The organism is Bradyrhizobium viridifuturi, assembly GCF_001238275.1.
GTDB classification, from domain to species: Bacteria; Pseudomonadota; Alphaproteobacteria; order Rhizobiales; family Xanthobacteraceae; genus Bradyrhizobium; species Bradyrhizobium viridifuturi.
In genome coordinates this window covers 1-57,671 of record NZ_LGTB01000051.1, presented here as the reverse complement: position 1 = coordinate 57,671, position 57,671 = coordinate 1, and the positions used below count along the sequence as shown (strand labels likewise).

Below are 57,671 nucleotides of genomic sequence, written 5' to 3'. Positions count from 1 at the left end.
CCGCGTGCCGACGGCACCACGATCGGTCCGGTGGTCAACCGCGGCCAGTGGGACAAGATCCAGGCGCTGATCCAGAAGGGCATCGACGAGGGCGCAACGCTCGTCGCCGGCGGCCCGGGCCTGCCCGAGGGCGTCAACAAGGGCTTCTATGTCCGCCCGACCATCTTCGCCGACGTCACCAACGACATGACGATCGCCCGCGAGGAGATCTTCGGACCGGTGCTGACCATCCTCGGCGCCAAGGACGAAGCTGAAGCCGTCAAGATCGCCAACGACACGCCGTATGGTCTCGCCGGTTACGTCTCGGCCGACACCGTGGAAACCGCGCGCCGCGTCGGCCGCCAGATCCGCGCCGGCAACGTCAACCTGCAGGGCGTGCCGAACGAGCGCACCGCGCCGTTCGGTGGCTACAAGCAGTCCGGCAACGGCCGCGAGTGGGGCCGTTACGGCCTGGAGGAATACCTCGAGGCCAAGGCGGTCGCCGGCTACAACGCCGCGTAAGCCGACCGCACGAGTAACGACATTCTGGCGCCGGGGCGGGAAACTGCTCCGGCGTCAGACGTTTTGGCGGCAGAAGTTTTTATCGTCGTCCCGGCGAAAGCCGGGACCCATAACCACAGGGAGGAGTTTGGCGAAGACTGGCCGTGCCGTGGTACTGCGACTTCCTTGCGCGATAGATCACGCGGTATGGGTCCCGGCTTTCGCCGGGACGACGGAGATGTCTACCCACCGAGCGCGCCCTGGGTGTTGACGTAGAGCGCATAGATCGACTGGCTCGCCGCCATGAACAGGCGGTTGCGCTTGACGCCGCCGAAGCAGAGGTTTGCGCAGCGCTCCGGCAGTGCGATGCGGCCGATCATGACGCCGTCGGGCGCGAACACCACGACGCCGTCGAGCTCGGGATCGCCCATGCCCCAGCCGCACCACAGGTTGCCGTCGATGTCGCAGCGCATGCCGTCGGGCGTACCGGGGCCGGCGTCGATGAACACGCGCTTGTTGGAGATCGTGGTGCCGTCGGCTGCGACGTCATAGGCGAGGATCTTGCGGTTCGGCACGCCGCGGGATTCCACGACGTACAGGATCTTCTCGTCGGGCGAGAAGCACAGCCCGTTCGGGCCGAGCACGCCTTCCGCGACGATGGTGGCCTTGCCGGTGGAAGGATCGAGCCGGTAGACGTTGGGCTCGATCTCGGGATCGGCCTTGTAGCCCTCGTAATTGCCGAGCAGGCCGAAGGTCGGATCGGAGAACCAGATCGAGCCGTCGGATTTCACCACCACGTCGTTTGGCGAGTTCAGCCGCTTGCCGCCGAAGCTATCGATCAGCACCGTGATCGATCCGTCATACTCGGTGCGCACCACGCGGCGGCCGCCATGCTCGCAGGTGATCAGCCGGCCCTGGCGGTCGCGGGTGTTGCCGTTGGCGAAGTTCGACGGCTTACGGAAGATGCTGACCGCGCCGGTCTCTTCCTCCCATTTGAGGATGCGCTGGTTCGGGATGTCGCTGCACAGCAGATAGCGGCCATCGCCGAACCACACCGGACCTTCGGCCCAGCGCAGGCCGGTGGCGATGCGCTCGACGGCGGAGAGTTTTAGCCAGTATTTCTCGAAGCGCGGATCGAGCGCATGGATCGCGGGATCGGGATAGTACGTCGCGGCACGCCAGCCGGCGGAATGAACATCGGACATTTGCTGTTCTCGTTGTTGTGTTTCGATGGTGTTTCCTTGAGCGCATGGTTTGCTATCATTGTCGGCCTGCGACCGCAATTCGCTCCAGGGATTGCGCTGATCAATCAGGAAAGACGAGGGACGGCATGCCACGCATATTGATGACCGGCGCATCGGGGGGAATCGGAACGAGCCTGCGCAAGCTGCTGCCGCCGATCTATCCGGATTTCCTGCTGAGCGACATCAAGCCGCCCTCCGATCTCCGCAGCGACGAGAAATTCAAGGCCGCCGATCTCGCCGACCTCGCACAGGTCGAGGCGGCCTGCGAGGGCGTCGACGGCATCCTGCACTTTGGCGGCTATTCGGTCGAAGGTTCCTGGGATGCGATCCTGCAGGCCAACATCATCGGCTGCTACAATCTGTTCGAGGCGGCGCGCAAGCAGGGCGTCAAGCGCGTGATCTTCGCCTCATCCAATCATGCGGTCGGCTTCTATCCGCGGCATCACCGCATCGGCACCGACGTCACCGCGCGGCCGGACAGCCGCTACGGCGTCAGCAAGGTTTTCGGCGAGGGCTTGGGCGCGCTCTATGCCGACAAGCACGGCATCAAGGTGACCTGCATCCGGATCGGCAATTTCGGCGAGGCGCCGCTCGATCACCGCCGGCTGTCGATCTGGCTCAAGCCGGAGGATTTGGTGCAACTCTGTCGGATCGGGCTCGAGCATCCCGACATTCATTTCGAGGTGCTGTACGGCGCGTCGTACAATGAGCGCTCGTGGTGGGACAATCACCGCGCCTATGATCTCGGCTATCGTCCGGCCGGCCGGGGCGAAGACTTCCGCGAGCACGCGATGGCCGAGCAGGCCAAGCTGCCGCCCGACCCGGTCGGCGACTACTACCAGGGCGGCACGTTCTGCAGCATGGAGTTCGACGGCGACAGGACAGGGGTGATCGACTGGAAGAAGTGATCAATCCTCGCACTGCGGCAACTGCTTCACTGCTTCGGTGTGCTCGCGCTGCGGCTCGTTGGCGCCTTTCCCGGAGGTCGCCTTGGGGGCGCTTCCGGGCCCATCATAGGTTTGGGAGAAGTGGCTGAGCGGGAAGCTGAGGCTGATCTTCTGTCCGGTCAGGTTCTTGGCTTCCACCGCGATCGTCTGTGCATGCTTCAGTCGTTCGATGAGCTCGGCATTGGCCTCCAGCGTGCCGCCGCAGCCGAGCGTGTAGCAGTGCGTCCGCGCGATCTGCATCGGTTCGTCCTGATCGATGCGGAGGCTGATCGTGCCTTCCAGCATGGTCCGCGTACCGACATTTGCGGTCAGCAGTGCGCGCGTAGCGCTCTGCGGCGAGATGCTGATGGTGCCGCCCGACGGCGCGCACTTGCCGCGTGCGGCAGCCGCAACGAAGCAACTCGCCTCGGTCAAGCAGGTCTTGGCCCAGGGCTCATAGGTGAGCTCCGTCGCGCGCGCATCCGCCGCCACGGCGATTCCGCCAAGCGCAAGCTGCGCCGCGAACGATCCCACCAACAAAGCCGCATAACGCATCGCCGTCTCCTTCACGAGGAGGCCGCGTATCGCGCTATTGCGGCTTTTTGTCGTTGGAGATGCGGACGAGATAATCCGCCTTGCTGTACTGCATGTGATCGACGCAGAGCTGCGCCAGCGCCCAGCTGTCGCGGCCCTTCAGGAGCTCGATCATCAGTTCGTGCTGACGGCGCGACAGCGCGAGGCCCTCGCGGTCGGCGAGATTCTTGGCGCGCATCGGCAACGTCAGGTTCATGTAGTCTTGCAACGAGCGTACCAGATAGGGGTTGCCGCAGGCCGAGAACAGCGCGAGGTGGAATGCATCGTTGGTCTCGTGGATGCCGCGCATGTCCTGCGCGTCGGCCTTGAGGCAGTAGTGCCGCTGCAGCTCGCTCAACTGGTCGATCAGGCTGTCGGGCGCGGGCAGGGCGATCATCAGCGCGGCCTGGCGCGTCAGCATCTCGCGCACCTCGTAGATCTGCCGCACCTCCTCGGCCGAATAGAACCGCACCGTGGCGCCGACATTCTTCTCGCGCAGCACGATGCCCTGACGCTCGAGCTGGAACAGCGCCTGGCGGACGAAATGCCGGCTCGCGCCGTAGCGCTGCATCAGCGTATCCTCGACCAGCCGCAGGCCGGGCGCGAAGCGGCCGAAGATGATGTCCTCCTCCAGCCGGCGGATCACCTCCGCCTGCTCCTCCTCGCGCGAGGGGGACTGGAGTTCGGGCGGGATGGGCTCGGCTTTCATGGGCTCTGGGCTTCGGGGGCGATGCCCAGAGGTCAGCATGATGCCCTGGCTATTGTCAATAATGGGGGCGGTTTTGCCGCAGAGCAGCCACCCGCCGCCGCCGGATTATCTCATATTGACAATAATTCCTGCCGCTCCTTAAGTGCGGCCTGATAACCACGGGACGAGAAGAAAATGGCCGACGGACTTCGCAAGGGACTGACCAGCTATGGTGACGCCGGCTTCTCGCTGTTCCTCCGCAAGGCCTTCATCAAGGCTATGGGCTATTCCGACGACGCGCTCAATCGTCCGATCGTCGGCATCACCAACACCTACAGCGACTACAATCCCTGCCACGGCAACGTGCCGCAGATCATCGAGGCGGTGAAGCGCGGCGTGATGCTGTCGGGCGCGATGCCGTTCGTGTTCCCGACCATCTCGATCGCCGAGAGCTTTGCGCATCCGACCTCGATGTATCTGCGCAACCTGATGGCGATGGATACCGAGGAGATGATCCGCGCCCAGCCGATGGATGCGGTGATCGTAATCGGCGGCTGTGACAAGACGCTGCCGGCACAGCTCATGGCGGCCATCAGCGCCGATCTGCCGACGGTGGTGATTCCGGTCGGCCCGATGGTGGTCGGCCATCACAAGGGCGAGGTGCTCGGCGCTTGCACCGACTGCCGCCGGCTGTGGGGCAAGTATCGCGCCGGCGAGATCGACGACAGTGAGATCGAGGCGGTGAACGGGCGCCTTGCGCCCTCCGTGGGCACTTGCATGGTGATGGGCACGGCCTCCACCATGGCGTGCATCACCGAGGCGCTCGGGCTGTCGCTGCCGATGAGCGCGACGATCCCGGCGCCGCATGCCGAACGCTTCCGTTCCGCGGAGGCCAGCGGCCGCGTCGCCGCCGAGATGGCGAAGACCAAGGGACCGAAGCCGAGCGAGATCCTGACGCCGGCCTCGTTCCGCAACGCCCAGGTCGTCATGCAGGCGATCGGCGGCTCGACCAACGGGTTGATCCATCTCACCGCGATTGCCAACCGCTCGCCGCACAAGATCGACCTCGAGGCGTTCGACAAATTAGGCCGTGAGGTACCCGTGCTGGTGGACCTTAAGCCGTCGGGCGAGCACTACATGGAGCATTTCCATCACGCCGGCGGCGTACCGAAGCTGATGGCGCAGCTCGGCGACCTCATCGACTTGGACGCCAGGACCATTACCGGACAGACCCTGCGCGAGGTCGTGGCCAACGCAGAGGACGTGCCGGGGCAGGATGCGATCCGCTCCAAGGCGAATCCGATCAAGTCCGAAGGCGCGATGGCGATCCTGCACGGCAATCTCGCGCCGCGCGGCGCCGTGATCAAGCAATCGGCGGCGAGCCCGAAGCTGCTGCAGCACACCGGCCGCGCGTGGTGTTCGAGTCGGTCGAGGACATGACGCTGCGGGTCGACGATCCCGCGCTCGATGTCACCGCCGACGACGTGCTGGTGCTGCGCAATGCCGGCCCGAAGGGCGCGCCTGGTATGCCCGAGGCAGGCTACCTGCCGATCCCGAAGAAGCTCGCGCGCACCGGGGTGAAGGACATGGTCCGGATCTCCGATGCGCGGATGAGCGGCACCGCGTTCGGCACCATCGTGCTGCACATCACGCCGGAGTCCGCCGTCGGCGGTCCGCTCGCGCTGGTGCGGAACGGCGACATGATCCGGCTCGATGTCGCCAAGCGCAGCATCGACCTGCTGGTCGATGAGGCCGAGCTCGAGAAGCGGCGCGCGGCGCTTGCGCCGGCCGGCATGCCGGATCGGGCCAGGCGCGGCTATGCGCACCTCTTCAACGAGACCATCCTGCAAGCCGACGAGGGCTGCGATTTCGACTTCATGCGCGCCGAGGGGAAGTAAGCGGAAGTAACGCGCAAAGTTCGGCCATTTGCCGAATTGTCGATAATTTCTGCAATGCGGCGCTCGTTGGCGCCTACGACGAGCTGATTACCTCTGTTTTATTGACAATCCCGCGAGACTGATGGGATGATCGGGTCAATCAAAAACAGGGGGAACGTCGCGATGGGCACTTCAGCCAAGATCGTCGGGATCGCCATGGCCGCGGCAGCGCTGCTGCTGCCCGCGCGCGCCGGCGCGCAGGAGGTCAAGCACTTCCGCTTCGCCTATGACCAGCCGCGCAACACCGGCTATTCGGTCGCCGGTGATCTGTTCGCCGAGAAGCTCAAGGAGTTGAGCAAGGGGACGCTGATCGTCGACCAGTATCCCGGCGCGCAGCTCGGCCAGGAGCCCCAGCTGCTGCAGCTCGTGAAATCAGGCGACATCGAGTTCGCGATCATCTCCTCCGCCAACACCGCGACGATCTCGCCGCAGGCCGGCGTGATGTCGCTGCACTTCCTGTTCCGCAACGAGGCTCACGTCATCAAAGCGCTGGCGGATCCGCAAGTGTTCGACGCCATCAAGACGATGATCGACGAGACCGCCCAGGGTCTGCACGTGATCGGCACCGGCTCGCAGGGCGTGCGTCACATCTACAGCAAGAGGGAAGTCCACAACGTCGGCGACCTCAAGGGCATGAAGGTCCGGGTGCAGGCGACCGCGACAGAGGACACCATGTTCCCGGCCTATGGCGCGCAGACGGTGCACATGCCGTTCGGCAGCGTCTACACCTCGCTGCAGACCGGCGTGGTCGATGCTGCCGAGAACAGCATCAACGTCTATCTCGTCAACAAGCATTACGAGGTCGCGCCGGTGCTCTCGATCACCGAGCACGAGGCCAACAATGCACTGCTGTTCGTCTCCGACAAGCTGTGGCAGAGCCTCTCCGCCGAGCAGAAGCAGTGGGTGCAGGCCGCCGCCAACGAGGTCAGCGCCAAGGAGCCGCAGAAGGCCTTCGAACTCGAGCGGACTGCGCTGACCAAGCTGAAATCATTCGGCGTCAAGGTGGTCGAGGACGTGGACAAGAAGAGCTTCACCGCTGTCGCCGATCCCTATCTCGACAAGCTCGCCAAGGAGCTCGGCCCGCATGCGGAGAAGATCAAGAACTTGATCCGCGCGATCAACTGAACGCACGCTTCACGTCGTCCCGGCCGAGTGCGCAAATTGCGCACGGGAGCCGGGGCCCGTACACCGCGGCTTCTCAGTGGTGCAATCCGGTGGCCACCTTTACTTGCAAGCAACTCAGGCCGGTGGTTATGGGTCCCGGCCTTCGCCGGGACGACGGAGCTTGAAGCATGGCGATCGCCGACAGACTGGTGCTGCAACGGCAACGGCACCTGAAATGGCGGGCGCTCGACCGGCTCGAGCTGATCCTGATGATGCTGTGCGGCGTGCTGTGCTTCGGCTTCTCGCTCTCGGTCACCGCCGACATCGTCACCCGCACCATCGGCCATCCCTGGCTGTGGCTGCAGGAGTTGACCTCGACGCTGTTCATCTATGCGATCTTCATTGGAGCCGCGGCCGCGACGCGGCGTAATGATCATCTCTATCTCACCGCGCTCTCCGAAGCGATGCACGGCAGGTCGCGGCTGGTCGTCGAGATCGTCATCCGGCTGGTGGTGCTGGGCGTCGCCTTCTGCCTGGTCTGGTATGGCTACCAGAACTACCTCCGCGGCTTCGGCAGCTTCCGCCTGCCGTCGGGCACGCCGATCGCATCGCTCTATGCGGTGATCCCGCTGTCCGGAATCCTGATCGGCCTGTTCACCATTGAGCAGCTCGTCAACGGCATCCGCAACGGCTTTGACCATCCGGAGCCGCCGGACGACGATCCTGCGATACCAGCCGTCAGTCCCGGCGCAGCGACGGAGGTGCAGCCGTGAGCGCACCGGTCGTGCTTGCGCTGATGTCGTTCTGCTTCCTGTTCTTCGGCTATCTCGGCGTGCCGGTGCCGTTCTCGCTGATGGCCGGGGTGTTCGTCGGCGCGATGCTGTCGGACGTGTCGCTGGCGGCGATCATCCAGAAGATCTTCGACGGCGTCGATTCCGAGGCGCTGCTTGCGATCCCGTTCTTCCTTTTGGTCGGCGAGCTCATGAGCTCCGCCAATGTCGTGGTCCGCATCGCCAATCTGTCGGTTTCGCTGGTCGGGCATATCAGGGGCGGGCTGTCGCAGGTCGTGGTCGTGTTCAGCATGTTCTTCTCGGAGATGTCGGGCTCGACCACCGCCGATGTCGCGGTCATGAGCCGGGCGCTCGGCGGGCCGATGAAGCGGGAGGGCTATGAACCGGCCTTCATCGCCGCGATCATCGCTTCGGCCTCGACCATCGCGGCGCTGGTGCCGCCGAGCATCACGGCGGTGGTCTATGGCGCGGTCGGCAATGTCTCGATCGCCGGCCTGTTCATGGCAGGCGTCGTCCCCGGCCTGATGATCGGCTTCGGGCTGATGATCTATTGCTATTTCTTCGGGCCGTCAGGCCTGCGCAAGCCGCGCGCGCCGCTGCGCCAGGTCGTGTTCGCCGCGGGCGACGCCGCGCTGCCGCTGATGATCCCGGTGATTCTGCTCGGCGGCATCCTGACCGGCTGGTTCACGCCGACCGAAGCCGGCGTGGTCGCGGTCGCCTACATCATCATCGTGGTGATCCCGGCGCTGAACCGTGGGCACCTCAAGAAGATCCCGTACGATTTCTGCCTGGCCGGCCTGATCTTCTCGCTGCCGCTGATCACGATCGGCGCGGCGAACGCATTCGGCTGGATGCTGGCCTATCTGCGCGGCGCCATCTATATCGCGGACTGGATCACCTCGATCGCCGGCAACGATCCCCACCTCATCATGCTCTTGATGGTGCTGCTGTTCACCGTGGTCGGCGACTTCATCGAGCCGGTGCCGACCATCATCATCTTCATGCCGCTCGTGAACGCGTTGACCCAGGCCGGCGACATCAACGGCGTGCACATGGGCGTGGTGCTGATCGCGACGCTCGCCTTCGGCCTGATCACGCCGCCCTATGGGCTGGTGCTGCTGATGGCTTCGAAATTCGTCGGCATCAGCTTTGCCAAAGCGCTGCGCGCGGCATTGCCGATCTATGTCGTGTTCCTGGTCACGATCTGCTTCACGATCTATTTCCCGAGGTCGTGCTGTGGCTGCCCAAGCAGGTGATCCCGGAATCGGTCGGCTGCTTCAAGGCGCCGGGCGGCAAGGGATACATCTGCCCGAACTAATTGCTGATCTCCTCCACCGTCCAGGTACCTCCTGCGGGCGCAAAACGGAACGGCGTGCCGTAACGGTTCTCGAAGAAGCCCCCGCGCAGAGCCTGTGCGACCGCCTGCATGACGGCGTCGTGGCAGACGAACAGGATCTCGGCGCCGGGATGGCTTTCCTGCCACGTCGTAATGCAGCGCAGCGCGCGCTTGGAGACTGCGGCCCAGGGTTCGCCGTCCGCCGGAAGGATCGAGACCAGCTCTTCCAGCGCGGTGATGCCGTGCTTGCGCATGGTGTCACGGATCGATTGCCCCTCCAGGCTGCCGAAGTCGCATTCGACAATGTCGGCATCGATTGCAACGGGGCGCGACAGCGCTGCGCCCACGATGTCAGCGGTTTGCACGGCGCGCCGCAGCGGGCTCGCGACGATCACGGCGAGTGCGACGTTGCTGAGCCGCAGCGCGGCGGCGCGCGCCTGCGCGACGCCGTCATCGTTCAGCAGGTTGTCGGTGCGGCCCTGAAAGCGGTTTTGCCGGTTCCAGTCGGTCGCGCCGTGGCGGAGACACAGAAAGGAATGGGACGGCAAGGCCAATTGGGTTCACTTCGACTTGCTGGTGAATTTCTTCACGGCGACGCGGAAGTCCTCGGTGTGCATGGTCGTGATGATCTTGTGCTCCTCGGCGTCGAGCTGCTGTTTGGTCGGTGTGGTGGCCGCCTGATAGACCAGCGATTTGGTCGCCGCGATCGCCGCGGGCGGATTTTTCGCCAGGCGCTCGGCGAGTTGCCTTGTGGCCGCCTTCAGCTCGGCCGCGGGGACAGTCTTGACGACCAGCCCCCATTCATAGGCCTGCTGCGCGGTGAAGCCGTCCTCGGCAAGGAAGATCTGCAGCGCACGACGGGTGCCGACCGTGCCTACGATGCCGACCGTGCTGCCGCCGTCCGGCGACACGCCGATCTTGGCATAGGCGGGCGTGAAGCGGGCATCCTCCGCGGCGATGCACAGGTCGGTCACGAAGGCGAGGCCCATGCCGGCGCCGGCCGCCGAACCATGCACGCTGGACAGCACCATCTTCGGCATCCGCCGCACGGTCTCGATGAAGGCATGGTAGTGGCGCAGCATCTCGCTGACCACGGGGGTGACATTGTTGGTCTCGGCGGCGGCGCCGATCGTCTGCAGATCGCCGCCGGCGCAGAAGGCGCGGCCTTCGCCTTCGATGACAAGGACGCGGACGTCGTTGTTGGCTTCGACCTCGGCGCTGAGCTGCTCCAGCTTTTTGGCGATCGTCAGGTCGATCGCGTTGAATGCGGCCGGGCGGTTCAGCGTGATGGTCGCGATGGCGCCGTCGATGCGGAGCAAGGCGGGGTCGTTAGCGGAGGCGGGATCGGGCATCTCTAGGGACCTTGGGCTTGTTGGTTTCCGACATTTAAGGCCTTGGCGGAGGCTGTGGCAATGCGGCCCGGCGTCCAGAGGCGGTGTTCGGGTGCCGAGATTCGCCAGAGACCCCCTTGCGTCCGCGCGAGCCATGAGGCCAAATGGCCGTCAGCCTTCGGTACACAGACACGAGCGCTGTGGGGACGGGGCAAGCAAGCTAACATCGACAAGAGGAAACGGCATGGGTCGCTCCTGCTCGCGCGTATTTGGGTTGTTCCGATGACAGGCTCGGTCATCATCGTCGGTGCCGGACATGCCGGCTTCCAGCTCGCGGCGTCGCTGCGCCAAGCGGGCTTTTCTGAACGCATCGCCCTGATCAATGACGAAGGCCATTTGCCGTACCAACGGCCGCCTTTGTCGAAGGCCTATCTGAAGGGGACCGGCGGCCCCGAGACCCTGATGTTCCGGCCCGAGAAATTCTACCAGGACAACAAGATCGAGCTGATCACCGATCGTGCCCACGCGATCGACCGCAATGCGCGCAAGGTGGCGCTCGGCTCCGGCGCGTCGCTCGATTATGGCCATCTGGTGCTCGCGACCGGCGCGCGAAACCGGCTGCTCGATATTCCCAATGCCAAGCTGGATGCTGTGCGTTACCTGCGCACCCTCGACGAGAGCCAGGCGCTGCGCGACCTGATCGCGCCCGGCATGCGCGTCGTCGTGATCGGCGCGGGCTTCATCGGGCTCGAATTCGCCGCCACCGCACGGGCCAAGGGTCTCGAGGTCGACGTGGTGGAGCTCGCCTCCCGGGTGATGGCGCGCGCGGTGACCGCGGAGATTTCCGAATTCTCGCAGGCGCGCCACGCTGCGGCCGGCATCCGGATTCACCTCGGGGTCCAGGTCACGGCGATCGAGGCCGATGGTGCGAAGGTCACCGGGGTCAGCCTGAGCAACGGCACGCACATCCCGGCCGATCTCGTCGTGGTCGGCGTCGGCGTGCTGCCGAATGTCGAACTCGCGGCGGAAGCCGGCCTTCCTGTCGCGTCCGGCATCATCGTCGACGAGTATCTTCTGACCGCCGATCCCCATATCTCCGCGATCGGCGATTGCGCGCTCTACACCAGCAAGCGCTTCGGTGCATCGTTGCGGCTGGAGTCGGTGCAGAATGCCACCGACCATGCGCGCTGCGTGGCGTCGCGGCTGACCGGCAAGACCGAGGTCTATGACGGCCTGCCGTGGTTCTGGAGCGATCAGGGCCCCGACAAGCTGCAGATGGCGGGGCTGACTACCGGCTACGACCGCGTCGTGGTGCGCGGCGACCGCGCGCAGGGCGCGTTCTCGGCGTTCTGTTATCGCGGCGACAAATTGCTCGGTATCGAGTCGGTCAACCGCGCCGGCGACCACATGTTCGGACGCAGGCTGCTCGGCGCCGGCGGCTCTATCACGCCGGAGCAGGCGGCGGATATGAGCTTCGATTTGAAGAGTGCGCTGGCCTAGCACCATTGTCGTCCCGGCCTAGTGCGCAATTGCGCACGGGAGCCGGGACCCATACGCCGCGGCCTCTCGATTTGAGGCGGTGCGGGTTGACGTCAGTTCAAGACAATTGAGGCCGGTGGTTATGGGTCCCGGCCTTCGCCGGGACGACCCGTGGAAAGAACGGCGCTAACCTCCTCCGCCGTCGGCATCGACGGCGCAGCCCCCATCCGTTGCACGCAGATCGAGGCGGCGATGTTGGCGTAGGCCAGCGCGTCGCCGAGCGGCCTGCCGATCGCGAGCTGTGCGGCGAGGGTACCGACGAAACAGTCGCCGGCTCCTGTGGTGTCGACAGCCTTGACCTCGCGCCCGGGCACCAGCAGCGGCTGGTCATCGACCAGTGCCAGCACGCCGCGCTTGCCGAGCGTGACGCAGACGGTCTTGCCGCGCCCTAAGGTTCGCGCCGCCTCGGCAAAACGGGAGGGAGCGTCGCTGTCGCGCAGTTCGGCTCCCGCAAGGAGGCTGAGCTCGGTCTCGTTGAGGATCAGGACGTCGACGAGATCGAGCAGCGCCTTGTCCGCCTGTCTCGCCGGCGCCGGGTTGAGGATCGTGGTGGCGCCGGCGGCGCGGGCGCGGCGGAAGAATGCGGCGATCGTCGGCAGCGGAATCTCGAACTGGCTGACCGCGACGTCACCTTTCGCAAGCACGGGTGCTGCAACATCATCGGCATCGACCAGCCCGTTGGCGCCCGGTACGACCACAATCGTGTTGTCGGCATTGGCAAGCGTGATGATCGCGGTGCCCGAATGCGTGCCTTCGGTGTCCTTGACGAAGGAGAGATCGACGCCTTGCGCGGCGAGAAAGGTTCTCAGCTCCTTTCCGAACGCATCAGTGCCGAGCCGGCCGATCAGCGTGGTCGGCACGCCCTGCTTGGCCGATGCCACCGCCTGGTTGGCGCCCTTGCCGCCGGGAAAATAGAGCACGGCCTCGCCGGCCACGGTCTCGCCCACCTTCGGATGGCGCCCGGCGGTCGCCACCACGTCCATGTTGATGCTGCCCGCGACGAAGACGCGCCCCATGCCCACTCCCTTTCAGCCCGTCAAGCCGCGGCGCCAAACTCCTGCTTGACCGCGGCGATGTCGGCGAGCGTCGGCAGGCCGGCCTCGTTGCCGAGCTTCTGGATCTTGAAGGTCGACGCCGCGCGCGCGAATTCGAAATGCTCGCGCCAGGCCTTTCCGGGATTGGCGAGATAGGAATAGATATAGGCACCGTGGAAGACGTCGCCGGCGCCGTTGGTGTCGATCACGCGCTTGCGCGGTATAGGATACGCCGGCAGTGTCTGCACCGTACCCGCCTCGTCGTACCAGAGCAGGCCGCGCTCACCCATGGTGACGCCGCCGACCTTGCAGCCGCGGCTCTTGAGGTAGTCGAGCATCTGCTCCGGCGTCTTGTCCATCTGTTCGCACAGCCGTTCGGCGACGATCGCAACGTCGATGAAGGCGAGCAATTCATGCGTGTTGGTGCGCAGGCCGCCGCCGTCGAGCGAGGTCAGGATGCCGTCCTCGCGGCAGAGCTTGGCATAATGGATCGCGGCGTCCGGCTGGTGGCCGTCGATGTGGAGCGCGCGGCAGCCCTTGATGTTCAGCAGCGGAAAGGGGTGGATGTGCTGGTCGTCGCGGCAGCGGACGATGGCGCGCTTGCCGTCATTGGGCATGATGAAGGACAGCGAGGAGGAGTTGACCTTGCGGGGATGGAACGAGATGCCGTAGCGGTCGGCCATGTCCCAGAACATCCGTCCCAGCCAGTCATTGGCCATGGTGGCGATCAGGTCCGGCTCGATGCCGAGCTTGGCGCAGCAGAACGCCGCGGTCACCGCGTTGCCGCCGAATGAGACGGCGTAGGCGTCCGCGACGTGCTTCTCGTCGCCGACAGGCATGTGATCCGTGATGAAGGTGACGTCGATATAGGTCTGTCCAATGAAGAGAGCCTGCATTCGCTTCCCGTCGTCGCTTGGTGTGGTCCCGGCCGATGATCAGACTAGCACTGCTGGTCAGCCGATATCGCTGAAATTATTCGCAACCCTGCTTGGTTTGCAGGTAGAGATGATGGATGCGCCGCCCCGTTCTGGTATGCGGCATAACGGCCGGCGGCAGGCAGTGGTTCCGGGATTCGCAAGGAGAAGCACCATGACGGCAGATTTGGGGAGGCCAACGCCATGATAACCGGTCTCGATCACGTCGTCGTCCTCACCGGCGACATTGCCGCCGCCAGCGCAGCCTATGAGACGCTGTTCGCGCGGGCGCCGGCCTGGCGCAACAGCGGCGACGGCGCCGACCGCGTGCTGTTCACGCTCGACAACACGACGCTGGAGTTGATGGCGCCGCGCGGCGACGATACCGCCGCGCAGCGCGTCCGCGGCGCGCTCGTGACGCAAGGCGAGGGGCTCGCGAGCCTCTGCTTCCGCACCAGCGATATCGCCAGGACACACCGCAGGCTCGACCGGCTGACGCTGAAGCCCGAGCCGGTCGCCGAGGTCGAGAGCCGTGACGAGGCGAGCGGCGCCACGCTGGCGTGGAAGCGCACGCGTGCAGCGACCGATGCGACGCGGGGCGTGCGCATGTTCTTCCTGGAGCGTGCCCAGGAGCGGCCGCTCTCGGTCCGCACCACGCCGGCCTCGATCACCGCGATGGATCATGTGGTGGTCTCGACCGCCGACCCGGAACGCGCGGCGGCGCTCTACGGCGCGCGGCTCGGGCTCGACATGGCGCTCGATCGGTCGCATCCCGATTGGGGCCGGCTGATGTTCTTCCGCTGCGGCGATCTCGTCGTCGAGGTCACGCACCGGCCGGGCAAGGTGAACGACAAGGCGGAGGCCGACGCGCCGGACCGGCTGCGCGGGATCTGCTGGCGCGTCGCCGATATCGATGCCACGCGGACGCGGCTGGTTGCCGCCGGCGTCGACGTTTCCGAGATTCGCACCGGCCGCAAGCCCGGCACGCGCGTCATGACGGTGCGCAACGGCACGTGCGGCGTGCCGACGCTTCTGGTGCAGCCCTCGCAGGGAAAGCCAGACTAGCCCGCGCGTTGTGCGCGCGTCGTCACGGCAGCGTGCGTGGAGCAAGTCTTATCGTCATTCCGGGCGTGCGACGCACGAACCCGGAATCCATCGAGCCGCGATTGTGCAAAAATTCCCGCACAACTGACACAACAACATTCGTTCTCAAACGTCGCGCGTCATGCTACATTCATCGTTTCAGCATCACGGGCGATTGATTTGGCGAAGGCAAAGCGAATACAGAGATGGCAGCGCGACCCCCAGGGGATGCGGCTGCGGATTCTGGAGGCGGCCAAGCAGGAATTCGCCGCCCATGGCCTCGCCGGCGCGCGGGTCGACCGCATCGCGGCCAATGCCGGCGCCAACAAGCGCATGCTGTACTACCATGTCGGCAACAAGGAGGATCTCTATCTCGAGGTGCTGGAAGGCGCCTATGAGAAGATCCGCGCCGAGGAACGCACGCTCGACCTCGAGCATCTTGATCCGCCCGAGGCGATCGGGCGCCTGATCGACTTCACCTGGAACTATTTTCTGCGCAATCCCGAGTTCCTGGCATTGCTGAATACGGAAAACCTCGCCAAGGCGAAGCATCTGAAGCGCTCGACCAAAGTCAAGTCGATGCACTCGCCCTTTGTCGAGATGATCCGTACCGTGGTGACGCGCGGGGTCGAGAGCGGCGATTTCCGCGTCGCGGTCGATCCGGTGCAACTCTACATCTCGATCGCGGGCCTCGCGTTCTTCTACCTCTCCAACAGCGCGACGCTGAGCGTGATCTTCGGCCGCGACCTCCTGAAGAAGGATGCTCGCGACGAGCGCCTCGAGCACATGACCGCGCTGGTGCTGGCGGCGCTGACCGGAAAATCCGCGGCCGCATTCGGCGCGATGCCGCTGCGGCATGCCGCGGAACACCGCGTGGTGTGACGGGGCGCGGTTCATCCGCAACCCATATCGATAAAAATCCGTCTGACGAAAGTAGGGGATTTCAGCGCGATTTTGCCGCGTGTGAGGGGCTGGACAGTATTTATCCAACGGGTTAATTTCTGGCCGAACTGAGAAACTGCAAGGGAGCGTGACGTGGCGGAGGCAAAGAGCCCCTCAAGCCTGTCGAAGGTGCTGAATGCGGCGTGGCTGCGCCCGTTCCTGTTCCTCGTGGTCATCGTGGCGGCCTGGGATCTATCGATCCGCCTGTTCCACATTCCGGCCTATCAGATCCCGTCGCCCGGCGACGTCGTCGCAGTGTTGTGGAGCGACTGGCCGGAGCTGCTGCGGCAGTCCTGGCCGACCACCTATGCGACGCTCTGCGGTTTCCTGCTCTCGGCGCTGTTCGGCATTCCCGTCGCGATGCTGATCGCGGGCTCGAAGACGGTCGAGAGCTACGTCTATCCGTTGCTGGTGTTCTCCCAGTCGGTGCCGAAGATCGCGATCGCGCCGCTGTTCGTGGTGTGGTTCGGCTTCGGCATCATTCCCAAGGTGATCTCGGCGTTCCTGCTCGGTTTCTTCCCCGTCGTGGTCTCGGCGGTGCAGGGCTTCAAGTCGGTCGATCCCGACATGGTCGACCTCGCGCGGGCGATGCAGGGCAGCCGCTTCAAGGTGTTCTGCGCGGTCAACCTGCCGCACGCGATGCCCGCGATCTTCTCCGGCCTGAAGGTGTCGGTGACGCTCGCCGTCGTCGGCGCCGTGGTCGGCGAATTCGTCGGCTCCAATTCCGGCATCGGCTATGTGATGCAGCGCTCGATCGGTACCTTCGACCTGCCGACGATGTTCGCCGCGCTGGTGATCCTGGCGCTGCTCGGCGTCATCCTGTTCTGGATCGTCGACCGCATCGAGCGGCTGGTGATCCCCTGGCACGTCAGCCAGCGCGACGACATCAGCTTCGCTTCCTAGCGCAGAAAACGAACAAGCGGCCCACACAAGGGCCGGATCATAAAGGGAGAACAACCATGAAGCGTTTGATTGCGGTCGCCGGCGCCGTACTGGCATGGACCGCGCTCGCGGTGGCCCCGGCAGCGGCGGCCGACAAGGTCGTGCTGATGCTGAACTGGTACGTCTATGGCGAGCACGCGCCGTTCTATTACGGCAAGGCCAAGGGCATCTATGCGGCCGAGGGCATCGACCTCGAGATCCAGGAAGGCCGCGGCTCGGCTGCGACCACGCAGGCGGTGGCGGCCAAGACCGCCGATTTCGGCTATGTCGACGTGCCCACCATGATGCGCGCCGCAGTGAAGGGCGCGCCTGTGATCGCAACCGGCGTCTTGCTGCAGACCAGCCCGATGTCGGCGATGGGCTTCGTCGACAAGAACATCAAGAAGCCGGAGGACATCAAGGGCAAGACGGTCGCGATCACGCCCGCGGATTCCATGACGCAGATCTGGCCGCTGTTCCTGAAGAAGACCGGTCTGAAGGAAAGCGATTTCCAGACAGTTGCGGGCGACGGCCAGACCAAGCTCAACGCCGTGATCAACGGCCAGGCCGATCTCCTGCTCGGCTACGTCATGGACCAATCGATGAAGATCAAGGACGCCACCGGCAAGGACGTCTATCCGATCAAGTTCGCCGACTACGGCATCAACATGGTCTCGTCGGGCATCATCGCCAATTCCGACTATGTGAAGGCCAATGCCGACCTGGTCCGCCGCTTCATGTCGGCGACGACAAAGGCGGTGGAAGCCGCGGAGAAGGATCCGAAGGCCGCGGCGCAGGCGATCCTCGACGCCAACCCGAAGGGCGGCAAGATCGATACGCTGACCCAGGGCTTCGAGCTGACGATCCCGCTCTACCGCACGCCGGAGACCAAGGACAAGCGGCCGTTCCAGGTCACCGACCAGAACATGACGGAGTCGGTCAACCTCATGGTCGAGTATGGCGGCCTCGATGCCAAGGCGAAGGCCAATCCGAAGGCGTTCTACACCAACGACTATCTGCCGAAGGGTAATTCGTGAACCACTTGTATCAGCCGTCGTCCCTGCCGAGTGCGCACTTGCGTACGGAGCAGGGACCCATAACCACCGGCGTCAATTGTTGCGGAAGGTCTCTCCCCGTGTGCCCGAACCAGAAGCCGCGGCGTATGGGTCCCTGCTTTCGCAGGGACGACGGGTGGAGAGGATCGCGATGAATCCAGCAACCAAACCCGCTGACGCCGTCCAACCCGCGGCGCATCTGCGGCTGGTGTCGGACCGCGCGGCCGGCGCTGCGCCGGGCATCAAGCTGTCGGGCGTGTCGAAGACCTACCGGTCGCGCGATGGCGACGTGCCGTCGCTGCGGCCGCTCGACTTCACCATCAATGACGGCGAGTTCTTTGTCGTGGTCGGGCCCTCAGGCTGCGGCAAGTCCACGCTGCTGAAGATGATCTCGGGCCTGCTGCCGCCGACATCAGGAGAGGTGCTGGTCGACGGCGAGGTGGTGACCAAGCCGCACGGCAATGTCGGCATCGTGTTCCAGAACGCGCTGCTGCTGCCGTGGCGCAACATCCTTTCCAACGTGATGCTGCCGATCGACATGAAGCAGCTCGCCCGCGACAAATATCTCGCCCGCGCCAGGGAGCTCCTGAAGCTCGTCGGCCTCGAAGGCTTCGAGAAGAAGCTGCCCTGGCAGCTCTCCGGCGGCATGCAGCAGCGCGCCTCGATCTGCCGCGCGCTGGTGCACGATCCCAAGATCATGCTGATGGACGAGCCGTTTGGCGCGCTCGACGCCATGACGCGGGAGCGGATGAACGTCGAGCTGATGCGGATCCAGCGCGAGACCGGCAAGACGGTGCTGCTGATCACGCACTCGATTCCCGAAGCCGTGTTCCTCGCCGACCGCGTGCTCGTCATGACCGAGCGGCCCGGCGCGATCGCGGCGATTTACGACGTGCCGATGCCGCGGCCGCGCTCGCTCGACACGATGTCCGATCCCGTCTTCACCGAACTGGTGCAGCGGATCCGCAAGCATTTCTTCACGCAGGGGTCGCTGGACTGAACCGAGCCTACGATGCCGCTTCGCCTCAAAGTCAAAGATATCGCCTTCTTCGAACGGCCGCTGCCCTTCGCCCGGCCATTCCGCTTCGGCGCGGTGACGATCACGGCGTCGACGCAGCTGTTCGTGCGGGTCGAGATCGAGGTGGAGGGCAAGGGCCGGGCGACCGGCGCCGGCGCCGAAATGCTGGCGCCGAAATGGTTCGACAAGCGGCCGCATCTGACGGAAGCGCAGTCGCTCGACGGCCTGCGCCGCTCGCTCGCGATTGCGCGCGGGCTCTATCTGGCGAACCGGGATTTTGAAACCGCGTTCGGCCTGCATGCCCGGTGTATCGGCGCACAGGTCGCGGCCTGTGCCGCCGAGGACATCCCGCCGCTCGCTGCCGGCTTCGGCCCGGCCGAGATCGACAAGGCGATCCTCGATGCGCTGCTGCGTGCGGCCGGTGTCAATTTCTTCGACGGCATGGCCGGCAACATCGCTGGTATCGACGCGCGGCTGACGCCCGATCTCGATGACGCCGCGATCGCCCGCTTCCTTGCGACCCGCCAGCGGCTCGATCGTGTCGCCGTCAGGCACACGGTCGGGATGGACGACACGGTCGAAGGCGAGGGCGGTGTCGCCGACCGTAACGAGAATGCCGGTGCGCGGTATTTCAAGCTCAAGCTGAACGGCGATCCTGCTCACGATACGGCGCGGCTAAAGCGGATCAGCGGCGAGCTTGCAAAGCTGCCCTATGCCATCAAGGTGACGCTCGACGCCAACGAGCAGTATGCCGACCTCGCCGCGCTGAATGCGCTGGCCGAGCGGCTCGACCATGACGCGGCATTGCGGCCGATCGCGGCGAACCTGCTCTACATCGAACAGCCGATGCCGCGCGATATCACAAGGGCGTCGCCGCTCGGGCCGCTGGCGGCGCGGAACTTCATCATCGACGAGGCCGACGATTCCTACGACGCCTTCCCGCGGGCGCGGGCGCTCGGCTATCGCGGCATCTCCTCGAAATCGTGCAAGGGCATCTACAAGTCGATCATCAATGCGACGCGCGCAGCGACGTGGAGTTCCGATGGCGATCGGTACTTCATCGGCGGCGAGGACCTGACCTGCCAGGCCGGGCTCGGCGTGCAGCAGGATCTCGCGCTCGGGGCGCTGATCGGCGTGACCCATGCCGAGCGGAATGGGCATCACTATGTTGACGGCTTTGCCGACACCCCGGCCGATGAAGCCGACGCCTTCCTCACCGCGCATCCCGACCTCTACACGCGCGTCGGCGGCAAGGTCCGCCTTGCGATCCATGACGGCGATCTCCTGACCGGATCGATCGCCGCCGCCTCAGGCTTTGCCAGTTCGATCCATGCGGACTGGTCCACCATGCAGCCGCTGAAGCGGCCAACGCCACGCGTTTCGCAGGAGCAGACAGTATGACGACCAAACGCCTCGGCCTGATCATGAACGGCGTCACCGGCCGGATGGGACTCAACCAGCATCTGATCCGCTCGATCGTTGCGATCCGCGAGCAGGGCGGCGTGCAGCTCGCGAACGGCGACCGCATCATGCCTGATCCGATCCTGGTCGGCCGCGACGCCGAGAAGGTCGCCGGCCTCGCCAAACGCTACAATATCGAGCGTCACGCCACCGATCTCGATCGCGCGCTCGCCGACAAGAATGACACAGTGTTCTTCGATGCCGCGACCACGCAGGCGCGCCCCTCGCTGCTGACCAAGGCGATCAATGCCGGCAAGCATGTCTATTGCGAGAAGCCGATCGCGACCAATCTCGAGGAAGCCGTCGCGGTCGTGAAGCTCGCCAATGCCAAGGGTCTCAAGCACGGCACGGTGCAGGACAAGCTGTTCCTGCCCGGCCTGAAGAAGCTCGCCTTCCTGCGCGACTCCGGCTTCTTCGGCCGGATGCTCTCGGTGCGCGGCGAGTTCGGCTATTGGGTGTTTGAGGGCGGCTGGCAGGAAGCGCAGCGGCCGTCATGGAACTACCGCGCCGAGGACGGCGGCGGCATCATTCTGGATATGGTCTGCCATTGGCGCTACGTGCTCGACAATCTGTTCGGCGAAGTCGAGAGCGTGGTCTGCATCGGCACCACCGATATCCCCGAGCGCTATGACGAAAAGGGCAAGAAATACCAGGCGACCGCCGACGATTCCGCTTACGCCACCTTCCGCCTGAAGGGCGGCGTGATCGCGCATATCAACATGAGCTGGGTGACGCGGGTTTACCGTGACGACCTCGTCACCTTCCAGGTCGACGGCACCCATGGCTCGGCGGTCGCGGGCCTGACCGACTGCATGATCCAGGCGCGCCAGGCGACGCCGCGGCCGGTGTGGAATCCGGACGAGAAGCGCATGCACGATTTCTATGCCGACTGGCAGAAGCTCCCCGAGAACGTCGTCTACGACAACGGCTTCAAGGAGCAGTGGGAGATGTTCATCCGCCATGTCTGCGAGGATGCGCCCTACAAATACACCCTGCTCGAAGGCGCGAAGGGCGTGCAGCTCGCCGAATGCGCGCTGAAGAGCTGGAAGGAGCGGCGCTGGATCGACGTCGCGCCGATCGCAGTCTGAGAAGGACCTTGCCATGAACAAGCCAGTCCTGCCGATGTCATCCCTTTCGCTGAAGCTGCCGACCGCCGATGGCGGCCTCGAGACCTATCGCCTGGCGGCGTCGCGGACCTTTCCGGCAAAGCTCGAGGGCACGCTCAACCGCGTGGCGTTCTCTGCGGCCCATGTGGTGGTCGATCCCCGCGCGACGTGGATCCCTGGCTGACGGCTGCGATCGACTGGGACAAGACGATCGCATTCCGCGAGCATGTCTGGGACCTCGGCCTCGGTGTCGCCGAGGCGATGGACACCGCGCAGCGCGGCATGGGGCTCGATTGGGCGACCTCGCTCGAATTGATCCAGCGCTCAGTTAAGGCTGCGAAGGCGAGGGGCAATGCGCTGGTGTTTTCGGGCGCCGGCACCGATCATCTCGCTGTGGAAGACGCCAGATCGATCGACGATGTGATCCGCGCCTATGAGGAGCAGATCGCGGCGGTGGAGAAAGCCGGCGGCCGCATCATCCTGATGGCCTCGCGCGCGCTGGCAAAGCTCGGCAAGACCGCGGACGATTACGCTGGGGTTTATGACCGCGTGCTGTCGCAGGTCCGCGAGCCGGTGATCATCCACTGGCTCGGCGATATGTTCGATCCGGCGCTGTCAGGCTACTGGGGCACGGCCGATCTCGACAAGGCGATGGACACCGCGGTTGCGATCATCAACGCCAATGCGGCCAAGGTCGATGGCGTCAAGGTATCGTTGCTCGACAAGCAGCGCGAGATCGACATGCGGCGGCGGCTCGACCCGCGTGTGAAGATGTACACCGGCGACGACTTCAACTACGCCGAACTGATCGCCGGCGACGACAAGGGATTTTCCCACGCGCTGCTCGGCATCTTCGATGCGATCGCGCCGGCCGCGTCCTACGCGCTGTCGCGGCTCGCGGCGGGCGATGAGGCCGGCTTCCACGACGTGCTGGGGCCGACCGTGCCGCTGTCGCGCCATATCTTCAAGGCGCCGACCCGCTTCTACAAGACCGGCATCGTGTTCATGGCGTACCTCAACGGCCACCAGGATCACTTCACGATGGTCGGCGGGCAGGAGAGCGCGCGCTCGACCCTGCATCTCGCCGAACTGTTCCGGCTTGCCGATCAGGCGGGGCTGCTCGCCGATCCGGAGCTCGCGACGCGCCGGATGACGACGATCCTCGCCACCCGCGGCATCGACGCCTGATGCGCGACTTTTCCAGAGATCACCGCTGGCTGTCGCTGAACACGGCGACCGTCCGCAAGCAGGGCGATCTTCTCGCCATCATCGACGCCTGTGCGCGCCATGGCATCCGCGCCATCGATCCCTGGCGCGACCAGGTCGCTGCCGTCGGCCTCGACCGTGCGGTGCGCGCGGTCAGGGACGCCGGGCTCGATCTCTCGGGCTATTGTCGCGGCGGCATGTTCACGGCCGATAGCGCGCATCGCGCCGCGGCCCGCGACGACAACCGCCGCGCGGTCGACGAGGCGACGGCGCTCGGCGCCTCCTGCATCGTGCTCGTGGTCGGCGGCCTGCCGCAATATTCGCGGCCGGGCAGTGCGGCCTCGAAGGACATCGCAGCGGCGCGCCATCAGGTGCATGACGGCATCGCCGAGATGCTTGAATATGCCAAGCAGGCGAAGCTGCCGCTGGCGATCGAGCCGCTGCATCCGGCCTATGCCGCCGACCGCGCCTGCGTGAACACGACAAAGCACGCGCTCGACATCTGCGACGCGCTCGATCCCGGCCGCACCGGCACGATCGGCGTCGCGCTCGACGTCTATCACATCTGGTGGGACCCGGAACTGACGGGCCAGATCGCGCGCGCCGGCAAGCATCGCCTGCTCGCATTCCATGTCTGCGACTGGCTGGTGCCGACCAGGGACATCCTCAACGACCGCGGCATGATGGGCGACGGCGTGATCGACATCAAATCGGTGCGCGCGCTGGTCGAGGCGCAGGGCTTTGCCGGTTATTCGGAGATCGAGATCTTCTCCAATGACTGGTGGGGCCGGCCGCTCGACGAGGTGCTGCGGACCTGCATCGAACGGCACCGGACGGTGGTCTGACCCGCCAGCCTCGTCCGGTGGACAAGGCGAGGCATGCCCGTTATTCCGGTTCGTGCCGAGCGTGCACGGTGCAGAAGCGCCGTTGCGCGCCGCGACCCGGGTCTGCGGAGCACGATATGCGTCTGAGCGATTGTCATAATTTCCACGATTTCCGGGAGCTGGCGAGGCGGCGGCTTCCAGGGCCGATCTTCGACTATATCGACGGCGCCGCGGACGATGAGGCGACGCTTCGCCAGAACACGGCGAGCTTCGAGTGCTGCGATCTGGTGCCCAACGTCCTGCGCGGCGTGGAGAATGTCGATCTTTCGGTCACCGTGATGGGCCAGAAGCTGGCGACGCCATTCTACTGTTCACCGACCGCGCTGCAGCGCCTGTTTCATCATCAGGGTGAACGCGCCGTCGCGGCGGCGGCCGCGAAGTACGGCACCATGTTTGGCGTCTCCTCGCTCGGCACCGTCAGCCTCGAGGAATTGCGCAAGGCGTATGATACGCCGCAGGTCTACCAGTTCTACTTCCACCGGGATCGCGGCCTGAACACGGCGATGATGCAGCGCGCCAAGCAGGCCGGCGTCAACGTCATGATGTTGACGGTCGACAGCATCACCGGCGGCAACCGCGAGCGCGATCTGCGCACCGGCTTCTCGATCCCGTTCAAGCTGACGCTTGGCGGCATGCTGCAGTTTGCCATCAAGCCGGCATGGGCCATCAATTACGTCACCCATGAAAGCTTCAAGCTGCCGCAACTCGACGAGCATGTCGACATGAGCGGCGGCGCGATGTCGATCGGACGCTATTTTACGGAGATGCTCGATCCCACCATGACATGGGATGACGTCGCCAAGATGGTCCGGGAGTGGAATGGCCAATTCTGCCTGAAGGGCATCATGTCGGTCGACGATGCCAAACGCGCGGTCGAGATCGGCTGCACGGGCATCATTCTGTCCAATCACGGCGGCCGGCAGCTCGACGGCTCCCGGGCGGCGTTCGATCAGCTCGCCGAGATCGTCGATGCGGTGGGTGACCGGATCGATGTAATGATGGACGGCGGCATCAAGCGCGGCACCCATGTGCTGAAGGCGCTGTCGCTCGGCGCCAAGGCGGTCGGCGTCGGGCGCTTCTATCTCTACCCGCTTGCGGCGGCCGGGCAGGCGGGAGTTGAGCGGGCGCTCGGCCTCATGCAGGCCGAACTGGTGCGGGACATGCGGCTGATGGGGTGCTCCTCGATCAGCCAGCTTTCTCGCGCAAACCTGCGGTTCAGATAGCCGTTACGTCAGATCCTGCGTCAACACGGCGCCGATCTGCTCCAGCGCCCAATCGACCTGGTCGCCGGTGATCACCAGCGGCGGCGCGACCCGGATGGTGTGCTCGTGGGTGTCCTTGGCCAGGATGCCTTTCTCCCGCAGCAGCTCGCAATAGCGGCGCGCGGGACCGGCCTCGGGGTGAAGCTCGACCGCCAGCATCAGCCCGCGTCCGCGCACCTCGCGAACGGTGTTGGCGCGGATGCTGCGCAGGCCGTCGAGGAAGCGCGCGCCCTGGACGGCCGCGTTCTCGATCATGCCTTCGTCGACCAGCGCGCGCAGCGCCGCGCGGGCAACCGCGCAGGCGAGCGGATTGCCGCCGAACGTCGAGCCGTGCTGGCCGGGCTTCAGGGTGCCGAGCACCTCGTTGTTGGAGAGCACGGCCGAGACCGGATAGAAGCCGCCGGACAGCGCCTTGCCGAGCAGCGTGACGTCGGCCTCGATTCCTTCGTGCTGTTCCGCCAGCAGCTTGCCGGTGCGGCCGAGCCCGGTCTGGATCTCGTCGAAGACCAGCATGATGTTGTTGCGCGTGCAGAGCTCGCGGACTTCGGCGAAATAGCCCGCAGGCGGAATGATGACGCCGGCCTCGCCCTGGATCGGCTCGACCAGGAAGGCAACGGTGTTGGGCGTGATCGCCTCCTCGAGCGCCCTGGCGTCGCCGAACGGAATGATCCTGAAGCCCGGTGCGAACGGACCGAAATGCGCGCGTGTGTCCGGGTCGGTGCTGAAGCCGACGATCGCCAGCGTGCGGCCGTGGAAATTGTCGGCGCAGACGATGATCTCGGCGTTGCCGTCAGGCACGCCCTTGACCTCGTAGCCCCATTTGCGCACCGACTTGATCGCGCTCTCCACCGCCTCCGCGCCGCTGTTCATCGGCAGCACCTTGTGGGAGCCGGTCAATCCGGCGAGTTCCTCGTAGAACGGTGCGAGCTGATCGTTGTGGAAGGCCCGCGAGGTCAGCGTCAGGCGGCCGGCCTGCTCGATCATGGCGGCGAGGATCTTTGGATGGCAGTGGCCCTGGTTGACCGCCGAATAGGCCGAAAGACAATCGAGGTAGCGTTTGCCGTCGGTATCCCAGACCCAGACGCCTTTGCCGCGCGACAGCACGACGCCGAGCGGCGCGTAGTTCTGGGCGCCAAACTGCGCTTCCCTGGTGATGAAATCGGAGACTGGCGGACGCATGGCTCGTCACTCCAGTTGTGCAGCACTGACACGGCGAGATGTCGGTCGATCACATCATAACTGATTTGGGGATCGGCCCGCCTGCCTTAAAGGATGGCTGTGCACCAAATTTGGTGGATCCTGTCAGCACTGCTGCGCTACGAATCCTGGTCGCGGTGCGCGATCTCGAGCGTGACGAGCCGGGCAAGCAGCGTCGCCGGATAGAGCTGGCCGAAGATCGCCTCGACATTGCACAGGCTGCGCGCCATCGGATGCAATGGCGCGACGTCGCCATAGCCGGTTGTCGTCAACGTGGCGAAAGAGAAATAGATCAGCTGGCTTGCGAGCGACGGACGGTCCTCGACCTTCATGCCGGCAAACGCATCGGGCACCAGCGTGCCGATGAACGTGTAGAGCGCCGCGAAGATCACGGCCACCGTGAGATAGAGCAGGACCGCGCCGATGACACGGTGATAGGTGACGCGTCCCGGCGCGAAGGTCGCGCGCGCCACCGTCACCGCCATCGTGAGGCCGACCAGGAGCCAGGAGGCGGCGAACAGGTTGAGGTCGAGGATCGAGGGCGAGCGCAGCCGCAGGATCGCGCCGGTGACGATCATCGCGAGCGCGACCAGCATGGTGGCGACGGCAATCGCGCTGCCCGACATCACGAACACGCCGCCGACAAGGAAGATGGCGAGCAGCAGCTCGAACACCTGGAATTCGAACAGGCCGAGCGCCTGCAACGGCGCCACCACGAACATCATGACCAGCAGCAGCACGGTCAGCACCGTCAGCAGCGAATCGCCCCAGCGCTCGCGCAATTGCTGTGGGGTCATCGGATCACGCGCCGCGCCGGCATGGCACGCTGAGGAAGCCGCGGAAGCGCACCCGGCCGCCGCGCACCGGCTCGCCGTCGAGCACGTAGTTTGGGAAACGGGCCAGGAAGCGCGAGATCGCGATCGCGCCTTCGAGCCGCGCCAGCGCCATCCCGGCGCATTGATGCGCGCCGGTCCCGAAGGCGAGGTGGCGGTTCGGCGTGCGTGCGACGTCGAAGCCTTCGGGGTTGGGAAATTGCGCGGGGTCACGGTTGGCGGCCCCGATGCACAGCGTGACCAGCGTACCGGCCGGCAGCTTGATGCCGCCAAGCTCGGTCTCTTCCACGATCATGCGGTTGCCGAGCTGGTTGGAGCTTTCGTAGCGCAGCATCTCCTCGACCGCGGTCTTGATCAGCTCGGGCTGGGCGAGCAGCCGCTGCTTCTGATCTGGATATTGGGTGAGCGTCACCAGCCCGTTGCCGATCAGATTGGTCGTGGTCTCGTGGCGGCGTTGAGCAGGAAGATGCAGTTGTGCAGCAATTCCTTCGCGGTCAGCCGCTCGCCATTGTCCTCGCCCTGGATAAGCCGGGTCAGCACGTCGCGTTCGGGATTGCCGGGCCTTGCGCGGCGGCGTTCGACGAGGGTTTCGAGATAGGCGAGGAAATCCTTCACCGCGTTGTTGCCGCGGTCGAACGCGTCCTTGCCGATCACCGGCTCCAGCGCGCCCAAAATCGCCAGCGACCAGTCGCGCAGCGGTTCGCGCTCGTCATGCGGCACGTCGAGCAGATTGCCGATCACCTCGACCGGGATTGCCGAGGCGAAATCCTCGATCAGCTCGAAGCGCTCTTTGGCGGCGATCCGGTCGAGCAGGCTGTCGACCAGAGCGATCAGGTCCGGCTCCATGCCGGCGATCGCCCGCGGCGACAACGCGCCCATGATCAACCGACGCACGCGGGTGTGCGCCGGCGGGTCGTTGAAGACGAGGCTGGTCGTGTGGTGCTCGTAGAGCAGCGAGTCGCCGTATTTCGGCAGGAACTCCTTCTTCTTGTCGGAGGAGAATACCTTGGTGTTCTTGTAGGCGGCGATCAGGTCGTCGTAGCGGGTGAGGAAATAGCAGCCGTTCGGCAGCCGCTTGACCGGCGCATGCTCGCGCAGCGCGCGATAGGTCGGGTAGGGGTTGGCGTAGAAGTCGGCCGTCAACTTCTCCAGGTCGAAGCCGTCAGCCAGCTCGCGCGCGTGCCCGTCCATGGCGGATATCCAACCCCTATTAGTTTCATTTGCAACTATCGTAAGCCGCAGACGGCGGCCGCGCAACACAATTTGCAAGCTGACGGAACAGCGCACCGCGCCGCGCGATGCCTGCAAATCGCAGAGCCATATGCGGTTTTGCGCTTTGATGAAGCGCGCGCGCCCCTCTACAGTCGCGGCCAAACAAGAGAGAGCCGGAAACGCCAATGCATGCCCGTGCCGACACCGCGGCCTCCTGGCCCGAGGAGATTTTTTCGATATTGCAGCGCTTCGAGGTGCGCCAGGTGCCCTACGTGCCGGACGCCGGGCATTCGGAGCTGATCGAGCGCGTGCTGGGGTCGTCATCGATGCGCGGCATTGCGCTGACGACCGAGGAAGAGGGCGTGGCGTTGCTCGCTGGCGCCTGGGCCGGCGGCCAGCGCGGCGTGCTGCTGATGCAGTCGAGCGGGGTCGGCAATTGCATCAACATGCTGTCGCTGGTGCAGATCTTCCGCCTGCCGTTCCTCACCCTCGTGACGATGCGCGGCGAATGGGGCGAGTTCAATCCGTGGCAGGTGCCGATGGGCTCGAACACGCAAGGCATTCTCGAATTGTCGGGGATCAAGGTATTGCGGGCCTCGCATCCCAACGAGGTGCGCGAAGTCGTCGAGGCCGGCGCGGCGCAGGCCTACAATGCCTGCACGCCCACCGCCGTCCTGCTGTCGCAGCGCCTGATCGGGGCAAAGGTCTTCACCAAATGAGCAAAGCCAATCTCCTCGACCGCCGCGCCGTGGTTGCCGAACTGCTGCGGGATCGCAAGGGCGCCTTCGCTGTCGGCGGTCTCGGTGCCTCGACCTATGACATCGCTGCGGCCGGCGACCACGACCGCAATTTCTATCTCTGGGGCGGCATGGGCGGCGCCGTCATGATCGGGCTCGGCCTCGCGCTGGCGCAGCCGACGCTGCCGGTCGTCGTGATCACCGGCGACGGCGAGATGCTGATGGGGATGGGGAGCCTTGCGACCGTCGCGCTGCAGCAGCCGAAAAACCTCTCGATCATCGTGCTGGACAACGAGGCCTATGGCGAGACCGGCGGCCAGAGCAGCCATACCGGTGGAACCGCCGACCTCGTGGGTGTTGCCAGAGCCTGCGGAATCGGAGATAGCCGCTCGATCAGCACGATGGCCGAGGTCGAGGCATTTGCCTCGTCTTTGCAAGATGTTACGGCGGGGCCGCGGTTCGCGAGCGCGAAGATCGACGGGGCCAATCTGGAACGCGTGCTGTCCAGTCGGGACGGCACCTACATCGTGAACCGCATCAGGGGATCGATCGGCCACACTCCAATTTAAAGTAGCTTTCGCGGTGCAATAGAACCTTGACTTTTGGTAAAGTGAGTGATTACTCACGACCCAAATGTCTACCTTACGCATGACGAGTGACTTGCGGCGTCAGTTGATCCTGAGCGCCGCAAAGCGGTGTTTCGCCCGCAACGGCTTTGCCGGCACCACGACAAAGAGCGTGGCGGCCGCGGCTGCCATTTCGGAAGGGCTGCTGTTCAAGCACTTCCCGTCGAGGCCGCGCTCTACGCCGAGATCCTTGCCGAGGAGTGCGAGGCGGATCCCGATCTCGCGCATCTGCTCGGCCAGGAGCCGTCGACCGCGACGCTGGTCGAACTGGTGCAGGGCATGGTCGGCCACTTCATGCAACTGCGCGATGCGCCGGACCAGGAAGAGACGCAGCGGATGCGGCTGATGGTGACGAGCCATCTCGATGACGGCGAGTTCGCGCGACTGCTCTACGACAAGGTCGGCAAGCTGATCGGTCCGACCTTCGCCGCCTCGCTCGAGCGGGCGATCGCCGCCGGCGAGGCGACACGGATCGGCGACGAGCCGCTCAACCTGTTCTGGTTTGCGCACCACACCGTGCTTATGGGTGCGCTGACGCAGCTGCCTGCGACACCTTGTCTCCCCTATGGCGATGCTGCTGCGGCGGAGCGGCAGCTTTGCCAGTTCATTCTTCGCGGTATCGGACTTACCGAAGCCGCAATTTCAACTCATTTGAGCCGCCAGCCGTCGCCGAGCGCAGGACCGTCGGTAACTGCAGAAAGTGCATGACATGAATATCCAGACCGAAAGCCACATCTCGGGTCAACCGATCAAGGAGAAACAAGCCAAGCGTCCCGTCCGCATGGTGCGCTGGTTCATCATCGTAGGCCTGTTGCTGGCCCTGCTGGTCGGCGCGCTGGTCGGTTTCAACGCGTTCCGCAGCCACATGATCGCGCAGTTCTTCGCCAACAATAAGCCGCCGCCGTCGAACGTCACGGCCGCCGAGGCGAAGACGGAAGTGATTCCGAATCTGTTGACCGCTGTCGGCGATCTCGTCGCCGTGCACCAGGTCAACGTCACGACCGACGTGCCGGGCCGCATCACCGAGATCCTGTTCACCGCCGGTAGCCATGTGAAGTCAGGCACGCCGCTGGTGCAGCTGTTCGACGCGCCGGAGCAGGGCGATCTCGCCAGCTTCAAGGCGCAGGCGACCGTGGGCGAGCAGCAGCTCGACCGCGCCAAGCAGCTCGCGTCGCGCCAGTTCGGGCCGCAGTCGACCGTCGATACGGCGCAGGCGACCTACGACCAGGCCAAGGCGGGCATCGCCAAGACCGAGGCGCTGATCTCGCAGAAGCTGGTGCGCGCACCGTTCGAAGGCGATCTCGGCGTGCGCCAGGTCGAAGTCGGCCAGTATCTGACGGCCGGCACGCAGATCGTGTCGCTGACCGATCTGTCGGTGCTGTATGCCAACCTGACCGTGACCGAAAAGCAGAGCTCGCAGATCAAGGTCGGTCAGGCCGTGCGGATCGCGGTCGACGCCTATCCGGGCCGCACCTTCGATGGCAAGATCACGACCATCGAGCCGCAGATCGCGACCGACACCCGCAACATCCGGGTTCAGGCCACGATCCAGAATCCGGACAGCATCCTCAAGCCCGGCATGTTCGCGACCACCACGATCGTGCTGCCGGACAAGCCGCCGGTCGTCACGGTTCCTGAAACCGCGGTCGACTACACGCTGTACGGCGACTCGGTGTTCCTGATCACCGAGAAGAAGGGCGAGGACGGCAAGACCACCCTGACCGCGGACCGCACCTTCGTGAAGACGGGCAATCGCGTCGAGGGCCGGGTCGAGATCCTCAAGGGCCTGAAGGCCGGCGACAAGGTCGTGGCCGTCGGCCAGATCAAGCTGCAGTCGGGCATGGCGGTCGCGATCTCGACCGACCCGGCGCCGCCGGTGCCGGCCGAGCCGCCGCGCTACTGATCCCGATCATCTGAACTCGGAGGGCCTGCTGGCCCTCCGCCACATGTTGCCGCAACCGGCAGACAACACGAATCGAGTTGGCGATGGCCTTCACTGATATTTTCATCAAGCGCCCGGTGCTGTCGGTCGTCGTCAGCCTGCTGATCCTTCTGATCGGCTTGCGCGCGGCGATGGTGCTGCCGATCCGGCAATATCCGAATCTGTCGAACACCGTCGTGACGATCACGACGTCATATCCCGGCGCGTCGCCGGAGCTGATCAACGGCTTCATCACCACGCCGATCGAGCAGGCCGTCGCTTCGGCCGAAGGCGTCGACTACATGACGTCGAACTCGGTGCTCGGCACCTCGACGATCCAGGTCTACGTCAAGCTCAATCACGATCCGAACCAGGCGCTCACCGAGGTGCTCGCGAAGGTCAACTCGGTCAAATACCTGATCCCGAAGGAAGCCTTCGACCCGGTCGTGACCAAGGCGACCGGCGACACCATCGCCGTGATGTATCTCGGCTTCTCCAGCGAGGAGCTGACCGGATCGGCGATCTCGGACTACCTGACCCGCGTCGTGCAGCCGGTGCTCTCGACGGTCGACGGCGTCGCTTCGGCCGACATCCTCGGCGGCCAGACCTTTGCGATGCGCGTCTGGCTCGATCCGACCCGGATGGCCGGGCGCGGCGTCTCGCCCAACGACGTTGCGGCTGCGATCGCCGCCAACAACTTCCAGGCGGCGGCCGGCCAGACCAAGGGCTTCTTCATCGTCTCCAACGTCTCGGCCAATACCGACCTTCAGAACATCGATCAGTTCAAGCGAATGATCGTGAAGGCGAAGGACGGCGGCTTCGTGCGCATCGAGGACATCGCGACGGTGGAGCTCGCGGCGCAGTCGACCGACGCCAGCGTCGCCTTCAACGGCGAGCATGCGATCTTCATCGGCATCAAGGCGACGCCGCAGGGCAACCCGCTGACCCTGGTGAAGGGCGTGCGCGCGCTGTTCCCCGACCTCGAGCGCAATTTGCCGCCGTCGATGAAGATGAAGGTGGCCTACGACTCCACCAAGTTCATCCAATCGTCGATCGACGAGGTCGAGAAGACGCTGACCGAAGCGGTCTTGATCGTCGTCGTCGTCATCTTCCTGTTCCTGGCCTCGCTGCGGTCGGTGATCATTCCCGTCGTCACCATTCCGCTGTCGCTGATCGGCGTCTGCATCCTGATGCTGGCGGCCGGCTTCAGCTTCAACCTGCTGACGCTGCTGGCGATGGTGCTCGCGATCGGTCTCGTGGTCGACGACGCCATCGTGGTGGTGGAGAACATCCATCGACATCTCGAGGAGGGCCTGCCACCCGTGCAGGCATCACTAAAAGGCGCGCGCGAAATCGTCGGCCCCGTGGTCTCGATGACGATCACGCTGGCGGCGGTGTACGCGCCGATCGGATTCCTCGGCGGCGTGACCGGTACGCTGTTCCGCGAATTCGCCTTCACGCTGGCCGGCTCGGTGATCGTGTCGGGCGTGATCGCGCTGACGCTGTCGCCGATGATGTGCTCGGTGTTCCTCAAGAGCGCGGAAGAGGGGCGTTTCGCCAAGCTGGTCAATCGCGTATTCGGCGCGGTGACGCGCGCCTATGGCCGCCAGCTCGACCGCTCGCTCGACTACCGTCCGATCACGGCGCTGTTCGCCGTGACCATCCTCGGCCTGGTCGGCTTCCTCTACATGCACATCCAGAAGGAGCTGGCGCCGCAGGAAGACCAGGGCATCGTGTTCGCGGTGACCAAGGCGCCGAAATACGCCAACATCGACTACATCGATTTCTACGGCGACAAGATGGACAAGGAGTTCCAGAAGTTTCCCGAGACCGACCTGCGGTTCATCCTGAACGGCATCACCGGTCCGCAGGGCGGCTTCGCCGGCATGCTGCTCAAGCCGTGGGATGAGCGCAAGCGCTCGGCCCAGACGCTGCAGCCGCTGGTGCAGAACGAGCTGTCGAAGATCGAAGGCGTCAGCGCGTTCGCGTTCAGCCTGCCGCCGCTGCCCGGCGGACCCGGCGGTCTGCCGGTGCAGATGGTGATCTCTTCGACCGCCGGCTTCCAGCAGGTGTTCGACCAGATGAGCAAGCTGAAGGACGCCGCGCGCAAGAGCGGCCTGTTCATCGTCACCGACAGCGACCTCGACTTCAACCAGCCGGTGGTGCGGGTGAAGGTCGATCGCTCCAAGGCGAGCGATCTCGGCATCACCATGCAGTCGATCGGTGGAGCTTTGGCGACGCTGCTCGGCGGCAACTACGTCAACCGCTTCAACCTCGAAGGCCGTTCCTATCAGGTGATCCCGCAGGTGCCGCGCGCCAGCCGGCTCGCGCCTGAGTCGTTCGACAACTACTACGTCCCGACCGCGACCGGGCAGCTGGTGCGGCTGTCGACGGTGGTGACGGTCGAGACCGGCGTCGATCCGAACGCGCTGACTCACTACAACCAGCTCAACTCGTCGACCTTCCAGGCCGTGCCGATGCCCGGCGTGTCGATGGGCCAGGCGGTGGAGTTCCTGCAGGGTGAAGCCAAGAAGCTGCCGTCCGGCTTCAGCTACGACTTCCTGGCCGACTCCCGGCAATACGTCCATGAAGGCAACCAGCTGCTGGTCACCTTCGCGTTCGCCATCATCATCATCTTCCTGGTGCTGGCGGCGCAGTTCGAGAGCCTGCGCGATCCGTTCGTGATCATGATCTCGGTGCCGATGGCGATCGTCGGCGCCCTGATCCCGCTGTTCTTCGGTGTCGCCACCATGAACATCTATACCCAGGTGGGCCTGCTGACGCTGGTCGGACTGATCACCAAGCACGGCATTCTGATGGTGGAGTTCGCCAACGAGCTGCAGCTCAACGAGGGGCTGGACCGCCGCTCGGCGATCGAGATGTCGGCCCGCATACGTCTGCGCCCGATCCTGATGACGACGGCGGCCATGGTCACCGGCCTGCTGCCGCTGCTCACCGCCTCGGGCGCCGGCGCCGCCAGCCGCTTCTCGATCGGGCTCGTGGTCGTCACCGGCATGACGATCGGCACGCTGTTCACCCTGTTCGTGCTGCCGATGGTCTACACGGTGATCGCGACCGACCACCAGGCCGCGGCCCGTTCCGACCGCGCCAAGCAGATCGCCGACTACGAGATCGAAGGCCGTGGCGGCGCATTGAAACCGACCTGAGCCCTCCAGGCTCATGCTCGCAGGGAAGGCGGCACTGGCAAAAGCCACTGCCGCCTTTTCTTTGTCCCGTGATAGCCTTTGCCGACGGCGGGCAGATGACCGTTTGGTTTGACGTGTTTTCTTCACGCGAACCGGAAGACCACTTCGCTCGAAAACGTTATGCTCCGCCTCACAAGATCTGGAGGAAACAGGCATGGCGAGCGAGTTTGCGGCGGGCAATTACCGGTTCATTCCGGCCGTGTTCCAGTATTCAAGCGGCGCGCAGGCGAACGCCGGTTATGAGATCGAGCGGGTCCGCTTCGATCGGCTGGTGCCGCTTGCGGAGGGCTTTGCGCGGATCGCGGCCTACATTAAGGACGCCGGCAGGCCGCTGACCTCGTTCTGCGCCTGCGAATTGCGTTCGCCGGCCGCCTTCACCGAGGACGGTTTCCGCGCCTTCAACCAGCACTACGTCAAGACGCTCGCGGAATGGGGCCTGTTCGACGGCACCATCAATCCGGTCGCGCGCAGCAACGTCTGTCCCGAGATCGATCCGCCGGCCGAACCGTCGTTCCATGCATTCTCGTTCACGCGGCCGAGCACCACCACGTCGCCGTCGTTCGTGATCGCGGGCGGCGCCGAGGCGCGCAGCGGTACGGCCAGCTATCCCGACCGCATCGTTTGCTATCGCGATCTCAGTCCCGGCGCATGGCGCGAGAAGGTCCGCTTCACCGCCGGCGAGATGGAGCGCCGTCTTGCGGAGTTCAGCTTCGGCTGGCAGGAGACGACCGCGGTGCAGGCCTACACCGTGCACGACATCCATCCCGTCATCGTCGACGAGCTGGTCCGCCGCGGCGCCACCCGCTCCGGCCTGACCTGGCACTTCTGCCGCCCGCCGGTGGTCGATCTCGAATACGAGATGGATTGCCGGCGCGTGTTGCGGGAGGTGGTGATCTAGGCTGAACCGATGCTCGCCGGGCCGCGGCCGGCGGGCAGCTTGATGCCACGCCACGCGCTCACGTCACATTGGCCATATCTGTTGTCGCCCGCAGCGACCACAGTCCCGTCGGCCGCGATGGCGAGGGTGTGCGCGCAACCCGCAGCAATGCCGACGATCCCGCGCCAGTCTCCGATGTTGCATTGCCCGAGCTCATTCCAGCCTGCAGCGGTCACGGTACCGTTGGATCCAACCCCAACGGTATGACTGCTGCCGGTGGCGATCTCCACAATATCGCGCCAACCGTCCAGTTCGCACTGGCCTTGTGCATTTCGGCCAGTGGCCAATAGCCTGCCGTCGGATCGAAGGCCGACGGTATGAAGATAACCGGCTGCGACACGAACGATGCCTTGCCACTCCGATACGTTGCATTGGCCATACTGGTTGTTGCCGACCGCAACCACGGTGCCGTCGGACTTCAGCCCGACCGTATGCCAGTCGCCCGCCGCGACCGCGACGATATCGCGCCAGTCGGTCACATCGCACGCCCCCTCACTCTTGCGTCCCGCTGCAATAACCCTGCCGTCTGACCTGACACCGACGGTGCGGCGCCATCCCGCCGCAACCGCGACGATGTCGCGCCATCCGTCGACATCGCACTGACCGTGTTTGTTCCACCCGGCAGCCACGACGGTCCCATCCGGTCGAAGGCCGACCGTGTGGGCGTTGCCGGTGTTCGTGGCCATATGAACGTTGCCTGACGCGACCGCCGAGACGTCACGCCAAATGCCGACGTCGCATTGACCGCATTTGTTGTCCCCGATGGCCGTCACGGTCCCGTCTGCGTGAAGGCCGACGGAATGACGGCAACCGGCACTTATCGTAGGGCTGATGGCTGCCTCCTCAGCGTGGCGGCATGAACGCGTGGACAGTTACTGCGCTCACCGGGCCTTCGGATCCAGTGCGTCGCGCAGGCCGTCGCCGACCAGATTGAATGACAGCACGACCAGGAAGATTGCAAGTCCCGGCCAGATCGCCATCCACGGCGCGCTGGTCAGGAAGCGTTGCGCGGCGTTGAGCATGCTGCCCCAGGACGGCGCCGGCGGCTGCTGGCCGAGGCCGAGGAAGGACAAAGCGGCCTCGGCGATGATCGCGGCCGCGATCGACAGCGTGGCCTGCACCAGGAGCGCCGGCAGGATGTTGGGCAGGATGTGGACCAGCGCGATGCGCCAGCGCGGATTGCCCATCGCGCGTGCGGCCTCGACATAGTCCTCGACCTTGACGCTCATCACCTGGCCGCGGGTCAGGCGGATGAAGATCGGGGTCGCCGAGACGCCGATCGCGATCATCGCATTGCCGAGGCTTGGGCCGAGGAACGCGGCGAGCGCGATCGCCAGGATCAGGAATGGGCAGGCCAGCATCGCGTCGGTGATGCGGCTGATCAGCGCATCGATGAAGCCGCCGCGATAGCCGGCAACGAGGCCGAGCGGCACGCCGATCGCAAGTGCGATGCTGACCGAGATCAGGCCGGCGAGCAGCGAAGCGCGGGCGCCGAACACGACGCGGGCGAGCACGTCGCGGCCGAGTTCGTCGGTGCCGAACCAGTGCTGCGCCGACGGCGCCTTGCGCACCAGCGACCAACTCGCCGCGATCGGATCATAGGGCACGATCAGCGGTGCGAACACCGCGAGCACGATGAAGAGCGCGATCACGACAAGGCCGAGCATTGCGCCCTTGCGCCTGACCAGCCGCCGCCAGGCGCGCCGCGCCGGGCTCTCCAGCGTTTCGGAAGCGACAAGCGAAGTGGCTGTCCCGAGCGTGGCGTCCGTCATCCGGTCAGCCCCTCAGCCGCGGGTTGACCAGGATGTAGGCGATGTCGGCGATCAGGTTGAGCGTGATGTAGATCGTCGCCGTGGTCAGCACCACGCCCTGCACGACGGCATAGTCGCGGTTGAACACGGCGTCGACGATCAGCTTGCCGAAGCCCGGGATCGAGAAGATCTGCTCGGTGAGCACCGCGCCCGACAGCAAGGTGCCGAGCTCGAGCGCGCCGAGCGTGATGATCGGCGTCAGGGCGTTGCGCATCGCATGCTTGAGGATCACGGTGCGCTCGGACAGGCCCTTGGCACGCGCGGTGCGGACATAGTCACTCTCCAACACCTGCAACATGGCGCTTCGTGTGTGCCGCATCAGGATCGCGGCGATCGCATTGCCGAGCACGAAGGCCGGCATGATCGAGGCCGCGAGGCTGGCGCGCCAGTTCTCGGCGAGCGGCACGTAGCCGGAGGCCGGCAGCCAGCCGAGCTCAACGGAGAACAGGAAGATCAGCATGATGCCAAGCCAGAAATTCGGCGTCGAGATGCCCCACAGCGCGAACAGGTTGGCGCCGTAATCCCAGGCGGTGCCCTTCTTCACTGCGGAGAGGATGCCGGCGGGGATCCCGATCAGGAATGCGATGACGATGGCCATGCCGGCGATCTGCATCGTCACCGGCAATTTCTGTGCGATCAGGGCGAGCACCGGCATCTTGTTGCGCAGCGATTCGCCGAAGTCGCCCACGAGCACGCCCTTGATCCAATAGGCGTATTGCACCGGAATCGGTTGATCGAGATGGTACTGGGCGCGGATTTGCGCGATCACGGCCGGATCGCGCTCCTCGCCGGCCATCACCAGCGCCGGATCGCCGGGCAGCAAATGTTGCAGCGAGAAGATCAGGAGCGAGACGAAGAACAGCGTCGGGACGAGCTGAGCCAGCCGCTTGGCGAGGAAGTTCAGCATCGTCGGCCCCGCGTATCCTGCGCCGCGGCGATCATTTCAATTTCAGCCCGACCACGCGCACCAATCCATCCGGCATCTGCCGGTATCCCTCGACCTTGGTGGAGTGTGCAATCAGCAGCGTGCGGTGATAGAGATAGATGATCGGCTCGTCATTGAGTACGATCTTGGTCATCTTCTCGTAGATCGCCTTGCGCTGGGCGGGATCGTTGATCAGCCGCGCATCTTCCATCAACTTGTCCGCTTCCGCGTTGGAATAGCCGCCGTCGTTCTGCGGCGCCTTGGTATGCAGGAAGACATAGGAATTGCCGTCAGGATCGATCCGGCCGCTCCAGTTGATCTGGAATACCTGAAATTCGCCGGCCTGGGCCTGCTTGAACGTCGTTGCGAATTCGACCACACGGATCTTGATGTCAAAGCCCGCCTCGGCCGCCATCGACTGCACGACCTGGGCCACGGCTTCGTTCTCGGCCCCTTTGGGGACCATGTAGTCGATGGCGACGGGCAGCGTGACACCGGCCTCCTTCAGCAGTGCCTTAGCCTTGGCAACGTCGCGTCCCCGAACCGGAAACGCCTTCTGATAGTAGGGATGCGTCGGGCTGACCCATTGATTGCCCGGCGTGAACTCGCCGTTGAAGACGACCTGGTTGAGCGCCTCGCGGTCAATCGACAGATCGAGCGCCTGGCGCACTTTTTCCGATTGGCTGAGTGGCCCCTTGTTCTTGTCGTTGCCGATGTTGATGGTGAGGCCGAGATAGCCGAGTTCAGGTGCAGTGGACAGCACGAGCCGCTTGTCGGCGCGCACGTCCTTGATGTCGGTGGCGAGCACGCGCTCGATCAGATCTAGCCCGCCGGATTTGAGGTTGGCGAGCCGCACCGTGGCATCGACGATCGGAAGGAACACGATGCGATCGATGAAGACGTTGTCCTTGTTCCAGTAGTCCTGGAATTTCTCGAACACCATGCGGTCCTGCTGCACGCGTTCGACGAACTTGTAGGGTCCGGCGCAGACCGGATGCAGGCCGAATTTGTCGCCTGCTTCCTTCACGGCCTTCGGCGATACCATCATGCCGGCGCGGTCGGTCAACTGGGCGATCAGCGGCGAGTAGGGCGTCTTGAGCACCAGCTTGATGGTCAGGGGATCGACGACGTCGACATGGTCGAGCGCGGCCAATTCCGGTTTGCGAAACGAGGTCGGCAGCGTGAGGTGGCGCTCCAGCGAGAATTTGGCGGCTTCGGCGTCGAATGGTTCACCGTCGTGGAACTTGACGCCCGGCCGGAGCTTGATCGTCATCTCCTTGCCGTCGGCCGAATTCTCGTAGGACAGCGCGAGCTGCGGAACGATGTTCAGCTTCTCGTCAATGTCGAACAGCTTGTCGCAGAAGGCCGAAAAGACGATGCGGCCGACATAGGTACGTCCAACTGAAGGATCGAGGATGTCGGGGTCTTCGGCGAGCCCGATGCGAAGCGTCGTCTCGGCACGCGCGCTCGTTCCGCACCAGGTCACGAGGCTGCCATCAGGACCGCCAAGCGCCAAAATCTCATCGCCAACCCCTTATTCCCTGCGACTTTGTTCCCTTACGAAATAACCCCGGGCCGCCCCGAGGCTTCCGCCGTATTGAACGCCGCCACCAGCTTTTCCAGTGTCGGCGAGAACCCGCCATCGGACGGCACGATTGCCTCCGCGCCGGGTAACTCGCCCGTCCGGTGACAGGCCGTTGCATATCCGGTGCCATCTTCGCGCAACTGCGGCACTTCGCTGCGGCAGCGCGCGATCACATAGGGGCAGCGGGTATGGAAGCGGCAGCCGGAGGGTGGATTGAGCGCGCTCGGCAGCTCGCCCTCCAGCACGATGCGGCTGCGCTTGGCGCGCGGCTTCGGCACCGGGATCGCCGACAGCAATGCGCGGCTGTAGGGATGCCGCGGGGCGGCGAACAGTGCCCGCGCGTCCGCGGTCTCGACGATGGTGCCGAGATTCATCACCGCGACGCGGTCGGCGATGTGCTTCACCACGGCCAGATCGTGCGAGACGAAGATGTAGGCAAGCTTCAGGCGATCCTGCAGGTCGCGCAGCAGATTCAGGATCTGCGAGCGGATCGAGACGTCGAGCGCCGACACCGGCTCGTCGCAGATGATCAGCTTCGGCTCGACCGCGAGCGCGCGGGCGATCGCGATGCGCTGGCGCTGGCCGCCGGAGAATTCGTGCGGGTAGCGGCGCGCAAAGCGCGGCTCGAGCCCGACCAGCCGCAGCAGCTCATCGACCCGTTCACGGCGGCCCGCCGCCGGAACGAGATTGTGCAGCGCCAGCGGCTCGGTCAGGATCTGGCTCACGGTCATGCGCGGGTTGAGCGAGGCATAGGGATCCTGGAAGATCAGCTGCGCGTCGCGGCGGAACGCGCGCAACTGTTCGGCATCGAGCGCGCCGAGGTCGCGGCCCTCGAAGCGGATACGTCCGGCGTCCGGCTCGATCAGTCGCAGCACCAGCCGGCTGACGGTGGATTTGCCGCAGCCGGATTCGCCGACCAGCGCCAGCGTCTTGCCGGCCTCAACCGTGAAGCTGACGCCGTCGACCGCCTTCACATGGGCGGTCGGCCGTCCGAACACCGAACGTTCGGCGACGAAATGCTTCACCAGTCCTTCGACCTCGAGCAGCGCGGTCATGACACCAGCCGTTCCAGCGGCGCACGGATGCAGCGCGAGGCGTGGGTTGCGTTCAGCATCGCGAGAGGCGGCGGCGAGCTTGTGCAGGCGTTCTCGACGAACGGACACCGCGCGGCGAAGCGGCAGCCGGCGGGCGGGTTCGCCATGTTCGGCACCATGCCCTCGATAGTCGCGAGATGGCTGGTGCGGCGATCGAGCCGCGGGATCGAGCCGAGCAGGCCGACCGTGTAGGGGTGCTGCGGATTGGCAAACAGCTCATCCACCGGGGCGCGCTCCACGATCTCGCCGGCATACATCACCGCGACCTCGTCGCAAACCTCGGCGACGACGCCGAGATCGTGGGTGATCAGGATGATGGCGGCGCCGCTCGCGGCCTTCAGCTCGCGCATCAGATCGAGGATCTGCGCCTGCAGCGTGACGTCGAGCGCGGTGGTCGGCTCGTCGGCGATCAACAGCTGCGGATCGCAGGCCAGCGCCATCGCGATCATCACGCGCTGGCGCATGCCGCCGGACAGCTTGTGCGGAAACTCGTCGATGCGCTTCTCGGGCGAGGGGATGTGGACCCGGCGCAGCAGCTCGATGGTGCGCTCGCGCGCCGCGCGCCGGGAGCCGCCGCGGTGGCGCAAGATCGTCTCGGTGATCTGGTCGCCGATGGTGAAGCTCGGGTTGAGCGAGGTCATGGGCTCCTGGAAGATCATCGCGAGGCGATTGCCGCGCAAGTCGCGCAGCGTCGCATCCGGCACGTCGAGCAGGTCGAAGCCGTCGAAGCGGATCGTGCCGGTGACCGCGGCGGACTGCTTCGGCAGAAGCCCCATGATCGCGAGCGACGTCACGCTCTTGCCGCAGCCGGATTCGCCGACCAGGCCGAGTGTGGCGCCGTTGGCGACCGACAGATCGACGCTGTCGACGGCATGCGTGACGCGGCCGTCGTCGCCCTGGAAGGTGACGCGCAGGCCCTCGATCTCGATCAGCGGGCCGGTGGTCATTCGCGGCTCGTGGATGCCGCGGCGATTGCGGCGTTGATCGCCGCGCGGTCGCTGGTTCCGGCAGGATTGCCGCGGGTCGGCATGAAGGTCCGGAACGGCACCCAATGTTCGCGGCTAACCGCTTCCAAACGTTCGAGCTCGCGCAGGGGATCGGTGTGGTCGTCGACCCGCAGGTCGAGCAACGGCCATTCCTCGGTGCCGTGGATCAGGAGCGCCGCCGACTGCTTGCCGCGCTTGTCGCCGCCGGCCGCCTCGCCGGCGAACATCGCCTTGATCAGCCGTTCCGCGAACGGAAGCGCTTCATTCGCGGCATAGACGCGCGCGGTCTCGTCGAGCACCGCGGGCCCGGCCAGCATGTTGCCCGCGATCGAAAAGCCGTCGCCGGCGATCTGGCCGAACCAGTCGACGCAATCCTTGCCGGAATGCGCGGCGATGCGGCCCTTGGCATCGATGACATGCACCTGCCGGCTCTCGCGGCCGCCGTCGGGCGCGAGCAGCGCCGCGATCATGTCATGCGGGTTCTTTCCCTCGCGCAGCAGCGCGAGGCCATCGATGCCGTAATAGGGATTGACCAGCGCCTGCGTCGCGATGGCGCCGATCCCGGGTGCAATGTGCGGCACGAGCGCGCCGACCGCGAAGAACCGCGTCGCGACGGCGATGCCGAGCTGGCCGGTGGCGCTGTCGCGGGCGATAATCGACCAGGTCATCCGAAACCTCTAGCGGCCTGCGGCGTAACCCTGCATGCCGCGCGGGTTGGCGGCGGCGCGGCGGCGGGGGCCGACCTTCGATGCCGCGGTGAGGCGGCCTTCCGACCAATCCGGTCCAATCTCCACCACGTGGCCGCGGCGTTTCAATTCGTCGATGGTCGATTTCGGCACGCGGTTTTCCAGCACCAGCACGCCGGGGCGCGAGGTGCGCGGCCAGAACGAGATCGGGAAATGCTCGGAGTGCCAGGCCGGCGCGTCGATCGCCTCCTGCAGATTCAGCTTTGCATGGACGTGGCGCAGGAAGAATTGCGTGATCCACTGGTCCTGCTGGTCGCCGCCCGGCGAGCCCCAGGAGAGATACGGCTCGCCATCGCGCAGCGCCATGGTCGGCGACAGCGTGGTGCGCGGCCGCTTGCCCGGCGCGAGCGAGGCCGGGTGGTTTTCTTCCAGCCAGAACATCTGGGCGCGGCTGCCGAGGCAGAAGCCGATCTCCGGAATCACAGGCGAGGATTGCAGCCAGCCGCCGGACGGCGTCGCCGAGATCATGTTGCCGGCCTTGTCGACGATGTCGAAATGCACGGTGTCGCCGCGCACCTCGCCGAACCGGCCGACGGTCGGCTCGCCGGCGCCCATGGCGCCGACCGCTTCGCGATGCCCTTCGGCGTGTCGCAGCTTCACGACGCCGCCGAAACCTGTGACCGAGCCGGGGCGGAAGTCGAGCGAAGCCTTGTCCTTCGAGATCAGTTTGCGCCGCTCGTTGTTATAGGCATCGGACAGCAGCGTCTCGATCGGGATATCGGTGAACTTGGGGTCGCCATAGAACGTCTCGCGATCGGCATAGGCGAGCTTGGCGGCTTCGATCTGCAAATGGATGAAGTCGGGGCCGGCGGGGTCGAGCCCGTCAAGCTCAAAGCCCTTCAACAGCGCGAGCTGCTGCAACATCACCGGACCCTGGCTCCAGACGCCGCACTTCTGCACGGTGTAACGGCCGTAATCATAGGTCAGCGGCGCCTCGATGGTCGGCTGCCAGCGTGCCATGTCGTCGGCCGAGAGCACGCCGCGATGCGGCGAGCCGGAGACGTCCATCACCTCCTGGGTGCGGCAGAATTTGTCGATCGCCTCGGCGACGAAGCCCTTCGACCAGGCCTGCCGGGCGCGCTCGATCTGCGCCACGCGGTCACCGCCGGCGCTCTCCGCCTCCGTGAGGATGCGTGTGTAAGTTTCCGCGAGCTTCTTGTTGGTGAAGAGCGTGCCGGGCTTCGGCACCTCGCCGTTCGGCAGATAGACGTCGGCCGATGTGGTCCAGTATTTCCGGAACAGCTGCTCGACGGTCTTGATGGTGGCGGAGGCGCGCTCGACCAGCGGATGGCCGTCACGCGCATAGCCGATCGCGGGCTCCAGCACGTCGCGCAGCTTCAGTGTGCCGTAATCGCGCAGCAGCAGCATCCAAGTTTCGAACGTGCCGGGCACGCAGGCGGCCAGCAGGCCGGTGCCGGGCACCATTTCCAGGCCTTCTCCGCGATAATGCGCAATCGTTGCCTTCGCCGGCGCCGGGCCCTGGCCGCAGATCACTTCGGTTTTGCCGCGCTTGACGTCGTGCACGATGATCGGGACGTCGCCGCCAGGGCCGTTCAGATGCGGCTCGACGACTTGCAGCGTGAAGGCAGCTGCAACGCCCGCGTCAAATGCGTTGCCGCCTTTTTCCAGCGTTGCCATGCCGACCGCGGTCGCGATCCAGTGGGTCGAGGTGACGACGCCGAATGTGCCTTCGATCTCCGGCCTTGTGGTGAATGGATCGGGGTTGACGTTGCTCATGGCTATTCACCGTTAGGCGGCTTGTTGGGCTTTTTGCGCGCGCACTTGATCACAGCCGGGCTGGTATGCCAACCGCTTGGTGGACATGGCCGCTCCCATCCGCGTGATCATGCCGGAACGGCGGCGGCAGGGCTGTTGACGGCGTGGCAGGCGACACCGTCGATCAGTTCCGGCGTCTTCTCGCGGCAGAGATCGAAGGCGAGGGGACAGCGCGGATTGAACGAGCAGCCCCGCGGCGGATCGATCGGGTTGGGAATCTCGCCCTTGACCGGGATGCGCTGGCGGCCGGACATCGCAAGGTCCGGCACCGCGCCGAGCAGCATCCTGGTGTAGGGCATCCGCGGGTTCTCGAACAGTTTCCGGCCCTCGGCGATCTCGACGATGCGGCCGAGATACATCACCCCGATCCGGCTCGCCATGTGGCGGACGACCGCGAGATTGTGGCTGATGAAGAGATAGGTCAGGCCGAACTTGTCCTGCAGGTCGCGCATCAGATTGAGGATCTGCGCCTGTACGGAGACGTCGAGCGCCGAGGTCGGCTCGTCGCAGACGATGAACTCGGCTTCGGAGGCCAGCGCGCGGGCGATCGCGATGCGCTGGCGCTGGCCGCCGGAAAATTCGTGCGGGAATTTCTGGCCGTCGTCGGGGTGCAGGCCGACCAGCGAGAGCAGTTCGCCGACCCGGGCCTTGATGTCGCGCTCGCCCTGAATCAGGTCGAAGGCGCGGATCGGCTCGGCGACGATGGCGGCGACCCGGTAGCGCGGATTGAGGCTCGCATAAGGGTCCTGGAAAACCATCTGGATGCGCCGGCGCAGCCGGCGGCGCGCCTGGCCCTGCCGCGGATCGGTCATCGAGACGCCGTCGATGACGACTTCGCCCGAGCTCGGCGGCAGCAGGCCGACGACCATGCGCGCGACCGTGGTCTTGCCGGAGCCGGATTCGCCGACCAACGCAAAGGTCTCGCCGCGCTTGATGTCGAAAGAGACGCCGTCGACGGCTTTGAGGAATTCGGGATGGCCGCCCTCGATCACGCGGTTGAGCCATGGCTTCGAGACATCGAAGACGCGGCGCAAATTCCTGACCTCGATCAGTGTCCCGCTCATGCCGCGGTCTCCTTCGCCGGCTCGAACAGATGGCAGGCGACCGACTGCGTGCCTTGCCGGATCGGTTCGGGGCGTTCGACGCGGCAGCGATCGAAGGCAAACGCGCAGCGCGGGTTGAACGGGCAGCCCGGCGGGATCGCCGACAGCCGCGGCATCGAGCCGGGGATCTGCACCAGGCGCTTGTCCTCGCCGGCCAGCGTCGGGATCGCGCCCATCAGGCCCTTGGCGTAGGGATGCAGCGGGTTGCGCACCACCTCCTGCACCGGGCCGATCTCGGCGATGCGGCCCGAATACATCACCGCGACGCGGTCGCAGGTCTCGGCGATCACGCCCATGTCGTGGGTCACCAGCATCACGGCGGTGCCGTGATCGCGGCCGAGCCGCTTGATCAGCGCGATGATCTGCGCCTGCACCGAGACGTCGAGCGCGGTGGTCGGCTCGTCGGCGATGATCAGCTCGGGCTCGGCGCAGATCGCGAGCGCGATCACGACGCGCTGGCGCATGCCGCCGGAGAATTCGTGCGGATAGCCGTCGATGCGCTTCTCCGGTGCGGGGATGCCGACCTCGGCCAACAGGTCGATGGCGCGCCGGCGCGCGGCGCTTTCGCTGAGGTTGGTGTGGGTGCGGATCGTCTCGACGATCTGGTCGCCGATCCGGTACAGCGGATTGAGGCTGGTCAGCGGATCCTGGAAGATCATGCCGATCCGCTTGCCCCTGACGCGGCGGATCTCCTCCGGCGGAAGATGGTCGATCCGGCTGCCCGACAGCTCGATCTCGCCGGCGGAAATGCGGCCGGGCGGATCGATCAGCCCGATCACCGCAAGGCCGGTGACCGACTTGCCGGCGCCGGACTCGCCGACCACGCCCAGCACCTCGCCCTTGGCGATGTCGAACGACACGCCGTTGACGGCGCGCAAGGTGGCGCGGCGGGTGACGAATTCCACCTCGAGATTGCGCACGGAAAGGACAGGCTGGGTCATCGGAGCTTCGGGTTGAGGGCGTCGCGCAGCCAGTCGCCGAGCAGGTTGATTGAGAGGATCAGGCCGGCCAGGGCGATGCCCGGGAAGGCGACGATCCACCATTCGCCGGCAAACAGATAGTTGTTGCCGATCCGGATCAGGGTGCCGAGCGAGGGCATGGTATCGGGCATGCCGGCGCCGAGGAACGACAGCGTCGCCTCGGTGATGATGGCAAGCGCGAGGTTGATGGTGGCGATCACGAGGATCGGGCCCATCGTGTTCGGCAGCACGTGGCGCAGCAGGATCTTCGGCGCCGGCAGGCCGATCAGCTGCGCCGCCGCCACATAATCCTTGTTCTTCTCGACCATCACCGAGCCGCGCACGGTGCGCGCATACTGCACCCAGAAGCTGAGCCCGATCGCGACGATCAACACGCCGAGCGTGTTCATCTCGTCGAGCCGGTTGCCGAGCAGCGATTTGGCGACGCCGTTGACGAGGAGCGCGATCAGGATCGCGGGGAAGGTGAGCTGCACGTCGGCGATCCGCATGATCACGCTGTCCACCGCGCCGCCGAAATAGCCGGCGACCAGCCCGAGGGCGATGCCGAGCGCGCCCGCGAAGATGACGCCGGCCAGGCCGACCGCAAGCGAGATGCGTAGCCCGAAAAGGATCGCGGAGAGCACGTCGCGGCCTTGCTCGTCGGTGCCGAGCAGGAACGGGCTCTGGCCGTCGGCGGTCCATAGCGGTGCGATCCGTGAGTTGATCAGCTGCAGCTGCGCCGGATCGAACGGGTTCTGTACCGCGAGCCAGGATGCGAAGATGGCCAGCAGGAAGAACAGCAGCGTGATCGCGGCGGCGACCATCGTCAGGCGGGAGCGGCGGAACGAATAGAAGATGTCGCTGTCGAGCGCGCGCTTGAACCAGCCGGCAGCTGGCTGATGGTCTTGCGGGCGATGGGGGACGACGGCGTCTGACATCGGTTGGTCCCTCACGCCGCGCGGCCGACGGTCGAGCGCAAGCGCGGATCGACCACGGTGTAGAGGATGTCGACCACGAGATTGATGGTGACGAAGATCAGCGAGACCATCAGGAGATACGCGGCCATGATCGGGATATCGACGTTCTGCACGGCCTGCACGAACAGAAGCCCCATGCCTGGCCATTGGAACACGGTTTCGGTGATGATCGAGAAAGCAATAACCGAGCCAAATTGCAGGCCGGCCACGGTGATCACCGGAACCAGCGTGTTCTTCAGCGCGTGGCCGAAATGGATCGCGCGCGTGGTCAGGCCGCGGGCGCGGGCGAAGCGGATATAGTCGGTTCGCAGCACTTCCAGCATCTCGGCGCGCACCAGCCGCATGATCAGGGTCATCTGGAACAGTCCGAGCGTGATCGCCGGCATGATGATCGCCTTCCAGCCGGAGACCGTGAGCAGCCCGGTCGACCACCAGCCGAGCTTCACCACTTCGCCGCGGCCGAACGACGGCAGCCAGCCCAGGGTCACCGCGAACAGATAGATCAGCAGGATGCCGATCAGGAAGGTCGGCAGCGAAATGCCGATCAGCGATATCGCCTGGAATAATCTGGCCAGGATGGTGTCGCGACGCAGCGCCGAATAGACCCCCATCAGGATGCCGGCCACCATTGCAAGGATTGTGGCGACGATCGCGAGCTCCAGCGTCGCCGGCATGCGTTCCGCCAACAGCGAGGAGACCGGCAGACGGAACTGGTAGGACACGCCGAACTTGAATTGCAGCGCGTTGATGAAGTAGCGGCCGAACTGCACCAGCACCGGATCGTCCAGGCCGAGCGAATGCCGGATCTCAGCGCGCTGCGCCGCCGAGGTATCGATCGAGACCATCTGGTTCACCGGATCGCCGGCGAAGCGGAACATCGCGAACGCGATGACGCCTACGGCGAGCATGACGCCGATCGCCTGCAGGACGCGGCGAAGAGTGAAAGCGAGCATCTCTACCTTTCACTGCTTTTGACATGTGGCGCGCGGCTTTGCGCGACCGGAAAACGAGAGGTCCCGGAAGCCTGCGCTTCCGGGACCCAATTCGCCGAAACCACTATTCACCCTGCTTGGTCGCCCAGTAGAGCAGCACCTGGTTGTCCGCGCGCTGGGTCAATTTGACCTTCTTCGACACGCCCCACACCAGCGGCTGCTGATGCAGCGGAATGTAGCCGTAATCCTTGATGACGATTTCGTAGGCTTGCTTGATCAGCTGGTCGCGCTTGGCCGTGTCGCTCTCGACCAGGACCTTGTCGGTGAGTGCGTCGACTTCCTTGTTGCAATAGCCGCCGAGATTGGCCTCGCCCCGGGTGGAATCCTTCGGATCGTCGCGGCAGCCGAGGATGTCGTGCAGCACGTTGTGCGAGTCCGATGTCGCCGGCGTCCAGCCCAGCATGAAGAATGAGGTCTGGTAGCCGCCGGGCTTCAGCACCTTGGCGAAATACTGCGCCTTCGGCTGCGCCAGCAGGTTCACCTTGATGCCGATGCGGGCCAGCATGCCGACCACCGCCTGGCAGATCGCGGCGTCGTTGACGTAGCGGTCGTTCGGGCAATCCATCGTGACTTCGAAGCCGTTCGGGTAGCCGGCCTCGGCGAGCAGCTTCTTGGCCCCGTCTGGATCAAGTTTCGGCCGGGTGAACTCCTTCGACAGCGGATAGAGCTCGGGCGCGATCATCAGCGTCGAAGGGGTCGACATGCCGCGCATGACGCGGGTCTTGATCAGATCGACGTCGATCGTCTTGTAGAAGGCTTCGCGAACGCGGATGTCCTTGAACGGATTCTTGCCCTTGACGTTGGAATAGAGCAGCTCGTCGCGCGCCATGTCCATGCCGATGAAGATGGTGCGGATCTCCGGCGCGGTCATCACGGTGGCGATGCCGCTGGAATTGACGCGCTGGATGTCCTGCAGCGGAACCGGCTCGATGACATCGACCTCGCCCGAGAGCAACGCGGCGACGCGGGTGGCGTCGGAGCCGATCGGGGTGAAGATGATCTCCTTGAGATTATGCTCGGGCTTGCGCCAATAGTCTGCAAACGGCTTGAACACGGTCTTCACGCCGGGCTGATGGCTCTCGATCGTGAAGGGGCCGGTGCCGTTCTCGTGCAGCGCCGCGTAGCTCGGGGTGGTCGCGGAGGCGGGCGTCGGTGCAACCGAGTTGTTCTCCTCGCACCACTTCTTGTCCATGATGTACCAGCTATCCCATTGCGAGATCAGGATGGGATTGGGCGAGTCCAGCGTCACGTCGACGGTGTAGTCGTCGACCTTGGTGAACTTGGCGTCGGCCGGGACGTTGCTGAGGAAGTTGGAGCCCTTGGCGCGGACGCGGTCGGCGGAGAACAGCACGTCGTCGGCGGTGAAGGGATCGCCATTGTGGAATTTCACGCCCTTGCGCAGATGGAAGCGCCATTTGGTCGGGGTCAGCGTCTCCCAGCTTTCCGCCAGTGCCGGAATGATCTTGAGGTCCTTGTCGCGCGTGGTGAGGCCTTCGTAGACGTGCGCATGGTGCGCGATCGTCGTGGTTTCCTTCAGTGTGTAGGGATCCAGCGACTTGAGCTCGCCCTGATTGGCATATCTCAGCGTCTGGGCCGATGCCGGCAAGGCAAAGGCGATGAGCGCGACGGCAGTCGCCGCAAACGAACTCCAACGTACCGACATGTGATCCCGCGTCCCCGATTTTGTCCGCCGGCTGCTTTGTCCGGCTGGTATTATTGATGCATGTTGCCAGAGTTTACCGGCCGCGCAAGCGCGATTTCCCAAAGGGTTAATCAGCTCGCGCGGGTGCAGCGCAATGAATGGCAATCGAGAGTAGGCGGTCGGCGTGGCCGCGTGACATTCGACTTTGGGAGTGCCGCTTGCCGGTCACGGGAATGATCGCCGGCGGCCAGTCTTTGGCGGTCGCTCCAGACGGTTTGGAGCCGTCGTTCCAAACGGTTTGGAGCCATCGTTCCAAACGGTTTGGTTGACCATAACGGATGATTGAGGCCGACTATACATCGGCGCCGGCACGGTTCGCTTGCGCGAGCGACCCCGTCCCGGCGATACTGGGCCAGTCAAGGCGCATTTGAGGAGGCGAATATGAAGGTCAACGTCGAGGTAGATTGTACGCCCCTCGAAGCGCGGCAATTCTTCGGCCTGCCCGATGTGCAGCCGATGCAGACCGCGGTCATGGACAAGCTGCAGCAGCAGATGCTGTCCAACATCGAGAAGATCTCGCCGGAATCGCTGATGCAGAGCTGGTTCACCTTCGATCCCAAGCTCGCCGAGCGCTTCCAGGACATGTTCGTGGCGATGGCCGGCTTCGGCGGCACGAGCAAGAAGAAATAGTGACCGACATGGACAGGAGTGTTGATGGGACCGAACGCCGGTTGCGCCCACCCAGCCTGTTCCTGATGCTGGCGGAGGCGCGCGGCGTGCTCGAGCTGAATTCGAGCCTCTTGCTGTCGCCTTTGCTGATGCAGGCGCCGAAGGGCGACGGTCATCCGGTGCTGGCGCTGCCGGGCTTCCTCGCCAGCGATCTTTCGATGGCGCCGATGCGGCGTTATCTGAAGGAGCTTGGCTATGATGCCTATGCCTGGAACATGGGCCGCAATTTCGGCGGGATTTCCAGCAGGCGCGCCGCGTTGCGCGACCTGCTGAAGCGGGTCCATGAGGCGTCGGGGCGCAAGGTTTCGATCATCGGCTGGAGCCTCGGCGGCGTTTATGCGCGCGACCTGGCCTCGCAGATGCCGGAGCTGGTGCGCTCCATCGTCACGCTGGGCAGCCCGTTCGCCGACGACATCCGCGCCACCAATGCGACGCGGCTCTATGAGCTGTTGTCCGGCGAGGGCGTGGACGACATCCCCGAGATCCGCGCCGCCATCGCCGGCGACATGCCGGTGCCGACCACCTCGATCTATTCCCGTACCGACGGCATCGTGAACTGGCGGACCTCGCGGGTGCGCCCGTCGGAGCGCGCCGAGAACATCGAGGTGCATCTCGCCAGCCATCTCGGTCTCGGCGTCAACCCCGCAGCCCTGTGGGCGATCGCGGACCGGCTGGCACAGCCGGAGGGTGAGTTCCGGCATTTTGACCGGTCGGGCCCCTTTGCCATTGCCTACGGGCCGGCAGAACAGGCACTATCCTAACGACGAGAAGCGCCGCCAAGGCGCCCGCGTAAGTTGGCTCTCGGGAGGAGATCATGAGCGACGCCAAGAAGCTGTCCTCGCTGGACGCATCGTTTCTGTATCTGGAAACGCCGGAAATGCCGATGCATGTCGGCAGCATGGCGATCTTCCGGCTGCCCGACGGCTACAAGGGCGACTTCTTCGAGGAGTTCAAGGCGATGATCGCCTCGCGGCTGCACATCGCGCCGATCCTCAAGGCGCGCCTGCAGAAGGCGCCGCTCGACATCGACCATCCGTCCTGGGTGGAGGACGACCAGTTCGACATCGACCGCCACATCTTCCGCGGCAGCCTGCCGGCGCCGCACGATCGCGCCACGCTGGAGCGTATCGTCGGCTGGATGCACGCCAAGCTCTTGAACCGCGCCCGCCCGCTCTGGGAGTTCTACGTCTTCGAGGGCATGAAGGACAACGAGATCGGGCTCTATTCCAAGATGCATCACGCTTGCATCGACGGCGGCGCGGGTGCTGCGCTGACCAGCATGATCTACGACCTGACACCGGTGCCGCGCGAGATCGAACCGCCGAGCGCAAAGAAGGTCGCGCAGGAGCCGCGCGATATCGCGGCCAATTTGATCGACGCCTATCAGCAGCTCTGGACCCAGCCGTTCGAGGCCGCCGCCGCGGCGCAGAAGAGCCTCGAACTTCCCCGTTCCGGCAAGAGCGACCTCGGCTCGATCCTGTTCGACAACGCCATGTTCCAGATCGAGAGCGCGGTGAAGTTCGCGGGCTCGATGCCGACCGTCATGAAGAGCCTGTCCGACGTCGTCGCCAAGATCGCCGATCCCCGGTCGCGCGAGAACCTGCAGGCGATGTCCTCACCGCCGACCATCCTCAACAAGGCGATCTCGTCGGAACGCAGCTTCGCTGGCACCTCGATCTCGCTGTCGCGCGCCAAGGCACTGGCGAAAGCGTCCGGCGGCAAGCTCAACGACGTCGTGCTGGCGCTCGCCTCCGGCGTGGTGCGGCGCTACCTGATCAGCCAGGGCGCGCTGCCCAACAAATCGCTGACCGCCGGCGTGCCGATCTCGCTGCGCGAGGAGGGCAATGCCGAATCCAACAACCAGGTGTTCGGCATGATCTGCTCGATCGCCACCGACGTCGAGGATCCCAAGAGGCGGTTGGAAACCATCATCGCGCAGTCCACCAAGTCCAAGGAGATGTCGCATCCGCTGCGGGCCTTGGTGCCGCAGGTGACCAACATCTCGCTGCTGGGCGCGCCGATCCTGGTGCAGATCCTGGCGCTGCTGTACAGCCGCTCCGACCTCTCCAACGTGCTGCCGCCGGCGACCAACATCACGGTCTCGAACGTGCCGGGGCCGCGGCAGACGCTGTATGCGGCGGGCGCCGAGCTGCTGCACATCTTCCCGGTTTCGATCTCGACCCACGGCGTTGCGCTCAACATCACCGTGCAGAGCTACCGCGATCAGCTCGATTTCGGCTTCATCGTGGGTGCCAACATCATTCCCCATGTGCAGGTGATGTGCGACATGCTGCCGCTCGAGTTCGATGCACTCGAGGCGGCGTTCGCTCCCCCGCCTGCGGACATCAAGGGCGCAGCCGAATAGGAATTGCTTCAATGATCGAAATGCCACCGCTGCAGTTCGCCGAGACCAACGGCATCCGCATGGGGTTCTACGAAGCCGGCCCCAGGACCGACGCGCCGCCCGTGGTGCTGTGCCACGGCTGGCCTGAACTGGCATTCTCCTGGCGTCACCAGATCAAGGCGCTGGGCGATGCCGGGATCCGGGTGATTGCACCGGATCAGCGCGGCTATGGCGCCACCGACCGGCCGGAGCCGGTCGAGGCCTATGACATGGAGCACCTGACCGGCGATCTGGTCGGTCTGCTCGACCATCTCAAGATCGACAAGGCGATCTTCGTCGGTCACGACTGGGGCGGCTTCGTCGTCTGGCAGATGCCGCTCCGGCATCCCTCCAGGGTCGCCGGCGTCGTCGGCGTCAACACGCCGCATTGGGACCGGGCGCCTGTCGATCCGATCGCGCTGTTCCGCCAGCGCTTCGGCGATCACATGTACATCGTCCAGTTCCAGGATCCGGGGCGCGAGCCGGACCGGATTTTCGGCAGCCGGGTCGAGCAGACCTTCGATGCCTTCATGCGCAAGCCGGCGCCGCGTCCCGCGGATGCGCCGCCCGAACAGCCGATCGCCGGTGTCGGCGCCTCGGCGCGGCTCAATCTGGCGTTTCCGCAGATGATCGCGAACTACGACGCCAAGCATGATCCGCGGACGCCGATCCTGTCGGCCGAGGAGAAGAAGGTGTTCGTCGACACCTTCACCAAACCGGCTTCACCGGCGGCATCAACTGGTATCGCAATTTCACCCGCAACTGGGAGCGTTCGGCCGGGCTCGACCATCACGTCCGGGTGCCGTCGCTGATGATCATGGCCGAGAACGACGCGGTGCTGCCGCCTTCCGCCGCCGACGGCATGGAGAAGCTGGTGCCGGACCTCGAAAAATATCTGGTCAAGGACAGCGGCCATTGGACGCAGCAGGAAAAGCCTGACGAGGTCAGCGCAAAGCTGATCGAATGGCGCAGAAAGCGGTTTGGGTGACGACGCTACGGTAGAGCCGTCATTGCGAGCGAAGCGAAGCAATCCATCTGCCCGCATATGAGGAGCGATGGATGCTTCGTCGCTTCGCTCCTCGCAATGACGGGTGGAAAGACAAGGGGGCGATCTCAACATGGCGTCCGGCAACAGACTGAGTCCGATCCCGCATCCGCCGACGAAACCGGTGGTCGGCAACATGCTGTCGCTGGATTCGACCGCGCCGGTGCAGCATCTGGTGAAGCTCTCCAAGGAGCTCGGACCGATCTTCTGGCTCGACATGATGGGCGCGCCGCTCGTGATCGTGTCCGGCCATGACCTGGTCGACGAGCTTTCCGACGAGAAGCGCTTCGACAAGGCGGTGCGCGGTTCGCTGCGCCGGGTGCGCGCGGTCGGCGGTGACGGGCTGTTCACCGCCGACACCAAGGAGCCGAACTGGAGCAAGGCGCACAACATCCTGATGCAGCCGTTCGGCAACCGCGCCATGCAGTCGTATCACCCGAGCATGGTCGATATCGCCGAGCAGCTGGTCAAGAAATGGGAGCGCCTCAACGCCGACGAGGAGATCGAGGTCGTCCACGACATGACGGCGCTGACCCTCGACACCATCGGACTGTGCGGCTTCGACTATCGCTTCAATTCGTTCTATCGCCGCGACTACCACCCTTTCGTGGAATCGCTGGTGCGCTCGCTCGAAACCATCATGATGACCCGCGGCCTGCCGCTCGAAGGCCTGTGGATGCAGAAGCGGCGCAAGACGCTCGCCGACGACGTCGCCTTCATGAACAAGATGGTCGACGAGATCATCGCCGAGCGCCGCGGCAACACCGCCGCGACCGACGACAAGAAGGACATGCTGGCCGCGATGATGACCGGCGTCGACCGCGCCACCGGCGAGCAGCTCGACGACGTCAACATCCGCTACCAGATCAACACCTTCCTGATCGCCGGCCACGAGACCACCTCTGGCCTGCTGTCGTGCACGATCTACGCGCTGCTGAAGCATCCCGAGGTGCTGAAGAAGGCCTATGAGGAGGTCGATCGCGTCCTCGGTCCCGACGTCGATGCGCGGCCGACCTATCAGCAGGTGACGCAGCTCACCTACATCACCCAATGCCTGAAGGAAGCGCTGCGGCTGTGGCCGCCGGCGCCGGCCTACGGCATCGCGCCGCTGAACGACGAGATGATCGGCGGCAAGTACAAGCTGAAGAAGAACACCTTCATCACCATCCTGGTGATGGCGCTGCACCGCGATCCCTCCGTCTGGGGCCCGAACCCGGATGTGTTCGATCCCGAGAATTTCAGCCGCGAGGCGGAGGCCAAGCGCCCGATCAATGCCTGGAAGCCGTTCGGCAACGGCCAGCGCGCCTGCATCGGCCGCGGCTTCGCCATGCACGAGGCGGCGCTCGCGATCGGGATGATCCTGCAGCGCTTCAAGCTGCTCGACGTGCATCGCTACCAGATGCATCTGAAGGAGACGCTGACCGTCAAGCCAGACGGCTTCAGGATCAAGGTGCGGCCGCGCGACGACAGGGATCGCGGCGCGTTCGCCGGTGCTGCCGGCGCGGTTGCGGCCGCACCGAAGCCGCAGCGCGCGCCGACCACGCGCCCCGGCCACAACACGCCGATGCTGGTGCTCTACGGCTCCAACCTCGGATCCGCCGAGGAACTGGCGACCCGCATGGCCGACCTGTCCGAGATCAACGGCTTCGCCACCCGGCTTGGCTCGCTGGACGACTACGTCGGCAAGCTGCCGGAGGAGGGCGGCGTGCTGATCATCTGCGCCTCCTACAACGGCGCGGCGCCCGACAATGCGACGCAATTCGTCAAATGGCTGGAAAGCGACCTGCCGAAGGACGCCTTCGCCAAGGTGCGCTATGCGGTGTTCGGCTGCGGCAACAGCGACTGGGCGGCGACCTATCAGTCGGTGCCGCGCTTGATCGACGAGCAACTGACCAAGCATGGCGCGCGCGCGGTCTATCCACGCGGCGAGGGCGATGCACGCAGCGATCTCGACGGCCAGTTCCAGAAATGGTTTCCGGAGGCGGCCAAGGTCGCGACCAAGGAATTCGGCATCGACTGGAATTTCACCCGCACCGCCGAGGACGAGCCGCTCTACGCGATCGAGCCGGTGGCGCAGGGCGCGGTCAACACCATCGTGACGCAGGGCGGCGCCGTGCCGATGAAGGTGCTCGCCAACAACGAGCTGCAGACCAAGGACGGTGCGCATCCGTCGGAGCGATCGACCCGGCATATCGAGGTCGAGCTGCCGGCTAGCCTGAAATATCGCGTCGGCGATCACCTCAGCGTGGTGCCGCGCAACGATCCGACCCTGGTCGATTCCGTTGCGCGCCGGTTCGGCTTCCTGCCTGCCGATCAGATCCGTCTGCAGGTCTCCGAAGGCCGCCGCGCGCAACTGCCGGTCGGCAATGCCGTGTCGGTCGGACGGCTGCTCACCGAGTTCGTCGAGCTGCAGCAGGTCGCGACCCGCAAGCAGATCCAGATCATGGCCGAGCACACCCGCTGCCCGGTGACCAAGCCGAAGCTGATGGCCTATGTCGGCGACGACGACGCTTCAGCCGAGCGCTATCGCACCGAGGTGCTGGCCAAGCGCAAATCGGTGTTCGACCTGCTCGAGGAGTATCCGGCCTGCGAGCTGCCGTTCCATCTCTACCTCGAAATGCTGTCGCTGCTGGCGCCGCGCTATTACTCGATCTCGTCGTCCCCGGCCGGCGAGGCGCAGCGCTGCAGCGTCACCGTCGGCGTGGTCGAGGCACCTGCGAGTTCGGGCCACGGCATCTACAAAGGCGTCTGCTCGAACTATCTGGCGCGCCGCCGCGCCGGCGACACCGTCCACGCCACCATCAAGGAGACCAAGGCCGGTTTCCGCCTGCCCGACGACAATGCCGTGCCGATCATCATGATCGGGCCGGGCACCGGCCTTGCGCCGTTCCGCGGTTTCCTGCAGGAGCGAGCCGCGCGCAAGGCGAAAGGCGCGACGCTGGGCCCTGCGATGCTGTTCTTCGGCTGCCGCCATCCGGAGCAGGACTTCATCTATGCGGACGAGCTGAAGGCGTTCGCGGCCGATGGCGTCACCGAACTCCACACCGCTTTCTCGCGCGCCGAGGGGCCGAAAACCTATGTGCAGCACCTCGTTGCCGCGCAGAAGGACCGGGTTTGGGAGCTGATCGAGAAAGGCGCGATCGTCTATGTCTGCGGCGACGGCGGCAAGATGGAGCCCGACGTCAAGGCGACGTTGATGTCGATCTATCGCGAGCGCACCGGTGCGGACGCAGATGCTGCGGCGCGCTGGATCGAGGACATGGGCACCAGGAACCGCTACGTGCTCGACGTCTGGGCCGGAGGATAGGCTTGCGGCCTGGGGTGACCGTGATGCATCCCCATCGTCGTCCCTGCGAACGCAGGGACCCATAACCACAGGGTTGTGTTGTTGAAGCAAGCTGTGGCCCCAGCGTC

General features: G+C 65.1%; 45 protein-coding genes and 6 pseudogenes (1 of these 51 running past the window's edge). 28 read left to right on the top strand and 23 right to left on the bottom strand.

The genetic code is table 11. The features are described from left to right. A protein-coding gene (locus ALC15_RS35245; RefSeq protein WP_050631275.1) for an aldehyde dehydrogenase family protein crosses the window boundary here: on the top strand, positions 1–501 show its 3' end. 933 nt of this gene lie to the left of the window's left edge; 501 of the gene's 1,434 nt are visible here — the last part of the coding sequence; the start codon falls outside the window, past its left edge; its stop codon occupies positions 499–501. A 221-nt stretch (positions 502–722) separates the two neighbouring features. On the opposite strand, the gene ALC15_RS35240 is transcribed toward ALC15_RS35245, so the two are convergent. Then, entirely contained in the window at positions 723–1,685 is a 963-nt protein-coding gene (locus ALC15_RS35240; RefSeq protein ID WP_050631274.1) for an SMP-30/gluconolactonase/LRE family protein, read from the bottom strand. A gap of 125 nt (positions 1,686–1,810) precedes the next feature. On the opposite strand from ALC15_RS35240, the gene ALC15_RS35235 reads away from it, so the two are divergent. Next, positions 1,811–2,632 carry an NAD-dependent epimerase/dehydratase family protein gene (locus ALC15_RS35235; protein WP_050631273.1) on the top strand — a complete coding sequence of 274 codons (822 nt, stop codon included), beginning with the start codon at positions 1,811–1,813 and terminating at the stop codon, positions 2,630–2,632. Here ALC15_RS35235 and ALC15_RS35230 read toward each other — a convergent pair whose 3' ends face one another. Next, positions 2,633–3,205: an invasion associated locus B family protein gene (locus ALC15_RS35230; protein ID WP_128089666.1), complete on the bottom strand. Its 573-nt coding sequence runs from the start codon at positions 3,203–3,205 to the stop codon at positions 2,633–2,635. A gap of 34 nt (positions 3,206–3,239) precedes the next feature. Next, complete coding sequence (locus tag ALC15_RS35225) at positions 3,240–3,932, bottom strand: GntR family transcriptional regulator (RefSeq protein WP_050631271.1); 693 nt, start codon at positions 3,930–3,932, stop codon at positions 3,240–3,242. Between the two features lie 174 nt (positions 3,933–4,106). Between ALC15_RS35225 and ALC15_RS35220 the strand changes: the two are divergent. The 4 genes and pseudogenes from ALC15_RS35220 to ALC15_RS35205 all read left to right on the top strand — a co-directional run bounded on the left by ALC15_RS35220 (position 4,107) and on the right by ALC15_RS35205 (position 9,061). Beyond that, a pseudogene (locus tag ALC15_RS35220) lies at positions 4,107–5,809 on the top strand (IlvD/Edd family dehydratase). 162 nt (positions 5,810–5,971) lie between these two features. Beyond that, positions 5,972–6,973, top strand: coding sequence for a TRAP transporter substrate-binding protein (locus tag ALC15_RS35215; protein ID WP_050631270.1), 1,002 nt, complete (start codon positions 5,972–5,974; stop codon positions 6,971–6,973). Positions 6,974–7,140: 167 nt separating this feature from the next. After that, positions 7,141–7,725 (top strand): TRAP transporter small permease, encoded by a 585-nt coding sequence (locus ALC15_RS35210; RefSeq protein ID WP_050631269.1) that lies wholly within the window; start codon positions 7,141–7,143, stop codon positions 7,723–7,725. After that, positions 7,722–9,061, top strand: a pseudogene (locus tag ALC15_RS35205) (TRAP transporter large permease). The gene ALC15_RS35210 and the pseudogene ALC15_RS35205 overlap by 4 nt, the downstream one beginning before the upstream one ends. Here ALC15_RS35205 and ALC15_RS35200 read toward each other — a convergent pair. Both ALC15_RS35200 and ALC15_RS35195 read right to left on the bottom strand, forming a co-directional pair. Further along, positions 9,058–9,627, bottom strand: a complete 570-nt coding sequence (locus tag ALC15_RS35200; RefSeq protein WP_095733495.1) for a histidine phosphatase family protein — start codon at positions 9,625–9,627, stop codon at positions 9,058–9,060. The pseudogene ALC15_RS35205 and the gene ALC15_RS35200 sit on opposite strands and share 4 nt — an antisense overlap. Positions 9,628–9,639: 12 nt before the next feature. Further along, positions 9,640–10,431: an enoyl-CoA hydratase/isomerase family protein gene (locus tag ALC15_RS35195; protein WP_050631267.1), complete on the bottom strand. Its 792-nt coding sequence runs from the start codon at positions 10,429–10,431 to the stop codon at positions 9,640–9,642. Positions 10,432–10,692: 261 nt separating this feature from the next. Here ALC15_RS35195 and ALC15_RS35190 point away from each other — a divergent pair, with 261 nt between their 5' ends. Continuing rightward, a complete protein-coding gene (locus tag ALC15_RS35190) occupies positions 10,693–11,910 on the top strand; it encodes an NAD(P)/FAD-dependent oxidoreductase (protein WP_050631266.1) in 1,218 nt (405 codons plus the stop codon). 119 nt (positions 11,911–12,029) lie between these two features. On the opposite strand, the gene ALC15_RS35185 is transcribed toward ALC15_RS35190, so the two are convergent. Together ALC15_RS35185 and ALC15_RS35180 are read right to left on the bottom strand one after the other, a co-directional pair. After that, positions 12,030–12,965, bottom strand: a complete 936-nt coding sequence (locus ALC15_RS35185) for a ribokinase (protein WP_050631265.1) — start codon at positions 12,963–12,965, stop codon at positions 12,030–12,032. A 20-nt stretch (positions 12,966–12,985) separates the two neighbouring features. Then, entirely contained in the window at positions 12,986–13,879 is an 894-nt protein-coding gene (locus tag ALC15_RS35180) for a sugar kinase (protein ID WP_050631264.1), read from the bottom strand. 222 nt (positions 13,880–14,101) lie between these two features. On the opposite strand from ALC15_RS35180, the gene ALC15_RS35175 reads away from it, so the two are divergent. The 10 genes and pseudogenes from ALC15_RS35175 (at position 14,102) to ALC15_RS35130 (ending at position 24,796) form a co-directional block, all read left to right on the top strand. After that, positions 14,102–14,962, top strand: coding sequence for a VOC family protein (locus tag ALC15_RS35175; protein WP_050631263.1), 861 nt, complete (start codon positions 14,102–14,104; stop codon positions 14,960–14,962). A gap of 246 nt (positions 14,963–15,208) precedes the next feature. After that, positions 15,209–15,862 carry a TetR/AcrR family transcriptional regulator gene (locus tag ALC15_RS35170; protein WP_050631262.1) on the top strand — a complete coding sequence of 218 codons (654 nt, stop codon included), beginning with the start codon at positions 15,209–15,211 and terminating at the stop codon, positions 15,860–15,862. Positions 15,863–16,015: 153 nt separating this feature from the next. After that, positions 16,016–16,825 carry an ABC transporter permease gene (locus ALC15_RS35165; protein ID WP_050631261.1) on the top strand — a complete coding sequence of 270 codons (810 nt, stop codon included), beginning with the start codon at positions 16,016–16,018 and terminating at the stop codon, positions 16,823–16,825. 56 nt (positions 16,826–16,881) lie between these two features. Next, positions 16,882–17,880: an ABC transporter substrate-binding protein gene (locus ALC15_RS35160; RefSeq protein ID WP_050631260.1), complete on the top strand. Its 999-nt coding sequence runs from the start codon at positions 16,882–16,884 to the stop codon at positions 17,878–17,880. A gap of 169 nt (positions 17,881–18,049) precedes the next feature. Continuing rightward, a complete protein-coding gene (locus ALC15_RS35155) occupies positions 18,050–18,898 on the top strand; it encodes an ABC transporter ATP-binding protein (protein ID WP_050631259.1) in 849 nt (282 codons plus the stop codon). Positions 18,899–18,910: 12 nt separating this feature from the next. Next, positions 18,911–20,317: an enolase-like domain-containing protein gene (locus ALC15_RS35150; RefSeq protein ID WP_050631258.1), complete on the top strand. Its 1,407-nt coding sequence runs from the start codon at positions 18,911–18,913 to the stop codon at positions 20,315–20,317. After that, positions 20,314–21,465: a Gfo/Idh/MocA family protein gene (locus ALC15_RS35145; protein ID WP_050631257.1), complete on the top strand. Its 1,152-nt coding sequence runs from the start codon at positions 20,314–20,316 to the stop codon at positions 21,463–21,465. Before ALC15_RS35150 ends, ALC15_RS35145 begins: the two co-directional genes overlap by 4 nt. A 13-nt stretch (positions 21,466–21,478) precedes the next feature. Further along, a pseudogene (locus ALC15_RS35140) lies at positions 21,479–22,671 on the top strand (dihydrodipicolinate synthase family protein). Then, on the top strand, positions 22,671–23,534 hold the full coding sequence (locus ALC15_RS35135) for a sugar phosphate isomerase/epimerase family protein (RefSeq protein ID WP_050631256.1): 864 nt from the start codon (positions 22,671–22,673) through the stop codon (positions 23,532–23,534). Before ALC15_RS35140 ends, ALC15_RS35135 begins: the two are co-directional and overlap by 1 nt. Before the next feature lie 116 nt (positions 23,535–23,650). Further along, positions 23,651–24,796: an alpha-hydroxy acid oxidase gene (locus ALC15_RS35130; protein ID WP_050631255.1), complete on the top strand. Its 1,146-nt coding sequence runs from the start codon at positions 23,651–23,653 to the stop codon at positions 24,794–24,796. Positions 24,797–24,799: 3 nt separating this feature from the next. Here ALC15_RS35130 and rocD read toward each other — a convergent pair whose 3' ends face one another. The 3 genes and pseudogenes from rocD to ALC15_RS35115 form a co-directional block, all read right to left on the bottom strand. Beyond that, a complete protein-coding gene (rocD, locus tag ALC15_RS35125) occupies positions 24,800–26,014 on the bottom strand; it encodes an ornithine--oxo-acid transaminase (protein ID WP_050631254.1) in 1,215 nt (404 codons plus the stop codon). A 137-nt stretch (positions 26,015–26,151) separates the two neighbouring features. Continuing rightward, positions 26,152–26,829 (bottom strand): potassium channel family protein, encoded by a 678-nt coding sequence (locus ALC15_RS35120; RefSeq protein WP_050631253.1) that lies wholly within the window; start codon positions 26,827–26,829, stop codon positions 26,152–26,154. Between the two features lie 4 nt (positions 26,830–26,833). Further along, positions 26,834–28,056: pseudogene (locus ALC15_RS35115) on the bottom strand (cytochrome P450). Positions 28,057–28,262: 206 nt separating this feature from the next. Between ALC15_RS35115 and ALC15_RS35110 the strand changes: the two are divergent. From ALC15_RS35110 to cnbZ, 6 genes and pseudogenes are all read left to right on the top strand, one after another. Continuing rightward, entirely contained in the window at positions 28,263–28,796 is a 534-nt protein-coding gene (locus ALC15_RS35110; RefSeq protein WP_050631252.1) for a thiamine pyrophosphate-binding protein, read from the top strand. Further along, positions 28,793–29,383: a thiamine pyrophosphate-dependent enzyme gene (locus ALC15_RS35105; RefSeq protein WP_050631251.1), complete on the top strand. Its 591-nt coding sequence runs from the start codon at positions 28,793–28,795 to the stop codon at positions 29,381–29,383. The genes ALC15_RS35110 and ALC15_RS35105 overlap by 4 nt, the downstream gene beginning before the upstream one ends. A 64-nt stretch (positions 29,384–29,447) precedes the next feature. Beyond that, a pseudogene (locus tag ALC15_RS35100) lies at positions 29,448–30,148 on the top strand (TetR/AcrR family transcriptional regulator). Position 30,149: 1 nt separating this feature from the next. Next, positions 30,150–31,343 carry an efflux RND transporter periplasmic adaptor subunit gene (locus ALC15_RS35095; RefSeq protein ID WP_050631250.1) on the top strand — a complete coding sequence of 398 codons (1,194 nt, stop codon included), beginning with the start codon at positions 30,150–30,152 and terminating at the stop codon, positions 31,341–31,343. 83 nt (positions 31,344–31,426) lie between these two features. Next, positions 31,427–34,528 (top strand): multidrug efflux RND transporter permease subunit, encoded by a 3,102-nt coding sequence (locus tag ALC15_RS35090; protein ID WP_050631249.1) that lies wholly within the window; start codon positions 31,427–31,429, stop codon positions 34,526–34,528. 193 nt (positions 34,529–34,721) lie between these two features. Further along, positions 34,722–35,465 carry a 2-amino-5-chloromuconate deaminase CnbZ gene (gene cnbZ, locus ALC15_RS35085; RefSeq protein WP_050631248.1) on the top strand — a complete coding sequence of 248 codons (744 nt, stop codon included), beginning with the start codon at positions 34,722–34,724 and terminating at the stop codon, positions 35,463–35,465. On the opposite strand, the gene ALC15_RS35080 is transcribed toward cnbZ, so the two are convergent. The 13 genes from ALC15_RS35080 to ALC15_RS35020 form a co-directional block, all read right to left on the bottom strand. Next, positions 35,462–36,325, bottom strand: coding sequence for an RCC1 domain-containing protein (locus tag ALC15_RS35080; RefSeq protein WP_283806330.1), 864 nt, complete (start codon positions 36,323–36,325; stop codon positions 35,462–35,464). The genes cnbZ and ALC15_RS35080 overlap by 4 nt on opposite strands. Before the next feature lie 60 nt (positions 36,326–36,385). Beyond that, positions 36,386–37,276, bottom strand: coding sequence for an ABC transporter permease (locus ALC15_RS35075; RefSeq protein WP_050631246.1), 891 nt, complete (start codon positions 37,274–37,276; stop codon positions 36,386–36,388). Positions 37,277–37,280: 4 nt separating this feature from the next. After that, the gene (locus tag ALC15_RS35070) at positions 37,281–38,222 is read right to left on the bottom strand and encodes an ABC transporter permease (RefSeq protein WP_050631245.1); all 942 of its coding nucleotides are present in this window, start codon (positions 38,220–38,222) and stop codon (positions 37,281–37,283) included. A gap of 31 nt (positions 38,223–38,253) precedes the next feature. Beyond that, positions 38,254–39,726 (bottom strand): ABC transporter substrate-binding protein, encoded by a 1,473-nt coding sequence (locus ALC15_RS35065; RefSeq protein ID WP_162240538.1) that lies wholly within the window; start codon positions 39,724–39,726, stop codon positions 38,254–38,256. Positions 39,727–39,797: 71 nt separating this feature from the next. Beyond that, a complete protein-coding gene (locus tag ALC15_RS35060) occupies positions 39,798–40,880 on the bottom strand; it encodes an ABC transporter ATP-binding protein (RefSeq protein ID WP_050631243.1) in 1,083 nt (360 codons plus the stop codon). Next, positions 40,877–41,866, bottom strand: a complete 990-nt coding sequence (locus ALC15_RS35055; RefSeq protein WP_050631242.1) for an ABC transporter ATP-binding protein — start codon at positions 41,864–41,866, stop codon at positions 40,877–40,879. Before ALC15_RS35055 ends, ALC15_RS35060 begins: the two co-directional genes overlap by 4 nt. Next, positions 41,863–42,573: a DUF1028 domain-containing protein gene (locus tag ALC15_RS35050; protein ID WP_050631241.1), complete on the bottom strand. Its 711-nt coding sequence runs from the start codon at positions 42,571–42,573 to the stop codon at positions 41,863–41,865. The genes ALC15_RS35055 and ALC15_RS35050 overlap by 4 nt, the downstream gene beginning before the upstream one ends. A 9-nt stretch (positions 42,574–42,582) precedes the next feature. Continuing rightward, positions 42,583–44,388 (bottom strand): gamma-glutamyltransferase family protein, encoded by a 1,806-nt coding sequence (locus ALC15_RS35045; RefSeq protein WP_050631240.1) that lies wholly within the window; start codon positions 44,386–44,388, stop codon positions 42,583–42,585. A gap of 107 nt (positions 44,389–44,495) precedes the next feature. Then, the gene (locus ALC15_RS35040; protein ID WP_050631239.1) at positions 44,496–45,491 is read right to left on the bottom strand and encodes an ABC transporter ATP-binding protein; all 996 of its coding nucleotides are present in this window, start codon (positions 45,489–45,491) and stop codon (positions 44,496–44,498) included. Beyond that, on the bottom strand, positions 45,488–46,471 hold the full coding sequence (locus tag ALC15_RS35035; RefSeq protein WP_050631238.1) for an ABC transporter ATP-binding protein: 984 nt from the start codon (positions 46,469–46,471) through the stop codon (positions 45,488–45,490). Before ALC15_RS35035 ends, ALC15_RS35040 begins: the two co-directional genes overlap by 4 nt. After that, the gene (locus ALC15_RS35030; protein ID WP_050631237.1) at positions 46,468–47,427 is read right to left on the bottom strand and encodes an ABC transporter permease; all 960 of its coding nucleotides are present in this window, start codon (positions 47,425–47,427) and stop codon (positions 46,468–46,470) included. Before ALC15_RS35030 ends, ALC15_RS35035 begins: the two co-directional genes overlap by 4 nt. An 11-nt stretch (positions 47,428–47,438) precedes the next feature. Next, a complete protein-coding gene (locus ALC15_RS35025) occupies positions 47,439–48,419 on the bottom strand; it encodes an ABC transporter permease (protein WP_050631236.1) in 981 nt (326 codons plus the stop codon). A 103-nt stretch (positions 48,420–48,522) separates the two neighbouring features. Beyond that, complete coding sequence (locus ALC15_RS35020; RefSeq protein ID WP_050631235.1) at positions 48,523–50,121, bottom strand: ABC transporter substrate-binding protein; 1,599 nt, start codon at positions 50,119–50,121, stop codon at positions 48,523–48,525. A 420-nt stretch (positions 50,122–50,541) separates the two neighbouring features. On the opposite strand from ALC15_RS35020, the gene ALC15_RS35015 reads away from it, so the two are divergent. From ALC15_RS35015 to ALC15_RS34995, 5 genes and pseudogenes are all read left to right on the top strand, one after another. Next, a complete protein-coding gene (locus ALC15_RS35015) occupies positions 50,542–50,790 on the top strand; it encodes a DUF6489 family protein (RefSeq protein WP_050631234.1) in 249 nt (82 codons plus the stop codon). An 8-nt stretch (positions 50,791–50,798) separates the two neighbouring features. Continuing rightward, positions 50,799–51,590, top strand: coding sequence for an alpha/beta fold hydrolase (locus ALC15_RS35010; RefSeq protein WP_050631276.1), 792 nt, complete (start codon positions 50,799–50,801; stop codon positions 51,588–51,590). A gap of 53 nt (positions 51,591–51,643) precedes the next feature. Next, on the top strand, positions 51,644–53,194 hold the full coding sequence (locus ALC15_RS35005) for a WS/DGAT/MGAT family O-acyltransferase (RefSeq protein WP_050631233.1): 1,551 nt from the start codon (positions 51,644–51,646) through the stop codon (positions 53,192–53,194). Positions 53,195–53,205: 11 nt separating this feature from the next. Then, positions 53,206–54,200, top strand: a pseudogene (locus ALC15_RS35000) (alpha/beta fold hydrolase). Positions 54,201–54,330: 130 nt separating this feature from the next. Beyond that, positions 54,331–57,564 (top strand): bifunctional cytochrome P450/NADPH--P450 reductase, encoded by a 3,234-nt coding sequence (locus tag ALC15_RS34995; protein ID WP_050631232.1) that lies wholly within the window; start codon positions 54,331–54,333, stop codon positions 57,562–57,564. The last annotated feature ends 107 nt before the right edge of the window (positions 57,565–57,671 follow it).

Bases quoted from the DNA above. Each gene is read 5' to 3' on its own strand.
- ALC15_RS35240 (WP_050631274.1), bottom strand. From the start codon at position 1,685: ATGTCCGATGTTCATTCCGCCGGCTGGCGTGCCGCGACGTACTATCCC.
- ALC15_RS35235 (WP_050631273.1), top strand. From the start codon at position 1,811: ATGCCACGCATATTGATGACCGGCGCATCGGGGGGAATCGGAACGAGC.
- ALC15_RS35230 (WP_128089666.1), bottom strand. From the start codon at position 3,205: ATGCGTTATGCGGCTTTGTTGGTGGGATCGTTCGCGGCGCAGCTTGCG.
- ALC15_RS35225 (WP_050631271.1), bottom strand. From the start codon at position 3,932: ATGAAAGCCGAGCCCATCCCGCCCGAACTCCAGTCCCCCTCGCGCGAG.
- ALC15_RS35215 (WP_050631270.1), top strand. From the start codon at position 5,972: ATGGGCACTTCAGCCAAGATCGTCGGGATCGCCATGGCCGCGGCAGCG.
- ALC15_RS35210 (WP_050631269.1), top strand. From the start codon at position 7,141: ATGGCGATCGCCGACAGACTGGTGCTGCAACGGCAACGGCACCTGAAA.
- ALC15_RS35195 (WP_050631267.1), bottom strand. From the start codon at position 10,431: ATGCCCGATCCCGCCTCCGCTAACGACCCCGCCTTGCTCCGCATCGAC.
- ALC15_RS35190 (WP_050631266.1), top strand. From the start codon at position 10,693: ATGACAGGCTCGGTCATCATCGTCGGTGCCGGACATGCCGGCTTCCAG.
- ALC15_RS35185 (WP_050631265.1), bottom strand. From the start codon at position 12,965: ATGGGGCGCGTCTTCGTCGCGGGCAGCATCAACATGGACGTGGTGGCG.
- ALC15_RS35180 (WP_050631264.1), bottom strand. From the start codon at position 13,879: ATGCAGGCTCTCTTCATTGGACAGACCTATATCGACGTCACCTTCATC.
- ALC15_RS35175 (WP_050631263.1), top strand. From the start codon at position 14,102: ATGATAACCGGTCTCGATCACGTCGTCGTCCTCACCGGCGACATTGCC.
- ALC15_RS35170 (WP_050631262.1), top strand. From the start codon at position 15,209: ATGCGGCTGCGGATTCTGGAGGCGGCCAAGCAGGAATTCGCCGCCCAT.
- ALC15_RS35160 (WP_050631260.1), top strand. From the start codon at position 16,882: ATGAAGCGTTTGATTGCGGTCGCCGGCGCCGTACTGGCATGGACCGCG.
- ALC15_RS35155 (WP_050631259.1), top strand. From the start codon at position 18,050: ATGAATCCAGCAACCAAACCCGCTGACGCCGTCCAACCCGCGGCGCAT.
- ALC15_RS35150 (WP_050631258.1), top strand. From the start codon at position 18,911: ATGCCGCTTCGCCTCAAAGTCAAAGATATCGCCTTCTTCGAACGGCCG.
- ALC15_RS35145 (WP_050631257.1), top strand. From the start codon at position 20,314: ATGACGACCAAACGCCTCGGCCTGATCATGAACGGCGTCACCGGCCGG.
- ALC15_RS35135 (WP_050631256.1), top strand. From the start codon at position 22,671: ATGCGCGACTTTTCCAGAGATCACCGCTGGCTGTCGCTGAACACGGCG.
- ALC15_RS35130 (WP_050631255.1), top strand. From the start codon at position 23,651: ATGCGTCTGAGCGATTGTCATAATTTCCACGATTTCCGGGAGCTGGCG.
- rocD (WP_050631254.1), bottom strand. From the start codon at position 26,014: ATGCGTCCGCCAGTCTCCGATTTCATCACCAGGGAAGCGCAGTTTGGC.
- ALC15_RS35120 (WP_050631253.1), bottom strand. From the start codon at position 26,829: ATGACCCCACAGCAATTGCGCGAGCGCTGGGGCGATTCGCTGCTGACG.
- ALC15_RS35110 (WP_050631252.1), top strand. From the start codon at position 28,263: ATGCATGCCCGTGCCGACACCGCGGCCTCCTGGCCCGAGGAGATTTTT.
- ALC15_RS35105 (WP_050631251.1), top strand. From the start codon at position 28,793: ATGAGCAAAGCCAATCTCCTCGACCGCCGCGCCGTGGTTGCCGAACTG.
- ALC15_RS35095 (WP_050631250.1), top strand. From the start codon at position 30,150: ATGAATATCCAGACCGAAAGCCACATCTCGGGTCAACCGATCAAGGAG.
- ALC15_RS35090 (WP_050631249.1), top strand. From the start codon at position 31,427: ATGGCCTTCACTGATATTTTCATCAAGCGCCCGGTGCTGTCGGTCGTC.
- cnbZ (WP_050631248.1), top strand. From the start codon at position 34,722: ATGGCGAGCGAGTTTGCGGCGGGCAATTACCGGTTCATTCCGGCCGTG.
- ALC15_RS35075 (WP_050631246.1), bottom strand. From the start codon at position 37,276: ATGACGGACGCCACGCTCGGGACAGCCACTTCGCTTGTCGCTTCCGAA.
- ALC15_RS35070 (WP_050631245.1), bottom strand. From the start codon at position 38,222: ATGCTGAACTTCCTCGCCAAGCGGCTGGCTCAGCTCGTCCCGACGCTG.
- ALC15_RS35060 (WP_050631243.1), bottom strand. From the start codon at position 40,880: ATGACCGCGCTGCTCGAGGTCGAAGGACTGGTGAAGCATTTCGTCGCC.
- ALC15_RS35055 (WP_050631242.1), bottom strand. From the start codon at position 41,866: ATGACCACCGGCCCGCTGATCGAGATCGAGGGCCTGCGCGTCACCTTC.
- ALC15_RS35050 (WP_050631241.1), bottom strand. From the start codon at position 42,573: ATGACCTGGTCGATTATCGCCCGCGACAGCGCCACCGGCCAGCTCGGC.
- ALC15_RS35045 (WP_050631240.1), bottom strand. From the start codon at position 44,388: ATGAGCAACGTCAACCCCGATCCATTCACCACAAGGCCGGAGATCGAA.
- ALC15_RS35040 (WP_050631239.1), bottom strand. From the start codon at position 45,491: ATGAGCGGGACACTGATCGAGGTCAGGAATTTGCGCCGCGTCTTCGAT.
- ALC15_RS35035 (WP_050631238.1), bottom strand. From the start codon at position 46,471: ATGACCCAGCCTGTCCTTTCCGTGCGCAATCTCGAGGTGGAATTCGTC.
- ALC15_RS35030 (WP_050631237.1), bottom strand. From the start codon at position 47,427: ATGTCAGACGCCGTCGTCCCCCATCGCCCGCAAGACCATCAGCCAGCT.
- ALC15_RS35025 (WP_050631236.1), bottom strand. From the start codon at position 48,419: ATGCTCGCTTTCACTCTTCGCCGCGTCCTGCAGGCGATCGGCGTCATG.
- ALC15_RS35020 (WP_050631235.1), bottom strand. From the start codon at position 50,121: ATGTCGGTACGTTGGAGTTCGTTTGCGGCGACTGCCGTCGCGCTCATC.
- ALC15_RS35015 (WP_050631234.1), top strand. From the start codon at position 50,542: ATGAAGGTCAACGTCGAGGTAGATTGTACGCCCCTCGAAGCGCGGCAA.
- ALC15_RS35010 (WP_050631276.1), top strand. From the start codon at position 50,799: ATGGACAGGAGTGTTGATGGGACCGAACGCCGGTTGCGCCCACCCAGC.
- ALC15_RS35005 (WP_050631233.1), top strand. From the start codon at position 51,644: ATGAGCGACGCCAAGAAGCTGTCCTCGCTGGACGCATCGTTTCTGTAT.
- ALC15_RS34995 (WP_050631232.1), top strand. From the start codon at position 54,331: ATGGCGTCCGGCAACAGACTGAGTCCGATCCCGCATCCGCCGACGAAA.